The sequence below is a fragment of the Micromonospora sp. NPDC048871 genome, from assembly GCF_043198155.1.
In the GTDB taxonomy this organism is placed as follows: Bacteria; Actinomycetota; Actinomycetes; order Mycobacteriales; family Micromonosporaceae; genus Micromonospora.
This window is the reverse complement of record NZ_JBICUM010000005.1, coordinates 1-57671: the sequence shown is the minus strand read 5'-3', so window position 1 is coordinate 57671 and position 57671 is coordinate 1. Positions and strand designations below refer to the sequence as shown.

At 70.9% G+C, this 57671-nt stretch carries 39 protein-coding genes, 1 tRNA gene and 1 pseudogene (1 of these 41 running past the window's edge); 7 read left to right on the top strand and 34 right to left on the bottom strand.

Annotation, left to right across the window (positions count from 1 at the left end):
- The 8 genes from ACGFIK_RS13885 to ACGFIK_RS13850 form a co-directional block, all read right to left on the bottom strand.
- Positions 1–3168 carry the 5' portion of an SDR family NAD(P)-dependent oxidoreductase gene (locus tag ACGFIK_RS13885; RefSeq protein ID WP_393339521.1) on the bottom strand. 1530 nt of this gene lie to the left of the window's left edge, so 3168 of the gene's 4698 nt are visible here — the first part of the coding sequence; it begins with the start codon at positions 3166–3168; its stop codon lies off the left edge, out of view.
- On the bottom strand, positions 3165–7751 hold the full coding sequence (locus tag ACGFIK_RS13880; protein ID WP_327026648.1) for an SDR family NAD(P)-dependent oxidoreductase: 4587 nt from the start codon (positions 7749–7751) through the stop codon (positions 3165–3167). Before ACGFIK_RS13880 ends, ACGFIK_RS13885 begins: the two co-directional genes overlap by 4 nt.
- The gene (locus tag ACGFIK_RS13875; protein WP_393339518.1) at positions 7748–8995 is read right to left on the bottom strand and encodes an ACP S-malonyltransferase; all 1248 of its coding nucleotides are present in this window, start codon (positions 8993–8995) and stop codon (positions 7748–7750) included. Before ACGFIK_RS13875 ends, ACGFIK_RS13880 begins: the two co-directional genes overlap by 4 nt.
- Positions 8992–18927: a non-ribosomal peptide synthetase/type I polyketide synthase gene (locus ACGFIK_RS13870; protein ID WP_327026650.1), complete on the bottom strand. Its 9936-nt coding sequence runs from the start codon at positions 18925–18927 to the stop codon at positions 8992–8994. Before ACGFIK_RS13870 ends, ACGFIK_RS13875 begins: the two co-directional genes overlap by 4 nt.
- A gap of 89 nt (positions 18928–19016) precedes the next feature.
- Positions 19017–20156, bottom strand: coding sequence for an acyl-CoA dehydrogenase family protein (locus ACGFIK_RS13865; protein WP_327026651.1), 1140 nt, complete (start codon positions 20154–20156; stop codon positions 19017–19019).
- Positions 20149–20421: a phosphopantetheine-binding protein gene (locus ACGFIK_RS13860; RefSeq protein ID WP_327026652.1), complete on the bottom strand. Its 273-nt coding sequence runs from the start codon at positions 20419–20421 to the stop codon at positions 20149–20151. Before ACGFIK_RS13860 ends, ACGFIK_RS13865 begins: the two co-directional genes overlap by 8 nt.
- Before the next feature lie 16 nt (positions 20422–20437).
- Positions 20438–21463: an HAD-IIIC family phosphatase gene (locus ACGFIK_RS13855; protein WP_357532042.1), complete on the bottom strand. Its 1026-nt coding sequence runs from the start codon at positions 21461–21463 to the stop codon at positions 20438–20440.
- Between the two features lie 109 nt (positions 21464–21572).
- Positions 21573–22427: a 3-hydroxyacyl-CoA dehydrogenase family protein gene (locus ACGFIK_RS13850; RefSeq protein ID WP_327026654.1), complete on the bottom strand. Its 855-nt coding sequence runs from the start codon at positions 22425–22427 to the stop codon at positions 21573–21575.
- A gap of 643 nt (positions 22428–23070) precedes the next feature.
- Here ACGFIK_RS13850 and ACGFIK_RS13845 point away from each other — a divergent pair.
- Complete coding sequence (locus tag ACGFIK_RS13845) at positions 23071–23625, top strand: transposase (RefSeq protein WP_393339512.1); 555 nt, start codon at positions 23071–23073, stop codon at positions 23623–23625.
- Between the two features lie 1415 nt (positions 23626–25040).
- Complete coding sequence (locus ACGFIK_RS13840; protein WP_327026655.1) at positions 25041–25676, top strand: methyltransferase; 636 nt, start codon at positions 25041–25043, stop codon at positions 25674–25676.
- 145 nt (positions 25677–25821) lie between these two features.
- On the opposite strand, the gene ACGFIK_RS13835 is transcribed toward ACGFIK_RS13840, so the two are convergent.
- Both ACGFIK_RS13835 and ACGFIK_RS13830 read right to left on the bottom strand, forming a co-directional pair.
- Positions 25822–26451, bottom strand: coding sequence for a DUF1707 domain-containing protein (locus tag ACGFIK_RS13835; RefSeq protein ID WP_327026656.1), 630 nt, complete (start codon positions 26449–26451; stop codon positions 25822–25824).
- Between the two features lie 337 nt (positions 26452–26788).
- A complete protein-coding gene (locus ACGFIK_RS13830; protein ID WP_327026657.1) occupies positions 26789–27019 on the bottom strand; it encodes a hypothetical protein in 231 nt (76 codons plus the stop codon).
- Positions 27020–27264: 245 nt separating this feature from the next.
- On the opposite strand from ACGFIK_RS13830, the gene ACGFIK_RS13825 reads away from it, so the two are divergent.
- Both ACGFIK_RS13825 and ACGFIK_RS13820 read left to right on the top strand, forming a co-directional pair.
- Entirely contained in the window at positions 27265–28338 is a 1074-nt protein-coding gene (locus ACGFIK_RS13825) for an SNF2-related protein (protein ID WP_327026658.1), read from the top strand.
- Complete coding sequence (locus tag ACGFIK_RS13820; protein ID WP_327026659.1) at positions 28259–28969, top strand: site-specific integrase; 711 nt, start codon at positions 28259–28261, stop codon at positions 28967–28969. The genes ACGFIK_RS13825 and ACGFIK_RS13820 overlap by 80 nt, the downstream gene beginning before the upstream one ends.
- Before the next feature lie 112 nt (positions 28970–29081).
- On the opposite strand, the gene ACGFIK_RS13815 is transcribed toward ACGFIK_RS13820, so the two are convergent.
- The 9 genes and pseudogenes from ACGFIK_RS13815 to ald form a co-directional block, all read right to left on the bottom strand.
- Positions 29082–29155, bottom strand: a tRNA-Pro gene (locus tag ACGFIK_RS13815).
- A gap of 201 nt (positions 29156–29356) precedes the next feature.
- A complete protein-coding gene (der, locus tag ACGFIK_RS13810) occupies positions 29357–30760 on the bottom strand; it encodes a ribosome biogenesis GTPase Der (protein ID WP_327026660.1) in 1404 nt (467 codons plus the stop codon).
- Positions 30757–31437: a (d)CMP kinase gene (cmk, locus tag ACGFIK_RS13805; protein ID WP_327026661.1), complete on the bottom strand. Its 681-nt coding sequence runs from the start codon at positions 31435–31437 to the stop codon at positions 30757–30759. Before cmk ends, der begins: the two co-directional genes overlap by 4 nt.
- A 149-nt stretch (positions 31438–31586) precedes the next feature.
- Positions 31587–32357 carry a pseudouridine synthase gene (locus tag ACGFIK_RS13800; RefSeq protein ID WP_327026662.1) on the bottom strand — a complete coding sequence of 257 codons (771 nt, stop codon included), beginning with the start codon at positions 32355–32357 and terminating at the stop codon, positions 31587–31589.
- Positions 32344–33192, bottom strand: a complete 849-nt coding sequence (gene scpB, locus ACGFIK_RS13795; protein WP_393339505.1) for an SMC-Scp complex subunit ScpB — start codon at positions 33190–33192, stop codon at positions 32344–32346. The genes ACGFIK_RS13800 and scpB overlap by 14 nt, the downstream gene beginning before the upstream one ends.
- A gap of 17 nt (positions 33193–33209) precedes the next feature.
- Positions 33210–34145: pseudogene (locus tag ACGFIK_RS13790) on the bottom strand (segregation and condensation protein A); the annotation flags it as partial.
- Positions 34146–34187: 42 nt separating this feature from the next.
- A complete protein-coding gene (locus ACGFIK_RS13785) occupies positions 34188–35111 on the bottom strand; it encodes a ParA family protein (protein ID WP_013732865.1) in 924 nt (307 codons plus the stop codon).
- A 180-nt stretch (positions 35112–35291) separates the two neighbouring features.
- Positions 35292–36296, bottom strand: coding sequence for a site-specific tyrosine recombinase XerD (locus ACGFIK_RS13780; protein ID WP_327027161.1), 1005 nt, complete (start codon positions 36294–36296; stop codon positions 35292–35294).
- On the bottom strand, positions 36296–37411 hold the full coding sequence (ald, locus tag ACGFIK_RS13775) for an alanine dehydrogenase (RefSeq protein ID WP_327026664.1): 1116 nt from the start codon (positions 37409–37411) through the stop codon (positions 36296–36298). The genes ACGFIK_RS13780 and ald overlap by 1 nt, the downstream gene beginning before the upstream one ends.
- Before the next feature lie 260 nt (positions 37412–37671).
- On the opposite strand from ald, the gene ACGFIK_RS13770 reads away from it, so the two are divergent.
- Entirely contained in the window at positions 37672–37956 is a 285-nt protein-coding gene (locus tag ACGFIK_RS13770) for a TM2 domain-containing protein (protein ID WP_393339823.1), read from the top strand.
- Between the two features lie 64 nt (positions 37957–38020).
- Here ACGFIK_RS13770 and ACGFIK_RS13765 read toward each other — a convergent pair whose 3' ends face one another.
- The 13 genes from ACGFIK_RS13765 to ACGFIK_RS13705 all read right to left on the bottom strand — a co-directional run bounded on the left by ACGFIK_RS13765 (position 38021) and on the right by ACGFIK_RS13705 (position 53394).
- Positions 38021–38626, bottom strand: a complete 606-nt coding sequence (locus ACGFIK_RS13765; protein WP_327026666.1) for an NUDIX hydrolase — start codon at positions 38624–38626, stop codon at positions 38021–38023.
- Positions 38623–40356, bottom strand: a complete 1734-nt coding sequence (locus ACGFIK_RS13760) for a CTP synthase (protein WP_327026667.1) — start codon at positions 40354–40356, stop codon at positions 38623–38625. The genes ACGFIK_RS13765 and ACGFIK_RS13760 overlap by 4 nt, the downstream gene beginning before the upstream one ends.
- Positions 40357–40494: 138 nt before the next feature.
- Positions 40495–42858, bottom strand: a complete 2364-nt coding sequence (locus ACGFIK_RS13755; protein WP_393339821.1) for a hypothetical protein — start codon at positions 42856–42858, stop codon at positions 40495–40497.
- Positions 42858–43991, bottom strand: coding sequence for a glycosyltransferase family 4 protein (locus tag ACGFIK_RS13750; protein ID WP_327026668.1), 1134 nt, complete (start codon positions 43989–43991; stop codon positions 42858–42860). Before ACGFIK_RS13750 ends, ACGFIK_RS13755 begins: the two co-directional genes overlap by 1 nt.
- A gap of 7 nt (positions 43992–43998) precedes the next feature.
- Positions 43999–45657, bottom strand: a complete 1659-nt coding sequence (gene murJ / locus ACGFIK_RS13745; RefSeq protein WP_327026669.1) for a lipid II flippase MurJ — start codon at positions 45655–45657, stop codon at positions 43999–44001.
- Between the two features lies 1 nt (position 45658).
- Positions 45659–46525 carry a hypothetical protein gene (locus tag ACGFIK_RS13740; protein ID WP_327026670.1) on the bottom strand — a complete coding sequence of 289 codons (867 nt, stop codon included), beginning with the start codon at positions 46523–46525 and terminating at the stop codon, positions 45659–45661.
- A gap of 84 nt (positions 46526–46609) precedes the next feature.
- Entirely contained in the window at positions 46610–47551 is a 942-nt protein-coding gene (locus ACGFIK_RS13735; protein ID WP_327026671.1) for a copper transporter, read from the bottom strand.
- Positions 47552–47578: 27 nt separating this feature from the next.
- Positions 47579–48757, bottom strand: a complete 1179-nt coding sequence (steA, locus tag ACGFIK_RS13730) for a putative cytokinetic ring protein SteA (RefSeq protein WP_327026672.1) — start codon at positions 48755–48757, stop codon at positions 47579–47581.
- A 118-nt stretch (positions 48758–48875) separates the two neighbouring features.
- Positions 48876–50633, bottom strand: coding sequence for a DNA repair protein RecN (gene recN, locus ACGFIK_RS13725; RefSeq protein ID WP_327026673.1), 1758 nt, complete (start codon positions 50631–50633; stop codon positions 48876–48878).
- Between the two features lie 97 nt (positions 50634–50730).
- Positions 50731–51615 (bottom strand): NAD kinase, encoded by an 885-nt coding sequence (locus tag ACGFIK_RS13720; RefSeq protein WP_327026674.1) that lies wholly within the window; start codon positions 51613–51615, stop codon positions 50731–50733.
- 85 nt (positions 51616–51700) lie between these two features.
- A complete protein-coding gene (locus ACGFIK_RS13715) occupies positions 51701–52555 on the bottom strand; it encodes a TlyA family RNA methyltransferase (protein WP_327026675.1) in 855 nt (284 codons plus the stop codon).
- A 15-nt stretch (positions 52556–52570) separates the two neighbouring features.
- A complete protein-coding gene (locus ACGFIK_RS13710; protein WP_327026676.1) occupies positions 52571–52780 on the bottom strand; it encodes a hypothetical protein in 210 nt (69 codons plus the stop codon).
- Positions 52777–53394, bottom strand: coding sequence for a hypothetical protein (locus ACGFIK_RS13705; RefSeq protein WP_327026677.1), 618 nt, complete (start codon positions 53392–53394; stop codon positions 52777–52779). The genes ACGFIK_RS13710 and ACGFIK_RS13705 overlap by 4 nt, the downstream gene beginning before the upstream one ends.
- Positions 53395–53505: 111 nt before the next feature.
- On the opposite strand from ACGFIK_RS13705, the gene ACGFIK_RS13700 reads away from it, so the two are divergent.
- On the top strand, positions 53506–53844 hold the full coding sequence (locus ACGFIK_RS13700) for an SCP2 sterol-binding domain-containing protein (RefSeq protein WP_327026678.1): 339 nt from the start codon (positions 53506–53508) through the stop codon (positions 53842–53844).
- Positions 53845–53852: 8 nt separating this feature from the next.
- Here the strand turns inward: ACGFIK_RS13700 and ACGFIK_RS13695 are convergent, their stop codons facing one another.
- Both ACGFIK_RS13695 and ACGFIK_RS13690 read right to left on the bottom strand, forming a co-directional pair.
- On the bottom strand, positions 53853–54872 hold the full coding sequence (locus tag ACGFIK_RS13695) for an HAD-IIA family hydrolase (protein WP_327026679.1): 1020 nt from the start codon (positions 54870–54872) through the stop codon (positions 53853–53855).
- Positions 54869–55897, bottom strand: a complete 1029-nt coding sequence (locus ACGFIK_RS13690; protein ID WP_327026680.1) for a Replicase polyprotein 1ab — start codon at positions 55895–55897, stop codon at positions 54869–54871. The genes ACGFIK_RS13695 and ACGFIK_RS13690 overlap by 4 nt, the downstream gene beginning before the upstream one ends.
- On the opposite strand from ACGFIK_RS13690, the gene ACGFIK_RS13685 reads away from it, so the two are divergent.
- Entirely contained in the window at positions 55886–57553 is a 1668-nt protein-coding gene (locus ACGFIK_RS13685; protein ID WP_327026681.1) for a hypothetical protein, read from the top strand. The two genes, ACGFIK_RS13690 and ACGFIK_RS13685, sit on opposite strands and share 12 nt — an antisense overlap.
- Positions 57554–57671: the final 118 nt, after the last annotated feature.

The following is a 57671-nucleotide window of genomic DNA, read 5'->3' as shown; positions in this document are numbered from 1 at the left end:
TGCCCGCCGCTGCCCGGGGGTGAGCGCCGCCTCGCCGGCGACGTCGGGTGCGGTGAAGTCGGTGGCGAACAGGACGCCGTCGACCCCCTCCTGCCGCAGCCGTGCGGCCACCAGCTCCGCGCCGGCCTCGTCCAGGGCGAACACGTTCCGACTCTGGTCGGTCCGCTCGCCGACGTAACACGGGACGACCCGGTGTCCCTGCGCCTCGACCGCGACGACCAGCCGCCTGCCGGCCGGGTTGTCCAGCACCACCGGCGCCCACACCGCGCCGCCGGCCGCCTCCGCCGCCACCCGCGGCACCGCGAGCCACTCGACCTGGAGGAAGCGGCGCGGTCCCGCCAGGCTGAACCGCTGCCAGTCGACCTTCTTCACGGTGTAGTCGGTGATCCGCGCGAACGGCTCACCGTCGACGTCGACGAGGTCCACGTCGTAGGTGATGGTCTCGCCCTCGTGGCTGTCGTCGCGGACGGTACGGATCAGCGAGTAGAACGTCTCCGGCATGGGCCGGTGCAGGACGAAGCTCTTGTACATGTACGGCAGGAACGTCTCGCCGCTGTTCTGCGAAATGAGGTTCACCGCGTTGTCGAGCTTGGCCGGGTGCAGGCCGAATGTCTCGCTCGGCACGCCCTCCGGCAGGCGCAGCAGGGTCAACGCGCCGGTCTCGTGCCTCCACACCGCCCGGACGTTGTCCCAGCGCGCACCGAATTGGAACACGCCCGTGTCGGTCTCGGTCGGGTACGGGTCGGTCACCTCGATCGCGGCGCGCTTCTGGGCGTCGATGTCGACGGGTGCCGCCGGGCCAGCGTCGCCCAGCGGGCTGATCCGACCCTCGACGTGCGTGATCCACTCGCCGCCCTGCGAGCTGGCCACCTGGAAGGAGTAACCCCGCTCCAGCCGGTCCAGCCGGGTCCGCACGGTCGTCTCCTCGCCCTCCTCGACGGCGAGGGGGACCAGGAAGAACACGTTTTCGAACCGCATGCTGCCGGTGTTCTCCACCGCGGCCAGCGCGGCACGCGCCATCTCCAGGTACGTCGTGCCGGGCACCACGGGCCGGTGCTCGATGCGGTGGTCGGACAGCACCCAGTGCCGGTCGACCGACAGCGTGTTCTCGAACACGATCGCGGCGTCCGAGCGGCTGATCTCCGCGCCCAGCAGGGGGTTGGTCTCGGTGCCGCCGAAGCTCCGCACGCTCGTGCGCATGGGCCTGGCCCAGTGGCGGATCTTCTCGAACGGGTAGGTGGGCAGGGGTACCCGCTGACGCGGCTCGTCGGCGTAGAACTCGGCGAACTCGACGCGGGCGCCGCGGACGTAGGCGTTGGCCAGCTCGGTGAGGGCGGCCTTGTCGCCCCGCGAGCGGTACTCGGCGAGTTTGGCGTTGGCCGAGTCGGAGAGCCGCTTGCCGGTCTGGGCCGTGATGTCGCCGGGACCCAGGTCGCTCCGCTTGTCGCTGACGACGGCGTGTACGCCGTGGTGGACGCCCTGCTGCTCGTCGGTGCCGAGACCGCGCCGCCGGAGCCGGTCGACCGACTCGGCCAGTTGCTCCTTCGTCGCCGCGATCACCATGACGCGGTGCTCGTGGTGACCTCGGCCGATGTTCGACGTGTAGCAGATGTCGGCGAGCGACCACGGGCTGTCCGCCAGCACGGCCGCGTACCCGTCGAGGAGCTCGGTCAGGGCCGCCTCGGTCTTGGCGCTGACGGTGAAGCAGTAGCGCTCCCGCAGCTGCTGCCCGGCGCGGTAGCGGGGTGCCTCCTCCAACACCATGTGGCAGTTCGTGCGGATGAAGCCGAACGAGCTGATCCCGGCCCGCCGGGGTTCGCCGTTGGTGTCCCACGGCATAAGCCGGTCGTTGACGTACAGCGGGCTGTCGGTGAAGTCGATGTAGGGGTTGGGCACCTCGAAGTTCGCCGAGGGCGCCAGCAGGCCGGATTCGAGCGACTTGACGACCTTCGCCAGCGAGGCCGACCCGGACGCGGCCACCATGTGGCCCATGGTGGTCTTGAGGGATCCGATACCGCAGAACTGCTTGCGGTCGGTGTGCCGGCGGAACGCGTTGGTCAGGCCCTTGACCTCGATCGGGTCACCGAGAACGGTCCCGGTGCCATGGGCCTCCACGTACGTGATCGTCTCCGCCGGCACGTCCGCCTTGGCCCAGGCGTCGAGGATGACCCGCTCCTGCATCAGCGCGTTGGGCGCGGTGATGCTGTTCGACGTGCCGTCGTTGTTGATGGCGGAGGCCTTGATGACGGCGCGCACGTGGTCGCGGTCGGCCAGCGCCTTCTTCAGCGGCTTGAGCAGCACGATGCCGGCGCCTTCGCCCCACAGCGTGCCGTTGGCGTGGGCGTCGAAGGTGCGCACGCTGTCGTCGCCGGAGACCACGTTGTCCATCGTCGCGCCGGACAGGAAGCTGGTCTTCGGCTCGCCGCCGGAGGACAGGTTGATGCCGCCCGCCAGGGCCATGTCGCACTCGCCGAGCAGCAGTGACTGGATGGCCTGGTGGACGCTGACGCTGCCGGCGGAGCATGCGGTGTCGGTCATGATGCAGGGGCCTTTGAGGTCCAGCAGGTAGGAGATGCGGCTGGCGACCATCCCCTCCCACGAGCCGGACAGCTGCATCGGATGCCGCTCGGAGAACATGCGGTAGTAGGAGTAGTTCGACTGGTCGCGGCCGAGGAAGACTCCGGTCCTCGACCCGATCGCGCTCTCGCCGCCGTAGCCGGCGTTCTCCAGCGCCTCGTACGCCACTTCGAGCGCGATGCGCTGGTTCGGGTCCATGTAGTCCGCTTCGAGCGGGGGGATGCCGAAGAAGCGGGAGTCGAAGTGGTCGATCCGGTCCAGATAACCGCTCACCGAGTAGAGCCGGTCGAGGTCGGCCTCGTCGACCGGCCGGCCCAGCATGACCTCCGCGTAGTACGGGTTGCGGAGGATGTCGTACATGTCCTCCTTACGGGACTGCGGATAGTCCCGGATGCAGTCCCGGCTCACCTTGAGGAACTCCCAGAACTGGTCGACGTTCTTGGCCTCGGCGAACCGACCGGCCAGTCCGATGACCGCGATGTCCTCGTGCAGGTTCGCTTTCGACAGTTCGAGCAGCAACCGCTTGGTGCGGTCACGGTCGATCTGATTGTTGACGAACTGCTCGAGGATGAAATCCTTCACGCTGCTCATCTGGTTTCCGTTTCCTCAAGTAGGCCCTGGCTGCCGCCGACCGTGATCGAGCCCTGTTCCAGCAGGTCCAGCAGTTTGTCGATGTCGCTCTCGTCCGCCCTGACTGCCGGCGGCGGCCCTTCGGCGGCCGGCTCGTCCGGGTGCAGCCTGGCCCTGAGGCAGGCCACCTGGGCGGCGACGGTGGTGTGGCGGAAGAGGTCCGTGATGTCAATCAGACCCGGGTAGCGCTCGTCGTAGAGCTTCAGCATCTGCGCCGTCAGCAGCGAGTTGCCGCCGAGGTCACCGAAGTCCTCGTGCGCGTCGAGCACGTCGAGGTCGAGCGCTTCCGCCCAGATCTCCGCTACGCCCCGTTCGAGGTCGCCGACCTCTTCGAGCCCGTGCACCTCGACGGCACGCCCGACCGCGCTCCGGCCGGCGTCGCGCGGCACCTGCCGGGTCGCCTTCCGCATCCGGCCGGGCATGAGCACCGGCGGATGGCCACCGGAGGTCATCAGGGCGTCGAGCAGGTCCACCGCCTCGGCGGTGTCCAGCGGCGGGAACAACTCGTCCTCGTCGGCCGCGTCCATGCGCTGGGCGATGCCGGTCTCGCGCCACGCCGGCCACTGGATGCTCAGGCCGGGTAGCCGCTCGCGGTCGCGGTACTGGGCCAGGCTGTCCAGCACCAGGTTCGCCGCCGTGTAGTCGGACTGGCCCGGGTTGAGCAGGAGCCCGGCGATGCTGGAGAACGCGACGAAGTAGTCGGGCCGGTCCGCCAGGGTGGCCTCGTGCAGGTACACCCCGCCCAGTGCCTTGGGCCGGTAGACCGCCATGAACTCGTCGAGGTTCTTCGTGTACAGGAACCCGACGCCGGGCCGCCCTGCGAGGTGCAGCACGCCGGACACCCGGCCGTGCCGCGCGCGGAGGTCGCGCACCGTCCCCTCGACGGCCCGCCGGTCGCCCAGGTCGAGCCGGACGACCTCGAACACGTCCAGATCACGCTCGAACTCCGCCCATTCCGGCCGGGTCTCGGCCGCCCGGTCGGACCCCAGCAGGACGAGTTTGCGGACGCCCCGCCGGATCAGGTGCCGCGCAACGGCGGTGCCGAGGTCGCCCGTGCCACCCGACATGACGGTCACCCCGTCGCCACCGGACAGCGGCGCCCGGTCACCGTCGGGCAGCGGGATCGGCTGCCGCTTCACCTGCGGCTCGTACGGGTGCCCGTTGCGGTAGAGCAGGAACGGCGGCCGGTCAACGCTGGTGGCCTCACCCACCAGCAGCGCCGGGCCGGTGTGCTCGTCGCTGTCGACGCACCGGATACCGAGCGCCTTGTACTCCAGGGCCGCGACGCGCATCATGCCGAGCAGGCCGGCCTGGCCGGGGTGCAGCGCTGTCTCGTCACCGGTGACCGCGAGCGCGTTGTGCGTCAGGACCACCAGTCCGCCGACGAACCCGAACTGCCGCTCCGAGATGAGCTTGAGCAGGCCCAACGCCCCTTCGACCGGCTCACTCGGGTCGGCGAGCGGGTCGCCCTCGGCCGGTTGGCAACCCACCACGCCGAAGGCGAACTCGCGGCGCTCGCCGAGCCGCTCGTCGCCGACCGCGTCGGTGACGCTCGACACCTGGACGCAGTCGTAGCCGGCCGCTTCGAGGTGCCCCCGGACGCCGGCGAACGTGGTACCGACATCTCCACAGAGCAGGACGGTTCCGCTGCCGCGCCGGGACGGCGTCGGCAGGGCGACGCGTCGGTAGGTCTGGACGTACCCGTACTCGCCGGGCCCCGTGACGTCGAGGTCGACCGCCGACTTGATGCAGTAGTTGTCCACCGTCAGCAGCACCCGGCCGGTCGGATCGACCACGGTCACGTCGAACGCGTACAGCGCACCGGCCACAGACTCGGGCCGCTTGCGGAAATAGGCGAGCACCCGGGCGGGCAGTGAGTCGCGGACGGTCAGCACGCCGTAGGAGAACGGCAGGTACAACCGTTCCTGGTCGTAGACGTTGCTCGGCGCGTTGATGACGGTGTCGAACAGCGAGGGGTGCAGGACGTAGTCCGACAACTCGGACCGGTACCGCGACGGCAGCTCGAACTCGTACAGCAGCTCGGTCGACTCCGGGTCGGCGTGCCCGGCGCCCAACGTCGCGGTCCACCGTTCACTGACGTCCAGCCCCTTGGCGCGATCGGAGCCCTCGGGTTCCCGCAGTGGCCGGTCCAACCGCCGCCGCAGGCCCTCGACGTCGAGCGACGCGACCGGCCCGGCGGCGACGTCGCGGACCAGTTCGCCCCGGGCATTCTCCACCCAGTCACCGTCGGCGCCCCGACTGGCGATGGTGACGGTACTGATGTCGCCCGAGGTCTCGAAGATGACGTGCACCTCCTTCTCCTCGCCGTCGGCCACCGCGAGCGGGGCAGCGAAGAAGACGTTGCGCAGCGTCACGTCCGACTCGGCCAGGCCGAGCCGCCGCGCCGACATCACGACCATCTCGACCAGCCCGGTACCGGGTAGCACGCTGACGCCGTGGATGCGGTGTTCGGCCAGTTCCCAGAAGTTCTCGGGGGCGAGCCGGCACACCACGATGTCGCGGTGCAGCGAGCGCACCACGTCCGCGCCGTCGACCAGGCCCCGGCGGCCCTGGTCGACGGGGTCGATCCAACAAGGCGTCCGCTCGAACGGGTACGTGGGCAGCGATGTCCGGCGGCCGCCCTCGGGCGCGGCCCGCTGCCAGTCGACCTCGGCGCCGCGCGAGTAGAGGGATGCCAACCCGCGCAGCGCGGCGCGGTCGGGCGCCACGGCGGTGCCGGCCACGACCGCTGCGGCCTCCCGGTTCAGCTCGTCGTGCTCGGAGTACAGCAGGTCGTGCGGCTCGCGCTTCTCGCCACGCTCCAGCACCAGGCGAAACGTGCCCCGGCTCAGGTCCGGATTCGCGCTCCTGCCCTCGCCGTCCTCGACGAACCGGGTCAGCAGCGTGCCGAGCTCCGCCTGGCTCTCGAAGACGAACGCGGCGCGCACGCCGTGGTGCAACCGGCCGACCGACGCGGTGAAGGCGAGATCGGCGAGGTCCACCTCGTGACGGGACAGAAAATCGCGGTAACGCTCGGCGAGCCTGGTCAACGCTGGGGCGTTCCGGGCGCTGAGCGGCAGCAGGAAGCAGGATGGCGAGCCCATGCCGGCACGGTCGGCGGCCGGCTCCGGGTCCGCGCTCCGCAGCACGAGGTGACAGTTCGTCCCGCTCAGGCCGAAGCTGTTGATGCCGGCGAACAGCGTCTCCCGCTCGTCGTCGGACCAGGCCACCGTCCGGTCGTTGACGAATACAGGCGTCTGCGCGAACGTGATGTTCTGGTTGGGCTCCTCGAAGTTGAGGCTCGCCGGCAGGACCCGGTGCTTGAGCGACAGGACGAGTTTGGCCAGCCCCGCGAGGCCGGAGGCGTTGTCCATGTGGCCGATGTACGTCTTGACCGTGCCGATACCGCAGAACTGCTTGCGGGCGGTCTGTCGGGAGAACGCCCGCTCGATGCCGCTGACCTCGACGGGGTCGCCGAGCCTGGTGGCGGTGCCGTGCGCCTCGATGAAGCTGACCTGCTCGGCCCTGACCCCGGCGTCGGCGAGGGCCTCGGTGATGAGGTCGGCCTGCGCGTCGGCGTTGGGCGCGGTGATGCCGTTCGACGCCCCGTCCTGGTTGATCGCGCCGCCCATGATGACGGCGTGGATGTTGTCGCCGTCGCGCCGCGCCCGTTCCAGTGACTTGAATACGAAGACGACACACCCTTCAGCGGCGGTGGTGCCGTCGCACTTCTGGTCGAACGTCCGGGTGTGCCGGTCTGCGGCCAGCGTGTCCTGGATGTCCTTGAGGCCGATGCCGGACTCGTCGTCGGCGTCGACCGGGAGCAGGTCGGTCTTGACGGCGCCGACGATCGCCATCGAGCACTCGCCGTTCTGGATCGCGCGGTACGCCGTGTACGCGGCGACCAGGCCCGACGAGCAGGCCGTGTCCACCAGCAACGACGGTCCCCGCAGGTCAAGCAGGTAGGCGATCCGGCTGGCGATCATCGACCGGATGTTGCCGGCGACCGCGATCTCGGGCGCGCCGGGGTCGACCGCCTGGATGATCGCTCGGTAGTCCTCGCCGAAGTCGGCCGACATGCCCGCGTAGACGCCGACCTTCCCACCGCCGATGTCCTTGTTCAGGTAGCCGGCGTCTTCGAGCGCGGCCCAGGCGGTCTCCAGGAAGATCCGCTGATTCGGGTCGATCGCCTTGGCTTCCTGCCGGGACAGCGAGAAGAACCGGTAATCGAACTCGGACACGCTGGGCAGCCGGGTGCCGCCGGAGTAGCGCTCGGCCGCGATCGGCAGCCGCACGCCGCGTGCGGCGAGGTAGGCGTCGACGTCGGCACGTCGGGCTTCCGGCAGGTCGCGGTACCCCTCCTCGCCGCGCAGCAGCCTCGACCAGAACTCGTCGAGGTTCTCCGCCTCGCCGATCCGACCGCTCATCCCGATGACGGCGACGGGTTCGGCTCTGCGCCGTGGGCTGGAGCGCGTGACGCGGACGTCGGCACCGTCCGGGGGCTCCGTCAGGTCCAGGTCGTCAAGATCGAGCAGGGAGCTCATGTGGCGAGCGCCCCCTCGTTCGTCCGGAGGCCGACCTCACGGGTGCGGCGCAGGATCGACTCGATGCGGTCCCGCTGCTCGGCCTCGGCGACCCGCTTTGTCCGCATGATGGTGAGCAGCAGGTCCAACGCGGTCTGTTTCTGCTGGTCGGAGAGCGACTCCTGGTCGAGCTTGCTCAGCTCCTGGAGCTTGCGGTACGACAGGACGACGCCGTTGTGGTATTCGTCGGCGTCGAAGTTCCGGTTCCGGGTGGCCGCGGCGGCGCCCAGGCACAGCCCGACCACCCCGGGCTCGCGCTTCTTCAGCTCGACGAGGTGGTCGAGCACCGCGCCGACCCGATCGGGCTCCTCGTCCAGGCTGTACACCTCGCCCGAGCCGACGGCACCGGTGAGCATCCTCTTCAGGACCTGCTTCGGCCCGACCTCGATCCACACCGCTGCCTTACGGTCCACCAGGGACGCCACGATGTCGCTCCACCGGACCGGACTGGTCAGCTGGACGGCCAGCGTCTCCCGGATGGCCTCGGCGCTCTCGTACGCCTCGCCGGTGACGTTGCTGTAGACCGGGACGGCGGGCTCGGTGATCGTGACCTCGCTCAGCGCCTTGGTGTACTCGGGCAGCGCGCCGGCCATGAACGTGCTGTGGAACGCGCCGGCGACGTTGAGTTTCACCACCCTCGCCCCACGGTCCTCGAGGTAGGCGGTCATACCCTTGAGGCTGTCCAGGCTGCCCGACAACACAGTCTGCAGCTCACCGTTGTAGTTGGCGACCTGCACGTCGTGACCCGCCGCGTTGAAGTCCTCGACGCACTTCTCCACGTCGGCGACCGGCATCCGCACCGTGGCGATCATCCCGGTGCCGCTGTCTGCGGCGCAGCCCTCCATCGCCTCACCGCGCACCTTGACCAGGCGTACCGCGTCCTCGAACGTCAGCGCGCCCGCCGCGAGCAGCGCGGTGATCTCCCCCAGGCTGTGCCCGGTCAGGTAGGAGACCGGCACCTTCCGCCCCGCGGTCATCACCTCGTACATCGAGTAGCTGAGCACCAGCAGCGAGACCTGGGCGTACCTGGTCCTGGTCACCTCGGCGGGCGGCGCGGTGAAGCACAGGTCGGCCAGCGAGTATCCGACGATGTCGGACGCCTGCCCGAAGCGGTCCCGCACACTCTCGTGCTCGTCGAACCACTTCCTGCCCATGCCCGCGAACTGGGAACCCTGCCCCGGGAACACGATCACGAGATCTTTCATGACTGTACCTTTTTCTTCGACGCGGGCCTGCCCAGGATTCCGAGGACTTTCAGGTGGCCGCCCATCAGCTGTTCCACCCGCGCGGGGTCCACCTCGCGGGCGTGGTCGATCCGGACCACGACGGGGTCGGCCAGGACGTCGATCGCGTACACGACGTCGAAGTGGCGGAGGAGGTCGGCCTCCGCCACCTGCCGGGCGCTGCCGCACGCGACGGACACGGTGCGGTCGACACCCCGGCAGGCGACGAACCGCTGCAGGTCGAGCCGGTCGTTGTGGTCGCGTTGCCGCCGGTAGTCGGCCAGCACGTCGGCCAGGTCGGCCGTGCCGGCGAAGTCGAACCGGACCACGGTCGCCCGGGCGTCGTCGTCGACGACGCACAGCGAGATGTCGTCCGTTCCGAGCAGTTTGTGGAGGGTGACGGCGAGCGCGACGTGTGCCAGGTCCGCCGGATCCTGCGCCCCGCTCGTACGCAGCCGTCGCAGGGTGGCCATGGTCCGTGCGGGCAGCACGGCCTCGACCCGGCCGTCCGCGGTGGTGTCGTGCGCGAACCACGATTCGGGCAGCTGGACACCGAAACCGGTCAGCAGCGCGTCGGCTTCCTGCCCGGCGAGCCTGGAATCCAGGAGCTTGCGGAGCTTTCCGATCGTCGGGTTCGCGAACAGGTCGCTCACGTCGAGCATGCCCGGGAACCGCTGGTGCAGCTCCTCCATCAGCAGGACCAGGCTGAACGAGTTGCCACCGAGGTCGAAGAAGCTCTCGTCGGCGCCGATCGGAACCTCGCCGAGGACCTTGCGCCATGCCGTGACTAGTTCCTGGGCGACGCCCGTGCCCCGCTCCTCGGGACGCCCCGGCTCCACCGGCTGGCCGGCCTGTGCCACCAGCGTCTTGCGGTCGACCTTGCCGCTCGTCGTCATGGGGATGTCCGACACCACGGCCAGGGTCGCCGGGACCATGTAGTCGGTCAGCCGCTCGGCCAGCCAGTCGCGCAACGCCTCCGGCGCCAGGTAGCCGCCTTCGCGTACCTGATAGAACGCGCGGATGACCTGGCTGCCGCTCGGCAGGTCCTGGACGATCACCGCTGCGCCGGTCACCAGGTCGTGCCCGGTGATGGCGAGTTCGATCTCGCCCAGCTCGACCCGGTAGCCGCGGATCTTCACCTGGTCGTCCATCCGGCCCAGGCAGTGGACCTCGCCGCCCTGCCACAGCGCGCGGTCGCCGCTGAGATAGATCCGGCCGTCCCCGAACGGGTTCGGGAGGAACCGCTCGCGGGTCAGCTCGGGCCGGTGCAGGTACCCGGGCGACACACCCAGCCCGCCGATCCACAGGTTCCCGGTCACCCCCTCGGGCACCAGCCGGAGGTTGTCGTCCAGCACGTAGAACGTGGTGTTGGCGATCGGGGTACCGATGCTGACCCCGGTGTCCCCGGTGAGGTCCTTGACGCTCGACCAGATGCAGGTCTCGGTCGGGCCGTAGACGTTGTAGACGCCCAGCGACGGGTGCTCCCGCAGTCGCGGCAGCAGGTCCTCCGGGAACGCTTCGCCGCCGACGACGAGTTTGTCCAGCCGCGCCAGCGTGGCGCGGCCCGCCTCGGGGTCGGCGAACAGCAGGCGCAACCGGGTCGGCGTCATCTGGAGGTACTCGACGCCGTTGGCCGCGACGAACTCGGCGATCTCCGCTGGCGTACGGACCTCCGACTCGCCCGCCACCACGACCGTTCCGCCGGTGACCAGGGTCAGCAGCGTCTCCAGCAGGTGGATGTCGAACGACGGGGTGGTGAGGCAGCCCACCACCTTCTGGTCGGCCCACCCGAGCGCCTCGGGCATGCCGACGAGGAAGTTCGCCAGCGACCCGTTCGTGACCGTGACGCCCTTGGGTGTACCGGTCGACCCGGACGTGAAGATGACGTACGCCAGGTCGTCCGGCCCGCCCGGCGACCCGGCCGGCGGGGACGGGTCGACCGAGGTGTCCGCCGGCAGATGGAGCGCGATGTCGCCGAGTTCCACCGCGGCGGCCAGCTCCTTGCCGCAGACGACCCTCGTGGGGTCGGCGGTGTCGATCACGAGCCGGAGCCGCTTCGTCGGGTCCTTCACGTCCATCGGGAGCCACGCGGCGCCGATCCGGTTGACCGCGAGCATCAGCGTGACCAGCTCGGGTGTCGGCGGCAGTAGGAGCCCGACCAGGTCACCCCGACCGAGGCCGTGCTCGCGCAGCACACCCGCGTACCGGTGCACCCGTTCGGCGAGGTCGGCGTAGCTGACCTCCTCGCCGCGGTACCGGATCGCGGGTCGTCCCGCGTGCTCCCGCACCACCGTGTCGAACATCTCGGCAAGGGCCGGCAGGTCCGCGACGACCGGCCCGGTGCCCAGGGCCAGGAGCCGGTCCCGGGTCTCGTCGTCCAACCGGGACAGGTCGCCCACCGTCTGGTCCGGCTCCCGGACCACCCTGGCGATCAGGTCCACGTACTGCTCGGCCAGCTCGGTCATCCGCCGCTCGCCGTACACGCCGGAGAAGTTCAGGTCGCCGAACAGGCCGCCGTCGCGCTCGGTGAGCTCCAGGGCGAGCGCGAACATCGAGCGGGGCACCCCGAAGTCCTCCGACGTGCCGGTGACGTCGCCGAACCGGTGCACGCGTTCGCGGGCGTTGGTGAAGGTGAACATCACGTCGAACAGGGGGTTGCGCCCGAAGTCCCGGTCGAGGTCCAGCTCCTGGACCAGGACCTCGTAGGGGTAGGGCGAATGCTCGACGGCGGCGAGGCTGGTGTCACGCACCGCGCGGAGCAGGTCCGGCAGGCGGGTGTCCGCGGTGGTACGGATGCGCAGCGGCAGCGACTGGGCGAACATGCCGACGGTGTCGTCGAACGAGCCGATGATCCGCTGGTCCAGGGGGACGCCCACGCACAGGTCGTCGGTGTCCGCGGCGGTGGCTAGCAGCACCGACCACAGCGACAGGTAGAAGATGAACGGCGTGGTGCGGTGCCGCTCGATGACCGCCTTGGCCGCCTGGTGCAGCGCGTCGTCGATCCGGAAGTAGTGGTGCGTTCCGGTGAAGTCGTTGACCAGCGGGTACGGGGAGTCGGTCGGCAGGTTCAGCGGCGGCGGGACGGTCTCGAACTCGCGCAGCCACCACCGCCGGTGTTCCTGGTAGGAGGGCAGGCCGACGGAGCGCGCCTGCTGCCGGACGAACGACGGGTAGCCGTCGGACCGTACCCGCGTCAGCTCTCCCCGCCCGAGGTACTCGGCGAGGTCGTTGAGGAGGATGTCGATCGTTCCGCCGTCGGCGATGATGTGGTGCAGCGAGAGCAGCAGGTGGTGGGTGCCGTCCTCGTCGATGACGATGCCGTAGCGCCACAGCGGCGGGTTCGCCAGGTCGAACGGCCGGTTCATCACCGCGACGACGTCCTCGGTGCGCAGTCCGGGGTCGCGCCTGTGGTCGAAGAGGTGGAACTCCGGGGTGACCTGCGCCGCGACGCGTGCCGTGATGTCGGTCGCGTCGATCTCGTAGTAGCCGCGCAGCTTCTCGTGCTTGTCGGCGATCGCCTGGAATGCCTCGGCGAGCCGCTCCCGGTCGGGGGCACCGTCGAAGCGCAGACCGGCCAGGATCTGGTAGGCCTCGTTACCGCCGCGCATCCGCGACAGCACGTAGATTCGCTTCTCCTGCTCGGACACCGCGGTGGGGTCGAGCGGTGCGAGGTCGGCGTCCCGGGGTCCGGCGGGCAGCCCGCGCGGCGCGGTCGACGTCGACCGCCGGAAGTCGAACCCGCCGCGGCGCAGCGCGTCGACGCTGGTGCGGATGGCCTCGAAGATGCGGTCCTGATGCTCGCGGGTGTGCGCCAGCGAAAAGAAGGCGGTCCGGCGTTCCCACACGTAGACGCCGTGGAACACCATGAGCTTGAAGAACAGGTTCAGCGTCAACGACATGTGGCTCATGTCGCGCGGGACGAGCGTCTCGTACTTGTACAGCGACGCGAAGTGCGACACCTTCAGCGGCACTTCCTCCGCCTCGAAGTAGTCGTTCACGCGACGCGCGAAGTCGGCGGTGACCTGGTTGAGAGCGGCGAGTTCGGTGGCGCCCCGCTCTCGCAGGTAGGACAGCACGGCCCGGCACGCGGCCATCGTCAACGGGTGCTTGCAGAAGGTCCCGGCGAAGAACGTCGTTGGCACCGCCGGCGTGGAGTCGTCAACGTCCGACCACGCGCCACCGTCGACGGCGTCGAGGTACTTGCTCCGGCCGGCGATGATGCCGATCGGCATCCCGCCCCCGACGAGCTTGCCGTACAGCGACATGTCCGACTCGACGCCGAAGTGCTCCTGCGCACCGCCCAGCGCGATCCGGAAACCCACGATCATCTCGTCGAAGATCAGCGCGATGCCGTGCTCCGTGCAGATCTCGCGCAGCTCCCGCAGGAACTCGGTGGGCTGCAACGTCGGGTTGCGCGACTGGACCGGCTCGACCAGCACGGCGGCCAGTTCGGGGCCGTGCCGCCGGATGCGGTCCAGCGACTCGGCACTGCCGTAGGTGAGCACCATCGTGTCGTCGACCGCCGACTGCGGAATGCCGATCGAGGTGGGGATGCTGTCCTCGCCGTCGGCCTCGGCCAGCACGGCGTCGTAGCTGCCGTGGTACGAGGTGAGGAACCTGACCACCTTGTCCCGCCCGCTGACGGCCCGGGCCAGGCGCACCGACACCATCACCGCCTCGGTGCCGGTGTTGCAGAACGCGACCCGCTCGGCGCCGGTCATCTCGTGGACCAGCTCCGCGACCTCCCCCGCGATCCGGTTCTGCGGGCCCAGCTCGTAGCCGCGGTCGAGCTGGTCGCGTACGGCATCGAGGATGAAGTCGGGTTGGTGGCCGAAGAAGTGGACGCCGTAGCCCATCGCGGTGTCGACATACTCGTTGCCGTCCAAGTCCCAGAACGTCGCCCCGGACGACCGGGCCGACACGACCGGGTAGACCGTATCCTTGATGCTCGGGTTGAAGTTCAGCGAGGCGATCCAGTCCGCCAGCACCTCGCGGTGCTGCCCGGTGTACGACCTGGAACTGGGGGTCTTCGCGGTGAACCGCGCCACGAAGTCGCGGATGAACGCGCCCTGTTCGGCGGTGAGCCGGTCCTGGCTGAGCTCGATGTTGTTGCTGTACGTGCCGACCTTGCGGGCGGGCGCCGGGCGGCGCTTCGTCACCTCCGGGGCGGCCGGCGCGACCGGCGTGCCGACCGACGCACCCGTCGTCGCGCCCGACAGCACCACCAACTGCTGCTGCATGATCTCCAGCTGCTGCCGGATGATGGCTTCGACGCCGGGCGCCGGCGGGGCCGCCGGGTCGAGTCGACCGCGCGTCTCGGCTACCGGCGCTGCGGCGACCCGCGGCTGCGGGACCGCGGTGGCCGTGGGCTCCGCCGGGGGCACCGGCGCCACCTCGCGGGGCCGGTGTTCGAGGACGAAGTCGGCCAGCAGGCCGGGCGTGTAGAGGGACTCGAAGAACGCCTTGTTCGGGATGTCGATGGCGTACTCGGCCTCGAGGCGCTTGCTCAACTGGACGAGCATCAGGGAGTCGATGCCCAGCGCGAAGAGCTGCACCGACTCGTCGATCGCGTCGAGGCTGACCCCGGTGACCTGGCTGACGCACCGCCTGACGAACATGAGTACCGGCTCGCGATCGGCCATCCGCTGGACACCGGTCCCTTCCTGTTCGGCGACGGCGGACCGCGCCACGTCGATGCGCGCGGGGGCGCGGTCGGAGTACCAGATCCGCTGCCGGTCGAACGGCGTGCGCGGCAGGTCGCGGACGAGGGTGCCGGCCGCGCCGGGCAGCCGGTCGTACTCCAGCGCCCGGCCCAACTGCCAGAGTTCAGCCGCGCTCTCCAGCAGCTGTCGGCAGTCCGAACGTCCCTTTCGCAGGCTCGGGACGACGATGGCGGTGTCCGCGAACTCCTGCGCGATCAGGCCGCCGACCGTGGCCGTCGCGCCGACCTCGACGAAGACCCGCGATCCGCGGCCGATCGCGGCGCCGACGGCCGCCCGGAACAGGACCGGCTCCACGAGGTGCCGGCTCCAGTACGCCGCGTCGATCGGCGCGTCCGCCGTGACCGGCTCGCCGGTCCGCGTCGAGATCCACGAGATGGCCGGCGGGTCGAACTCGTGGTGCCGGATCTGCTCGTACAGGTCGTCGGCGGCCTGGGCCATCCGGACCGAGTGGTACGGGTGCGAGACGTCCAGGCGCTCGGTGAAGATCCGCTGCTTGCGCGCGGCCTTCAACACCTTGGTCATGCTCTCGGCGGACCCGGCGACGGTGGTGTTCTCGGCGGCGTTGACCGCGGCGACGGAGACGTCGGGGTAGTCGGCCAGGAGCTGCTCCGCCCGCTCCCGCGAGCACAGCAGCGTCGCCATGGAGCCGTCGCCGGTCGAGGCCGCCACGACCCGCGCCCGGCGGGTCACCAGGTCGACCGCCTGGGTGAGACTCATGACGGAGGCGAAGCAGGCGGCCGCGTACTCGCCGATGCTGTGGCCGATCACGGCCGACGGCGTGACGCCGAGCGCCTGCCAGTACCGCGCGAGCGCCAACCCGACCGCGAAAATCATTGGCTGGGTGTACCGCGGTGACCGGAACGTCGCCTCGTCGTCGCCGAACATGGCCTCGATCGGGGAGACGTCGCCGATCCGGCGGAACACCCGGTCGATCTCGTCCAACTCGCGCCGGAACAGCTCGGCGTGCTGGTACAGCTCCCGCGCCATGCCCGGGTACTGCGTGCCCTGGCCGGAGAAGACGAACACCTGGCCCGGGTCTACCTGGTCACGGCTGGTCCCGGCGGCCAGCACCGCCTCGACCGCGGCCGGGATGCCGGTGACGGAGTCGCAGACCAGTGCCGCCCGGTGTCGCAGGCCCGCTCGTCGGGCACCCAGCGTGTGGGCGATGTCGGCGAGGTCGGCGGTCGTGCCCTCGCTCCACTCGGCCAGGTTCCGCAGGGCGGTGCGCAGCCCCGCGTCCGACTTCGCCGAGACGGGCAGCAGACGCGGCAGAGCGGGGGACGTCACCGGCGCGGGGCGCGGCTTCGGCTGGTACTCCTCCACGATCATGTGGGCGTTGCTGCCGCTGATGCCGAAGGAACTGATCCCGGCGCGCCGCCGGCCGCCGGTCGGCTGCCACGCGATCTCGTCGGCCACCACCTCGATCGGGATGGCGTCCCAATCGATCAGGCGGTTGCCCACACGGAAGTGCTGGGTGGCCGGGAGACGGCCGTGCTGCATCGACACGATCACCTTGCACAGCGCCGCCATACCCGCCGCGGACTCCAGGTGCCCGAGGTTGGATTTCACGCTGCCGACGTACAGCTTGTCGGTCCGGCCGGCGAAGACCCGGGCCAGGGCGTTGAGTTCCTGCGGGTCGCCGATCGGCGTACCCGATCCGTGGGCCTCGACGTAGGAGACGTCCTCGATCCCGACGCCCGCCTCGGCCATCGCGGCCTCGACCGCCCGTTGCTGGGCGGCGCCGTTCGGGACGGTGAAACCACCGCTCTGACCGTTGTGGTTGATCGCCGATCCGCTGATCACGGCCAGGATGTCGTCACCGTCGCGTTCGGCGTCGGACAGTCGCTTGAGGATGACGACCGTCCCGCCCTCGCTGCGGATGTAACCGTCGGCCCCGTCGTCGAAGCTGCGACACCGCCCGGTCGGGGACAGCGCCTGCAGCCGCGACCACGACACGTGGCCCTCGGGGCTGAGGATCAGGTTCACCGCCGCGGCGACGACCATGTCGCAGCCGCCCTGCCGGAGTTCCCGTCCGGCCTGGTGCAGCGCGTACAGCGAGGAGGCACAGGCCGCGTCGATCGCCTGGCTGGGACCTTCGAAGCCGTAACTGTAGGAGATCCGCCCGGCCGCCGAGTTGGCCATGTTCCCGGTGTAGGTGTACCGCTCGGCCGAGTGACCGAGGTTCTTGCCGACCTGGGCGTAGTCGTTGTTGTAGATACCGACGAAGACACCGACGCGCCGGCCCCGCCCGGCCGTCACCGGGTTGATCCCGGCGTCTTCGAGCGCCTCCCAGGTCAGTTCCAGCAGCAGGCGCTGCTGCGGGTCGATCGACTCGGCTTCCGCCGGTGAGATGCTGAAGAACAGCGGATCGAACTGGTCCACCTGGTCGAGGTAGCCGCCCTGGGTGGTGGTCACCTCGCTGGTGTCGAGGGCGCTGTGCGACCACCGGTCGGCGGGCACCTCCCGCACCACGTCGACCCTGCCGCTCAACGTCTCCCAGAGCTGGTCCCGTGTGCTGATGCCACCGGGCAGCCGGAACGCCATGCCGACCACCGCGATGGGCTCCGCGGAGAACGGGCCCGGCGACGCCGGGGCGGCGGCGCGCGCGTCGGTCGGCTCGCGACCCCGCTCGACCCGGCGGGCCAGCTCGACGGTGAGCGCGTCCGCGGTGGGGTGGTCGATGATGAACGTGTTCTCCAGCGAGACGCCGAGTTCCCGGGCCAGCCCGCTCTGGAGCTCGATCAACTGCATCGACGTGCAGCCCAGCTCGAACAGACTCTTGGTGTGGTCGTCCCGGGCCAGCTCGGGGCCGATCCCGAGCACGCCCGCGACCTGTGCGGACACCAGGCTCGCCAGCGACGGGCCGACACCGGCCGGCCGGGTCGGCGCGGTGTGCGCACCGGAGCCGGCCGACGCGGGCAGGTCCAGGTCGGACAGGTCGATCGGCCGGCCACGCCCGGCGAGCACCGGCTCCCAGTCCACCGCGACACCCTGCACGTGCGCCTCGGCGAGCGAGGTCAGGAAGTGTTCGATGCGCTGCTGGTCGCGACGCAGGGAGGTGAGCACCGGCACCGTCGCGCCGACGGCTTCCACGGTCTGCCGCATGGCCAGGGTCAGCACCGGGTGCGCGCTCAGCTCGACGAACGCCTGGTAGCCGTCGGCCAGCATCGCCCTCGTGGCGCTCTCGAAGAGCATCGGCCGACGCAGGTTGTGGTACCAGTACTCCGCGTCCAGCCCGGCGGTGTCGAACCTCCCGCCCGTCATACCCGAGTAGAACGGGATGTCCGAGGTTCGCGGGTTGATCGACGCGAGCGAGGTCAGCACGGTGTCCCGTACCTCCTCGACGCGCGGCGAGTGCGCGGCCAGCGGCACGGATGTCACGTGCGCGTAGACACCCGCGACGCGCAACTGCTCGGCGGCGAGGGCGAGCACTGCGCTGTCACCGGAGACCACCACCGTGCGCGGCGCCATCACGCCGGAGACGTCGACGTCGTGGCCGTGCTCGGCGAACCACGAGGTCACCTTGTGCACCGGCAGCGCCACCACGGCCATGCCACCCCGGCCGGCCAGCGTCGACTGGGCGCGGCTCCACAGCACGGCGGTCTTCGCGGCGTCGTCCAGGGACAGCGCCCCGGCCACGTGGGCGGCGGCGGCCTCGCCGATGCTGTGCGACACGACCGCGTGTGGCTCGACGCCGTAGGACCGCCACAGCTCGGCGAGCGCGACCATGATCGCGAACAGCACCGGCTGCACGATGTCGGTCTGCTGGTACAGGTCCGGGGAGTCCGACCTCAGCACGTCGACCAGCGACCAGTCCACGTGGGGCGCCAGCGCGTCGGCGCAGTCCTCGACGCGCCGGGCGAACACCGGCGCGGAGTCGAGCAGCTCCTCGGCCATACCGGGCCAGACCGCGCCCTGGCCGGGGAAGACGAACGCCGGGCGGGCCACGGCCGCAGCCGTTCCCCGCACCACGTGCGGACTCGGCCGCCCCTGAGCGAGCAGGCGCAACGACGCTGCGAGTTCGTCGCCGCCCAGCAGCACAGCCCGGTGCGCGTGCGGCGGTCGGGCCGCCAGCGTGCGGCTCACGTCCACGGGGTCGGCACCGCTGTTCTCGACGAGGTCGTGCACCCGCCCGGCGAGGTCGCGCAGCGACTGTTCGCTCGGCGCGCCGAGGATCCAGGGAATGGTCACCGGCGCCTCACCACCCGGTCACACGGGGTGCTTGCCATGACGCTCTCCGGGGTGTTCCCGACGTGCGGGATCGGACAGGGTTTCATCGCCTAGGCCTTCCGGGAGAACTTCTTGTAGCCGACATCGGCGATCAAAATCTGCTGCAACTGGGAGGTCCCCTCGATGATCTCGAGGATCTTCGCCTCCCGGAACAGGCGTTCCGCCGGGTATCCCGACCAGCACCCGTTCCCGCCCAACACCTGGACCGCGTCCGACGTCGCGCGTTGGGCGATCGTCGACGAGAAGTACTTCGCGATGATCGTCTCCGTGGTCGCGTCGGCGTGGCGCTGCGCGAGCGACCGGCCCGCGCTGCGACACAGCTCCCGGGCCGCAGCGACGTTGGTGACCGTGTCGGCGACCATCTTCTGCACCAACTGCTGCGTGCCGATCTTGACCCCGAACTGCTCACGTCGCGTCGCGTAGGAGCACATCTCCTCCAACGCCGCCTGCGCCAGCGCGACGCCGGCCCACGCGATGCTGTACCGGCCGTGCAGCAGGGCCGTGTTCACCACGAAGCCGAAGCCCGCGCCGATACCCGCGATGAGATTCTCCGCCGGCACCTCGACGTCGTCCAGCTCGACCTCCGCGATGTGGGTCGCGCGGTTGCCCAGAAAGCCGGACATGGGCCAGGTCCGCACGCCGGGCATGTCGCGCTCCACTATGAACGCGCTCGGGACGCCGTTGTCGGAAGCCAGCACCAGGAACAGGTCGGCGATATCGGCGAAGGAAATCCACTTCTTACGACCGTTGAGGACGAACGAGTCGCCTTTCCGGATGTAGGACGTGGCGACCGAGGCCGCGTCCGACCCCGCGCCTTCCTCGGACAGCGCGAAACAGCCGATTTTCTCGCCGCGGGCAAGGGCGGCGAGGTATTTGCCCTTGAGCCGTTTCGACGCCAGATCCAGCAGCGTCCCGGCCACGATGGAGGTGTGGACGGTCAGCAACGCCCGGGTGGACGCGCAGGCCTTGCCGATCGCCTCGGTGACGTCGCCGTACTCCAGCGGATCGAGGCCGAGTCCACCCCACGCCGTCGGGATCGACGCGCCGAGAAAACCCTGCTCCGCCATCTTCTTGATGACATCCTGCGGCAGGAACTCGTCACGGTCGAACTCCGCGGCCCGCGGAGCCAACTCGGTCTCGGCGAACAATCTCGCTCGCGCGATGACGTCGGACCGGTCCGTGTCACTCACCAGCCGAAGCCTTCAGTTCACCGACCATGTCCGCGAGACGGCGGACCGAACTGAAGTTGCGCAGGATGATGTAGTCGTCCGGGACCTCGATGTCGAATGTGGACTCCACGTAGTGCAGGAGTTGCATGGCGAACAACGACGTGAAGTAACCACGCTCGAAGATGTTCTCCTCGTCGTCCAACTCGACGTCCTGGAACGCGGTCATGTTTTCCCGCAGGTATCCCCGGATCTTCGTCGCAGCATCCGCCACCATCACGTCTGCCATGTTCGCCACCATCTCGTCACGCATCGATCTTGACCTCAATGTATCCGGGGTATTCCTGGCGGACTGCTAGATCGTTCTCGTACAGGTAGTCGTTGCCCTCGCGCCACACCACACGGAAGTTCGCCAACTGGTAGGTCACCAACATCTGGCGGTTCCGGTCGGTACGGCGGAAGCGGGCGAAGAAGCGCTTGCCGTTCTCGGCGGCCCGGTGCAACAAGAAGGACAGCAGGACCGTGCCCACGCCCTTGGACACCGTCCGACACGACATCAGCAGGAGGTTGACCGTCCAGCGGTCGTCCTGCTTCTCCACCAACGCCACGCCGATCTTGCCGTACGAGCCGTAGCGGTCGGTCAGCTCACACACCCAGAGGTCGTGGTCGGGACTGTCCATAAGCTCTTCGAGCTGCTGGTACGAGTACTGGATGCCAGTGGAGTTGAGCTGGTTGGTGCGCTCGGTCAGCTCGGCGAGCCGCAGCAGGTCGCCGTCCTTCGCCCGGGAGATCGTGAAGATCATGTCGAGCCCGCTGAGGAACTCGTCCGAGGCGCCCTGGTAGGCGAGCTCCGCCTCGCTGCGTGCTTGATCCTCCAGGTACATCTGCCGGCGTCGGGCGGCGTCCTCGGTCACCACCGTGGGCGACAGGCGCGGCATCGAGAGCATCGTGCCCAGTTCCGCCGAGTCGACCGTCTCGACGTCCGGGTGGACGAAGGCGACCTCGTCGCGCTCGAACGGCTGGTCGTCCACGAACATGATCGTGTCGATGCCGATGTTCAGCTTCTCCCGGATCGCCGCGACGGAACTGGACTTGCTGTTCCAGTTGATCTGCGGGTAGAGGAAGTACTTGGCGAGGCCGAACTCTTCGAGCTTGCGCACCGCGTCATCGTGGTTGTTCTTGCTGGCCACCGACTGGAGGACGCCGCGGGCATCCAAGGTCTTGATCACGTTGACCACGCCGTCGCGGAGGACGAGGTCGGCGCCGGCCGACAGGGTGCCGTGCCACAACGTGTCGTCGAGGTCCCAGACGACGCACTTCACCATCTTCATAGATCGGAGTCCTCCAGGGGATCGCTGCTCGGCGAGGCAGTGCATGACTGCATCAGTGACTCAGGGAGGTGTTTCAGCGGTGTGCGGAAGTTCGGTGGCGCGGGTGGGCTCAGCGGCCCGCGTAGGTGTAGAACCCCTGGCCGCTCTTGCGCCCCAGCAGGCCCGCGGCAACCATCTTCTTCAGCGTCGGGCAGCAGCGGAACTTGCTGTCCTGGAACTCCTCGTAGAGCACGTTCAAAGAGTTGACCACCGTGTCCAGGCCGATGAGGTCGGCGGTCTCCAGTGGCCCCATCTTGTGCCCGTACCCGAGTTTGAAGATGGCGTCGACCTGCTCCGGCTCGGCGACGCCGTCGTGCACCAGGAAGGCTGCCTCGTTCATGAACAGGTGCGACAACCGGTTGGACACGAAGCCGGGCATGTCGTTGACCACGATGGACCGTTTGCCCAGCGACCGGACGAACTCCTCGGCCTGCTTGATCGTGTCGTCGGACGTGTGGTAGCCGCGGACGACCTCCGCGCACTCCAGCAGCGGAACCGGGTTCATGAAGTGGATGCCGACGACGTTCGGGGGTCGTGGGGTGCAGGCGGCGAGCTTGGTGATGGAGATGCAGCTCGTGTTGACCGCGATCCGCACGCTCTCGCCGCAGATGTCACGGAGAGCGAGGTAAAGCTGCTCCTTCGCGGCCAGGTCCTCGACGATGTTCTCGACGATCCAGTCGACCCCGGCGAGTTCGCCGAGGTCGGCGCCGCAGCGGATGCGGCCGAGGATCTCGTCGGTCTTCCACCCGGCTGCGGCCGGGGACATCATCCGGAACTTCCGGACGAGCTTACGGAGATCGCGGGGCGCGGCGGCCAGCACGTCGGGATCATGATCGGACAAGATCACGTCGTAACCGTTGGCCGCGCACGTGATGGCCACATCCTTGCCCATCACACCCGCGCCGACGACCCCTACTGTCGCCATTCTCTAGCCGCCCCGGGTAATGGGGCAAAATGCACGCGTATACACACCGACGTCTTCCCAACATTCGTCTTCGCACACTACGCAACGACGTTGGGCCTAATACCGACCCGGCGCCTCTTACACGATTAACCCGCTGTTCGGTCCCACTTCATAAATAAGTGGAACCCGGCAACCGGCTCTCGCTCACCCACCGCTGCTAGTTGTGTCAGGTTCAGAACTTCGTGCGACGGATAATACACAGGGCCCGGGGGGCCGTAAAGGCGCATCGCTACTACGGATGGTAGTCGCTCAATTGCGGACCGAGGTCGGGCGACATCGTCTACCCCACCTAGTGATCATGCCGGTAACAATTCACACCCGACCGGCCCGGACATATCATCGCCAAAGCCTGCGGACCAACTGCATTACCGGTCAAAACCGGGCAGGAGTCGATATACGTAGATGATCCGCCGAGTTCCAGCGGTGCAACGAATTCTTTCGGTACACAGCGGACGGACCGCAAGCCTGCCGGCCGGCCACCTCGGCGCCCCCGCACGGCACCGACCATGACGCGGCGCCGCAACCATGCCGCACTGTCCAAACCGCTCCCAACTCGGTGAGGTCGGGCGGGACCGAGCGGACGTGAGGATCGCCCTGTCTGCACGTGAGGAGGGGTGAGCAGCCGCCGTGGATCGTCTCCGACGAGTCGTGGGCCGAGGTCGAACCGCTGCGGCCACCCCGTCCGCCTCGCCGGTACCGCTACCCCGGACGTGTCTCGGGCGGTGAACGACGGCTCCCACGCCCGGGCACTCAAGGGGCGGCCCAGTCCAGTCCGAGCCCGGTTCACCGCCGCAAGCCCGGCTCGAAACACCACGTCATCACCGACGCGGGCAGCCCCCCTCGCCACGGCCCGGACCGGCGGCAACCGCCACGACGTCACCCAGCTCATGCCCTGGTCGACAAGATCCCACCGATCAGAGGGACCTGCGGCCGACCCCGGCAACCACCACATCGGATCCACGCCGACCGGGGCTACGGCTACGACTGCTACCGCCGCCAAATTCGCGCCAAGGGCATCACCCCGGTCGTAGCCCGACGCGGAACAGGACACGGCTCCGGACTCGGTGCCCGAAGGTGGGTCGTCGAGCAGACCATCGCTCTACTGCACCGGTTCCGCCGTCTGCGCATCCGCTGGGAGATCCGCGACGACATCCACTAAGCCTTTCTCACCCTCGCCTGCGCCATCATCTGCTGGCGCCGACTCCACCGCTCAAAGAGTTAGGAGTTGTAAATCCAGACGGTCAGAGTAAAGCGCACCGATCACCGCTGCTCGGCGGGCCGATCCCGGGGACAGCCGAGACCTCCTGGGCAAGCAGGAAATTGGCATCATCGGACTCGACGCGTTCCACGCGCAATTATTCTCCGAGCGAGCGCAACACGCGAAGCCGGTATCGAATCCGCGTCACCCCGAACCAACTTGATCACCCATACAGATCTCGAATGGTCAGGTTGTGTCGGGTTCGAGAGTCAGTCCGGTGTGCGCGAGGAAGGCGTCGAATAGGTCGTGGCGGTATTGGATGCTCTTGAGTCGGTTCTGCCGCAGGGCGGCGCAGACGCGGGCGTTCAGGTTGTCCCAGACGCACACGATCGGGCCGTTGAGCTGCTGGTGGGGCGGTATCCAGCAGGGCGATGTAGTCGCGTTTCGCTGAAGCTACGGCACTCGTTCCGGCGACCGCGGTGCACGATCGTCCGGTAGATCAACCGGGACCGCTGCCCAGGCCGGTAACGGGTCAGCCCGGCGATCGAGACGCGACCGGATCCTCTGCCCGACACCGGATCCACCGGGGTATGCCCGCGCCGTCCCAGGTGCGTGCCTTCGGCGGGCAGCGTCTGGCCGGCCTCGTCCCCGAAGGCCAGCCGCGCCTGCCGCTGCGCCGCTACCGTTTTCCCACCGGCCACGTCTCCCGCCGCCAGCTGACCACTGATCACTACCGAAGCCATCCGCCGCCGGCCCTGCTCCAGAGCATCGGCCAGCCGCCGCAGCCGACCCTCATCCAGCCGGCACCGAGACCCACCCGGCCCCTTCGAGGCCAGGGCCTGCTCACCACCAGCCCGCCACCCGTACACCGCGGTCTGCGACCTCCGGCACCGACACATCCTCGGCGAACCACCCGGCAGCCTGATGTCGCACCGACCCACGCTTCGCCCGCCCACGCGGACAACCCACCACCATCGGGACACCTCACCCCATCGAGCTACCCCCACCCAAGGCCATCACCCAGACCACATCGGACGAACCTGGATATTCAAGATCTGTAGCGCCGCTCACCGCTTGGCAGGCCGCCGGCCGTCGGTCACCCGTTCCGCCTTCGCCGGTCCGGCGGCACCGCTGACTGCTTGGCAACAACACCGGGGGGCGGTTACCGTTCCCCCAGCCGGCGCAGGGCTCGGCAGGTACTTGAACCCGACCGGGCAACTGGCGTCACGTGCCGCCGGCGTCAATGACAGACCGAGCCCCGAGGAAGAATCATGGACCGAACGTTCGCTGACGACGTCGGCGATTGGCTGGTCGCCCAGGCCGACTCGCTCATCAAGGTCGGCGGCACCAAACAGCTCATGGGATCGACCTGGTCCGTGCTGCCCGAGGTGTGGCCTCCCGATCCGGCGACCGAGGTGTTCACCTCCGCGCTGCCCCTTGGTCCCGGCACCCGGTTCCTCGAGATCGGGTGCGGAGCGGGCGTGACGAGCGTGGTCGCCGCCATGGGCGGCTGCGAACGCGTCGTCGCGACCGACATCAACCCGGCCGCGGTCGCCAACACCGAACTCAACGCCAAGGCGCACGACGTCGGACACAAGGTCGAGGCGCTGACCAGCGACTTGTTCCACGAACTCGGCCCCGAGGACGTCTTCGACTTGATCGTGTCCAACCCGCCCCTCGTCAGGGCGAGGGAGGACCGCGTCTACGACCGGCCGATCGAGCATTCGGTGTTCGACCCGGGCTACACCCTCCACCAGCGCTTCTTCCAGGAGGTGAAACCGCACCTCGCAGCCGGCGGGCACGTCTTCATGAACACCAGCGACACGATGGGTGATCCGTACTCCATCGTGGCCCTCGCGGTGCGGATGGGCTTCTCCGCGCGCAAACACCACTCGAACCGGATCGAGATCCCGGGGACGCTGATCGGGTGGACCCCTGCCATCGCCGCAGCCGCAGACGAGCGAGGAATGATCCACGTCGAATCCTCGATCTACGAGTTCAAGCTGCTCTGAGTACGAGGAGGAAGAGCCCGCAACCGGAGCCCGTCCGCGGTAGATGCTGGCGGAGCGGTTCGGGCGGGTGGGGCGGGCTGGCGGCCAGGTACACCGGTCCCCGACGGCCTGGTCAGCGCCTCTCTACCGTCGGTGGCGGCGGCGGTTACTGGCCGGCGCCCGGTGACGACTGCTGGCCCAGTAACCAGCGGCGCCAGCCCGCTACGTCCTTGCCGGAGCCCGTCGATCGGATTCGTACATCGCCCAGCAGGGTGTGCGCCCGGATCCGGATCCGCGGTGTTCCCGGCACCGGGGGGATCGGGGCCAGCTGAAGTTCACGGTCGCTGAGCAACCCGAACCCGGCAAGCTCGACATCCACCCCGTCGGGCACCGTTATCTTGATGTCACCCAGGAGGCTCCACGCCTCGATCTCCACGACGGCCTCGGCGCAGACACTCGTACGCAGGTCAAGATGGACATCGCCGAGCACGCTGAACGTCCGCAGCCGGGCAGGCAACCGCCACCGCCCCACCCGCCGCTGGTCGCCAAGGATCGCGACCACGGTCGACACGGTCTGCGTACTACCGACCGGAGGCGGCTCCACCACCACCCCGGCCATCGCCCGCTCCAGATCTTCGATGCGCTCGGCCGCCCACACCGCCCCGACCCGATCGCTGAACTCCTCCAGGGTCAGCCGGCCCTCGCCGACCGCCTCCTGCAGCGCCGTCGCGGCGGCCTCCTGCTCCAGCTCACTCGGTTTCCGTGACAGCTGCTCAGGGCGAGGCTCGATCTCCACCTTGTCGAGCCTACCGGCCCACACCCACCGCTCGTCGAGTGGTTCACGACCGGCCGAGCCGGCAACAACGGTGCTGTGTGGAGGTCGCTCACCTGGTACAGACGCTGTCGGCGCCAGAGACACCAAGGCCAAGGGTCAAGGGCCGATCGGTCACGTCCGCGCTGGTGGTGTAGAAGACGACCATCGCTGGATCCGGTTTGATGTTAGGCGGCGATCGGGGTAGGGTCGGGCTGCTGGGTGCGGCGTGCTCCGGGCCCGGCAGCGGCGACAACTCGGGGCAGGTACTCGGCGACCGTCGGCAGAACGGCAGGGATAGCGGGGTGAGCCTGTAGATCGGTCACCGTGACGCCCAGGTGAGCCAGAAACCTGGCTGGCGAGCGGCAGCGACGTGGTCAGCGTTCATTGCCGGCTCCCGCCAGGTGAGTATGCAGGTCGGCGAGCAGGCGTACGACGTGCTGACGAGATGCACGACGAGCAGATCGTGCGTGACGATAGCGGCGAACATCACGGGTTTTCCGGGCCCGATGCGGCACATCTGCCGGGCATTCGCCGAGAATGGCCAGGTCACCTCGGCTGCCCACCTGGTAGCGGCCGTCGTTGGCCGAGCAGATGACGAGCATGCCGTGGCGCGGCTCAATGTCGAGGCGGAGTACGGGGGCCAGCCCAACGCGCGCAGGAGGTGCTGCGCGCCCACCCGGCCACAGCGAGTCGGGAGAGCCATCCACAGCACCAGGCCGGCGTCGGTGATCGCCGTCGGGCACACTCGTTCCTGAGCCGGGTCAAGTTGTCGAGGTACGCGGTTCGACGTGGGCGGTGGCTCAGGTCAAGCAGCAGGGACTGCCGCGCAGCCCTGCGGACGAGGCGGTTGCCTCGCTGAACCACGCCGTGACCCTGCAGGCGCTCGACGAGGACCGGCTGGGTGAGGAGTTGACGGTCGTCTGGGAGTTGGAGGTCGGTCACACCGTCACGCCCGCTCAGGGTCTGCCGACGCAGGTCAACCCGGACGCCTTCGACGATCCGAACACCCTTGCCGGGTTCGTTGACGCGATGCGTTGGGGTGCGGTGACCTCGGCGGATGACCGGAGCGTGCAGGCGCCGTTCCACAGCGGGGTCGCGGTGGAGGCGTACCAGCTGGAGCCGCTGCGACGGGCACTGTCCTCGCCCCGGACGAACCTGCTGCTCGCTGACGACGTCGGCTTGGGCAAGACCATCGAGGCCGGCTTGGTGGTGCAGGAGCTGCTGCTGCGGCACCGGGCGCGGACCGCGATCGTGGTGTGCCCGCCGAGCCTGGCACTGAAGTGGCAGGATGAGATGCGGGACAAGTTCGGCCTCGACTTCACGATCATCAACAGCGAGATGATGCGCGAGGTACGGCGCCGGTACGGCCTACACGCGAACCCGTTCCAGCTGTACCCGCGGGTGATTGTGAGCATGGCGTGGTTGCCGCAGGTGCGCGCCCAGCGGATGCTGCGTGACATCTATGCGCAGGCGGCGAGCACGAAGACCGCTCGACGGTATGCGTTCGACATCCTGATCGTGGATGAGGCGGTTGCTGTCCGCCACCCGCGACGTGGAGAAGGCCACGGCTTCGAACTACCGGGACGCGCTCCTACCGGTCCGGGCTCGACTCGGCGGGAAGCCGCTCCAGGACGTCAACGAGGCAGACATCGAAGCCTTTATCGACTGGATGCTGACAGAGGGCCGGCGGCGTGGCGGCAAGCCCGGATCGGGACTTGGCGTCCGCTCGGTGCGCCTGACGCTGGGCCGACTCCGGACCGCGCTGAACGTGGCGGTCCGTCGTCAGCTCGTGGTGCGCAACGTCGCCGCGTACGTCACCATCCCCCGAGCAGCAGCGAAGGCCGCTATCGAGGAACGGGCGAAGCGTAAGCCCTGGACCCAGGACGAGGTGAAGACATTCCTCACCGGCATCACCGGCATCACCGGCATCACCGGCGAACGCCTGTACGCCGTCTGCCTGCTGTCACTGATGGGCCTCCGACCGGCCGAAGTGTGCGGGCTGCGCTGGTCCGATGTCGACTTCGACGCAGGCACCATCGCCGCCGGGGACAACACACGAACGCTCGTCGACGGCGAGGTCGAGGAGAAGAAGGCCAAGTCCGCGGCTGGCCAACGCGGCCTACCGATGCCGGCAACCGTGGCGAAGGCGCTGAAGGCGTTCCAGACCCAGCAGAAGAAGGAACGCCTGAAGGCAGGCGACGCCTACATCGGCAGCGGCTACGTCCTGGTCAACGAGATCGGCGAGGGGCAGCGCACCGACTGGCTCCGCCGCCGGGTGTACGGCCTGATGGCCAAGGTCGGGGTCCGCAAGGTCCGACCGTACGACGCCCGACACGCCTGCCTGACCTACCTCGCCGCCGCCGGAGTACCCGACGTCGTTCTCGCGGCCTGGGCCGGCCACGCGGACGGCGGCACCCTCGCCAAGCGGGTCTACGTCCACCCCGACAGCAGCCACCTGAAGGTGGCCGCCGAGCACCTCGAATCCGGGCTGTTCGGGTAGCTCTCACACCCGGATTTCAGCAGTACGCGCGTACGTGATGAATTGTGAGACGAGACAGCAAAAAGCCCTGACCCACCAGAGTGAATCAAGGCTCTGACCTGCTGAAACTCTGTCGGGACGGCCGGATTCGAACCGACGACCCCTTGACCCCCAGTCAAGTGCGCTACCAAGCTGCGCCACGTCCCGTTGCCACCGCCGGACCTTGCCCGCGGCAGCCGGTACAGCTTAGCGCAGCCTCCCCCATCCGTCGCACAGCCCCCACCCCCATACCGCCGCCTCGACGAACAGCCCACCACCCCTAAAGCATCCTAGGAAGATGGGTGGGCAGCAAAGGGCCCGGGTGCGGAGGCAAGCAGCCTCGACACCCGGGCCCGGGTAGAACAGCGATCAGCCGTGTGCCTTGCCCCGGCCGCCGGGGCCGAGCTTCTTGCGGGGGCGTACCGAGATCTCGATGGGGCTGCCCTCGAAGCCGAACTCCTCGCGGAGCTTGCGCTCGACGAAGCGTTGGTAGCCGGCGTCCAGGGGGCCGGTGGTGAACAGCACGAACCGGGGTGGGGCCACGCCCGCCTGGGTGGCGAACAGGATCCTCGGTGCCCGTCCCCCGCGTACGGGGTGCGGGGTGGCCTGGACCAGGGCGGTGAGCCAGGCGTTGAGCTGGGCGGTGGGGATGCGGGTCTCCCAGCTGTCCAGCGCCCGGTGCAGGGCAGCGGCCAGCTTGTCCACGGCCCGACCGGTCATCGCCGACAGGTTCAACCGGATCGCCCACGGGATGCGGCGCAGTTCCCGCTCGATCTCCTTGTCCAGGTAGTACCGGCGGTCGGCGTCGACCAGGTCCCACTTGTTGAAGGCGATGACCAGCGCCCTACCGGCCTCGGTGACCATGGACAGGATCCGCTGGTCCTGTTCGCTGATCGGCTCGCTGGAGTCGAGCAGCACCACCGCCACTTCGGACGCCTCGATGGCCGAGGCGGTACGCAGGCTGGCGTAGTACTCCGTGCCGCTGGCCTTGCCGACCCGCTTGCGCAGCCCGGCGGTGTCCACCAGGTGCCAGGTCTCGCCGCCGATGGTGACCAGGCTGTCCACCGGGTCGACAGTGGTGCCGGCGACGGAGTCGACCACGGCGCGTTCCTCGCCGGAGAAGCGGTTCAGCAGGCTGGACTTGCCGACGTTGGGCCTACCGACCAGGGCCACCCGGCGGGGACCGCGCGGGCGGTTCTCCACGATCTTGGGTGCCTCGGGCAGCGCGGCCATGATGGCGTCGAGCAGGTCACCGGAGCCGCGGCCGTGCAGGGCCGAGACGGGGTGCGGTTCACCGAGGCCTAGGGACCACAGGGAGGTGGCCTCCAGCTCCACGGAGGTGTTGTCGGCCTTGTTGGCGACCAGGATGACCGGTTTGGCGCTGCGCCGCAGCATCCTCACGGCCGCCTCGTCGACGTCCGTGGAGCCCACCGTGGCGTCGACCACGAACACCACCACGTCGGCGGTGGCCACGGCCGTCTCGGCCTGCGCGGCGATGGCCGCGGCCCGGTCCTTGGCGTCCGGTTCCCAGCCGCCGGTGTCGACCACGGTGAAGGTCCGGCCGGACCACTGTGCGTCGTAGGGGATCCGGTCGCGGGTCACCCCGGGGACGTCCTCGACGACCGCCTGGCGGCGGCCGATGATCCGGTTGACCAGTGTGGACTTGCCGACGTTCGGGCGGCCGACCACGGCCACCACCGGCTGCGGGCCGGTCGGCTCCTCGATGTCGAGGTCCGGTTCCCGCAGCTCCACCCAGCCGTCGTCGTTGCTCATGCCACGCCCCGCTCGGCTAGCAGCTCACGCAGTCGGGCCACGACCTCGTCGATGCCCAGTTCGGTGCTGTCCAGCACCACGGCGTCGGGGGCCTGGGCGAGCGGGTCGGCCTTGCGGGTCGAGTCCAACTGGTCGCGGCGGGCCAGGTCGGCGGCGGTGGCGGCGACGTCGGCGGCGTTCTCGGCGCTGCGCCGGGCGGCCCGGGCCGCAGCGGAGGCGGTGAGGTAGACCTTCAGGTCGGCGTCCGGGGCCACCACGGAACCGATGTCGCGGCCCTCGACCACCATCCGGCCGGCCTTGGCGATCATGTCGCGCTGCCGGGCGACCAGCAGGGCCCGCACCGCCGGTACGGCGGCCACCGCGGAGACGGCCGCGGTCACGTCGGCGCCCCGGATCTCGGCCTCGACGTTCACCCCGTCGGCGGTCACGGTGTAGCCGGCCGGGTCGGTGCCGATGCGCAGGTCGACCTCGCCGGCGACCTTGGCCACGGCGTGGGCGTCGTTGAGGTCGACGCCGGAGCGCAGCACCGCCCAGGTGACGGCCCGGTACATCGCGCCGGTGTCCAGGTAGCGGGCGGCCAGGCTGGTCGCGAGCCGTCGTGAGACGGTGGACTTACCCGAACCGGACGGCCCGTCCACAGCGACGACGCAGCGTCCGACCGGTATGTTTTCTCCCACCGTTGTCCTCCTCAGCCCGTACCTCACGATCCGCCGTCAGCGGCGGACGCGAGCGGTTGCCAGCTATGTCCAATGATGCCCGGCGCCGAACCCCACGGCCCGCCGGGCCGTCCGCGAGCCTACCCCCCGCGGTACCCGCGACCGCGCGGTCAGTCACCCACGGCCTTGAACAGGGCGGCGACCTCCGCGTTGGTCAGGCGTCGGGTCCGCCCGCTGCGCAGGTCGCCGAGCCGGATCGGCCCGATGGCGGTACGCACCAGCCGGCTCACCGGGTGCCCCACCTCGGCGAGCAGCCGCCGTACGATGTGTTTGCGCCCTTCGTGCAGGCTCAGCTCCACCTGGGCGGTACGCCCCAGCGAGTCCACCACCCGGAAGCCGTCCACGGTGACCGGCCCGTCTTCCAGTTCGATGCCGGCGGCCAGCCGCTTGCCGAGGTTGCGCGGGATGGGCCCGGAAACCTCGCACAGGTAGGTCTTCTGCACCCCGTAGGAGGGGTGCATCAGCCGGTGCGCGAGGGTGCCGTCGTTGGTGAGCAGCAGCAGGCCCTCGCTGTCCGCGTCGAGCCGCCCGACGTGGTAGACCCGCTGCTCTACCCGGTTGCCGAGGAAGTCGGCCAGGGCGGTGCGGCCCTTCTCGTCGGCCATGGTGGAGACCACTCCGCGCGGCTTGTTCATGGCCAGGTACACCAGTCGGGTGTCGGCCTGGAGCCGTTCGCCGTCGACATGGATGACCGCGGTGGCGGGGTCGACCTTGTCGCCGAGCTGCGCCACCCGCCCGTTGACCGTCACCCGCCGACGGAAGATCAGGTCCTCGCAGGCCCGCCGGGAGCCGACACCGGCGGCGGCGAGCACCTTCTGGAGGCGTTCCGGGCCGGTGTAGACGGGCGCGTCGGGTGAGGGGGTGCGGTTATCGCGATGCATCGGCAAGCTCTTCTACGTCGTCGGGGAGGAACGGGGCCAGCGGTGGCAGGTCGTCGAGGCTGTTGAGGCCGAGTTTCTCCAGGAACATCGTGGTCGTCCGGTACAGGAACGCCCCGCTGTCGGATTCGGTGCCGCACTCTTCGATCAGCCCTCTGGAGACCAGGGTACGGATCACCCCGTCGCAGTTGACACCGCGGATGGCCGAGATGCGGGAGCGGGTGACCGGCTGCTTGTAGGCCACCACCGCCAGGGTCTCCAGGGCGGCCTGGGTGATGCGCACGGACTGCCCGTCGAGGACGAACCGTTCCACGTAGGTGGCGTACTCCGGCCGGGTGTACAACCGCCACCCGCCAGCGGCCCGGCGCAGGTCGAAGCCGTGACCGGCGGCGGTGTAGCCGGCAGCGATCTGGTCGAGCATCGGGCCGATCCGCTCCGGCGGCTGCTCCAGCACCTGGGCCAGGGTCAGCTCGCTCACCGGTTCGTCCACCACCAGCAGGATCGCCTCCAGGGCGCCGCGCAGTTCGGTGTCCTCGAGCACCGGCGCCGGTTCCGGTGCCGGCCGCCCCCGCCCCGACCGCTGCCGACGCTCCACCGCGGCACCGGCCGTCCCGCTCGGTGTCTGCTCGGCGGTCGCCCCGTCGGCAGCCGCCCCGGCCTCGTCGGCCGCTTCCGTCATCTGCCCCGAGGAACCCGCCGCCGCAGCACCTACGACACCCGCGTCCTCCGGGTCACGGTCGGGGGCGGCGGCCTCGGCGGGTGGGGCGGGGCGCTGCCAGGGTGGGATCCAGGCCGCGGCCTGGTCAGCCAGCGAATCGCCACGTTCCTCGTGGGTCATTCGGCCTGCTCCTCGCTCGTCGCCGTCCCGTCCGGGTCCGGTTCGGCCGGGGCCCCGGCGTACTCGTCGATGGCCAGGGCCGGTCCGCCGTCGGCGGGGCCGGTCCAGCGTACGGTCAACTCCTCCAACGCCTGTTCCTGCACGAAGGCCACCACCCCCTGCCGGTACAGCTCCAGCAGGGCCAGGAAGCGGGCCACCACCTCCAGGGTGGCCTCGCAGTCGGCGCAGAGCAGGGTGAAGGTGGCCGTACCGGCCCGGCGCAGCCGTTCGGCGATGATCGCGGCGTGTTCCCGGACACTGACCCGGACCATGTGCACATGGGCGATGGAGACCTCCGGCACCGGCTTCGGGGTCATCGCCCGTACGGCCAGGTCGCGCAGCCGCTGGACCCCGATGTTGAGCACCAGGTCCGGCAGGGCCTCGGCGTAGCGGGGTTCCAGGGTGACCGCGCGGGGGTAGCGGCGTCCCCCGACCTCCTCCAGGGCGGCGATGTGCGCGGCCGCCTCCTTGTACGCCTTGTACTGCAACAGCCGGGCGAAGAGCAGGTCCCGGGCCTCCAGCAGGGCCAGGTCCTCCTCGTTCTCCACCTCGGCGGCCGGCAGCAGCCGGGCGGCCTTCAGGTCCAGCAGGGTGGCGGCGATGAGCAGGAACTCGCTGGCCTCGTCGAGGTCCCAGTCGTCGCCCATGGCCCTGATGTAGGCGATGAACTCGTCCGTGACCTGGTGCAGGGCGACCTCGGTCACATCCAGCTTGTGTTTGCCGATCAGTTGCAGCAGCAGGTCGAACGGGCCGGTGAAGTTGGCCAGCCGCACGGTGAACCTGCCGGAATCGGCCGGGTCGTCGACAGCGGCGTCCGCACCAACCGGGTCGGCGGCCTCAGAATCGGCCGCGTCCGGCTCGGCCACCCGGGTCGGATCGTCCGCGGTGGCGGGGTCGAGGGGCGGCGCGGTCACGCGACGACCGTAGTCCACGGCCTGGCCACGGGTACGCGGAGCCTACCGCTCCGCCTGCGCGGCGATCACCTCGCGGGCGAGCTGGCGGTAGTTGCGGGCCCCGGAGGAGGCCGGGTCGAGGGTGGTGATCGGGGCCCCGGCGACGGTGGACTCGGGGAACTTCACCGTCTTGGTGATCACCGTCTGGTAGACCTTGTCGCCGAAGGCCTCCACCACCCGTTGCAGCACCTGCCGGCAGTGGGTGGTGCGGCTGTCGTACATGGTGGCGAGGATGCCTTCGAGTTCCAGGTCGAAGTTGAGCCGCTCGCGGACCTTGTCGATGGTGTCCAGCAGCAGGGCCACCCCGCGCAGGCTGAAGAACTCGCACTCCAGGGGGATGAGCACCCCGTGCGCCACCGTCAGCGCGTTGATCGCCAGCAGGCCCAGGGAGGGCTGGCAGTCGATCAGGATGTAGTCGTACTCCTTGCGGACGCTCCTGAGCACCCGGGCCAGGGCCATCTCCCGGGCTACCTCGTTGACCAGCTGGATCTCGGCGGCGGAGAGGTCGATGTTGGCGGGCAGCAGGTGCAGACCGGCCACGTCGGTCTTGATCAGGACGTCCTCGGCGGTGACGTCGTCCTGCATCAGCAGGTTGTAGACCGACAGGTCCAGGTTGTGTGGGTTGACCCCCAGGCCGACCGAGAGGGCGCCCTGCGGGTCGAAGTCGACCAGCAGCACCTTGCGGCCGTACTCGGCCAGGGCGGCGCCCAGGTTGATGGTCGTGGTGGTCTTGCCCACCCCGCCCTTCTGGTTGGCCATCGCGATGATCCGGGCCGGGCCGTGCCGGTCGGTCGGCATCGGCTCGGGGATGGGCTTACGCATCGTGTAGGCGGCCGGGTCGGCCGGGCCCAGGTCAGCACCGAGGGCATTCTGCTGTTCGCGGAGCTCCGACGTCCAGGTCTCGGCACGGTCACCGTTGCCAGCCATGTCCTCGTTGCCCCCTCCCGACGACCATCCGGCGTCGGAGCCGCCCGACGTCCTTCGCGGCGCCGCTGCGTACCCCGGTCATCTCGCCGCCAGGGCCCGCGCTGCCGACTGTACGCCACCGGCCAGCAGGGCGTTCGGCACCCGCTCGGCGTGTCGGCCGACGGCACCGGCCAGCAGCGCTCAATTGCGGGCGCGGGGGTGGGCGGTGGCGTAGACCTCACGCAGTCGGTCGACGGTGACCAGAGTGTAGACCTGGGTGGTGGTGACCGAGGCGTGCCCCAGCAACTCCTGCACCACCCGCACGTCCGCGCCGCCGTCGAGCAGGTGGGTGGCGTAGGAGTGACGCAGGGTGTGCGGGGAGACCGCCTGCGGTCCCTCGACCGGCAGGCCGGCCCGTTGGGCGGCCCGGCGCAGGATGGTCCAGGCCCCCTGCCGGGTCAACGGCCCACCCCGGGCGTTGAGGAAGACCGTCGGGGTGCCCCGGCCGGCGGCGGCCAGTCCGGGTCGGGCGCGGACCAGGTAGGCGCCCAGGGCCCGTTGGGCGTACCCGCCGACCGGCACCAGGCGGTCACGGCCGCCCTTGCCGCGCAGCAGCACCACCGCCTCGGTGAGGTCCACATCGTCCACGGCCAGACCCACCGTCTCGGAGATGCGGGCCCCGGTGCCGTACAGGAACTCCAGCAGTGCCCGGTCGCGCAGCGCGAGCGGCGCGGCCTCCCCGGCGGCCTCGACCGGCCCGGCGGCCTCCAGCAGCCGGAGCACCTCCTCCAGCGACAGGGCGCGGGGCAGCCGGCGGGGCGGGGTGGGTGGCCGGACGTCGCGGCTGGGGTCGGCGGTGGTCAGGCCCTCGCGCAGGGCGAAGCGGTGCAGGCCCCGCACGGCGCTGGCGGCCCGGGCTGCGGAGGAGGCGGCCAGGGGCGGGCGCCCGTCCTCGCCGGTGCGCAGCCGGGCCAGGTGGCGTTCGATCTCGCCGGTGGGTACGGCGGCCAGGTCGGTGACTCCGGCGGCGGCCAGGCTGTTCAGGTAGCGGTCCAGGTCACGGCGGTAGGACACCAGGGTGTTCGCGGCCAGGCCACGTTCGACCGTGAGGTGGTCCAGGTAGCCGCGTAGAGCGCGGCGCAGAGCCGGCGCGGGCTGGTGGCCCGTGCCGGCTCCGTCCGCTGCGGCGGTCGGGGTGCGGCCGATCAGGCCAGCACCTCGGCCAGCGGGGTGGTCGGCAGGTCGTGTGCCTCCGCGACCGGGCCGTACACGACCTGTCCGTCGTGGGTGTTCAGGCCCAGCGCCAGCGCCGGATCGCGGCGGGACGCCTCACGCCAGCCGTGGTTGGCCAGCTCCAGCGCGTACGGCAGGGTGACGTTGGTCAGTGCGTACGTGCTGGTGTTCGGTACTGCGCCGGGCATGTTCGCCACGCAGTAGAAGATCGAGTTGTGCACCTTGTAGACCGGGTCGGCGTGCGTGGTGGGCCGGGAGTCCTCGAAGCAGCCGCCCTGGTCGATCGCGATGTCGACGAGCACGCTGCCGGGCTTCATCCGGGAGACCAGTTCGTTGGAGATCAGCTTGGGGGCCTTGGCGCCGGGCACCAGGACCGCGCCGATGACCAGGTCCGCGTCCAGCACGGCCCGCTCGATCTCGTACGCGTTCGACGCCACGGTCTGCAGGTGGCCCCGGTAGATGGCGTCGGCCTGCCGCAGCCGGCCGACGTTCTTGTCCAGCAGCAGCACCTCGGACTGCAGGCCGAGCGCGATGGCGGCGGCGTTCATGCCGGAGACCCCGGCGCCGATGACGACGGTCTTGGCCGCGTAGACGCCGGAGACCCCGCCGGGCAGCACCCCCCGGCCACCCCCGGTACGCATCAGGTAGAAGGCGCCGACCTGCGGGGCGAGTCGACCGGCCACCTCGGACATCGGGGCCAGCAGCGGCAGCGACCGGTCCGGCAGCTCCACGGTCTCGTACGCGATGCCGGTGACCTTGCGGTCGAGCAGGGCCCGGGTGCAGTCGGCGGAGGCGGCCAGGTGCAGGTAGGTGAAGAGCACCTGCCCCTCGCGCATCCGGTGGTACTCCTCGGCGACCGGCTCCTTGACCTTGAGCACCAGTTCCGCGGCGGCCCACACCTCGTCGGCGGTGTCCAGGATCTTCGCGCCGGCGGCGGTGAACTCCTCGTCGGTGATGCTCGACCCGAGTCCGGCGCCGGCCTCGATGAAGACCTGGTGGCCGCTGCGGGTGAACTCGTTGACTCCCGCAGGTGTGATCGCGACGCGGTACTCGTGGTTCTTGACCTCGCGGGGAATACCGACCTTCACGATGCAGTCACCTTTCTCCGCCGGACCGTCGCCTCCGCCTGTGCGGTGTGTGGTGGCGCCTTTGCCGCCACGGTCGACCGATCCCGTCGGCGCAGTTTAAGCGGGTCGGAAAGGCACCGGGGCCTGCACTGTGACACCTGGTGGTCGTGGACGTTGACGAAGTGTCAGGTGTCGGAGGACGCCCCTCGGTGGAGTGGCCCCTCAGCCGTCAGGACAGGATTCTGCTGTGATCTCGCACTTCGGGCAGTCCGGTACGCAGGCTGGCGAAGGGATCACTATTGTGTCGCCTCATGACCTATCCCCCTCCGCCCGGATATCCCCAGGGCGTTTCTGACAAGAGCAAGCTCGTCGCCGGCATCCTGCAGATTCTGCTCGGTGGCTTCGGCGTCGGCCGCTTCTACATGGGCGACACCAAGACGGGTGTCATCCAGCTGATCGTCACCATCGTGACCTGCGGCATCGGCAGCCTTTGGGGCCTCATCGACGGCATCCTGATCCTGGTCAACGGTGGCGTCGACGGGCAGGGACGCCCGCTGCGCGACTGACCCGTGACATCACGCAGGGGCCGGGCGAATCCTCGCCCGGCCCCTGCGTCTCGCGTGGTGCGGCTCAGCGCGGCAACGGGGCGTCCGCCCGGCGCAGCCCCGACCAGCCGCCGTCGCGGGCCCGGGCGGCGGCCAGCAGCCCGGCCACGCAGGAGGCGTTGGTGATCTCCCCGGCCAGCACCATGCCGACCGCCTCGTCCAGGTCGATCCGCACGATCTGCAGGTCGGCCTCCTCCTCATGCCGGTCGTGGCGCTGCTCCACCGGCACCTCGGTGAGGTCGCGGGCCAGGTAGACCCGGACCAGTTCGTTGGTGAACCCGGGCGAGCTGTGCAGGTCGACCAGCACATCGAAGCGACCGGCGACCAGGTCGACCTCCTCGGCCAACTCCCGGGCCGCGGTGAGCGCCGGATCCTCGCCGGCCACATCGGTCAGTCCGGCCGGCAGCTCCCACAGCCGACGCCCTACCGGTTGGCGGTACTGCCGGATCAACACCACCTGACCGGCGTCGTCCACCGCCACCACGGCCACCGCTCCGACGTGCCGGACCAGGTCGCGGGTGACGATGTCGCCGCCGGGCATGGTCACCTGCTCGGAGACCACCTCGAAGATGCGACCCGAGTAGCGCACCTCACGCGAGCGCACCTCGTAGTGGTGCTCGACCCCGCTCACGAGGCCGAGGCCGCCGATGCGGCGGTGTCGTTGCGGGTGGCCCGCCGGGCCCCCTCCAGGTCGACCGGAAGCTGATCGGCCTGGGAGTACGCCACCGCGGCCTGCACGAAGGCGGCGAACAGCGGATGGGGCCGGGTCGGGCGGCTCTTCAGCTCCGGGTGCGCCTGGGTGGCCACGAAGAACGGGTGCAGCTCACGGTCCAGTTCGACGAACTCGACCAGCCGCCCGTCCGGCGAGGTGCCGGAGATGTGCAGCCCCGCCTTGGTCAACTGGTCCCGGTAGGCGTTGTTCACCTCGTAGCGGTGCCGGTGCCGTTCGCTGATCTCGGTGCTGCCGTACGCCTCGGCCACGATCGACCCCTCGGCCAGCTTCGCCGGGTACGCCCCCAGCCGCATGGTGCCGCCCAGGTCGCCCTTGCCGGCGACGATGTCCTCCTGGTCGGCCATGGTGGCGATGACCGGGTGCACGGCGTCGGCCTCGAACTCCACCGAGTTGGCGCCCTCCAGTCCGGCCAGGTGCCGGGCCACCTCGATGGTCATGCACTGCAGGCCGAGGCAGAGCCCGAGCAGTGGAATGCCGTTCTCCCGGGCGTACCGGGCGGTGCCGATCTTGCCTTCGATGCCGCGTACCCCGAACCCACCCGGGATGACGATGCCGTCCACCCCGGCCAGGGCCGCTGCCGCGCCGGCGGGGGTGACGCAGTCGTCGCTGGGCACCCAGCGCAGCTGCACCCGGGCCCGGTGACCGAACCCGGCCGCCCGGATCGCCTCGCTGACCGACAGGTACGCGTCCGGCAGGTCGACGTACTTGCCGACCAGGGCGACCGTGATGGTGCGCTGCGGCTGATGCACCCGCTCCAGCAGGTCGTCCCAGCCGTCCCAGTCCACGTCCCGGAAGGAGAGCCCGAGCCGGCGCACCACGTACGCGTCCAGCCCTTCGCGGTGCAGCACCTTGGGGATGTCGTAGATGCTGGGGGCGTCCGGGGCGGCGATGACCGCCTCGGCGTCGACGTCGCAGTACAGCGACAGCTTGTGCTTGAGCTTGTCCGGGATCTCCCGGTCGGAGCGGCACACGATGGCGTCCGGCTGGATGCCGATGTTGCGCAGCTGCGCCACGGAGTGCTGGGTCGGCTTGGTCTTCAGCTCCCCGGAGGGCGCCAGGTAGGGCACCAGGGAGACGTGCAGGTAGAAGCAGTTGTCCCGGCCCAGGTCGTGGCGGACCTGACGGATCGCCTCCAGGAACGGCAGCGACTCGATGTCGCCGACCGTGCCACCCACCTCGGTGATCACCACGTCCGGGACCCGGCCGTCGTCGTCCGGGTCACCCATGGCCAGGATCCGGGACTTGATCTCGTTGGTGATGTGCGGGATCACCTGGACGGTGTCGCCCAGGTACTCGCCGCGCCGCTCCTTGGCGATCACGTCGGAGTAGATCTGGCCGGTGGTGACGTTCGCCTTGCCGGACAGTGCCCGGTCCAGGAACCGCTCGTAGTGGCCGACGTCCAGGTCGGTCTCGGCGCCGTCCTCGGTGACGAAGACCTCACCGTGCTGGAACGGGTTCATGGTGCCGGGGTCGACATTGAGGTAGGGGTCGAGCTTCTGCATCACCACGCGGAGTCCCCGCGCGGTGAGCAGGTTGCCGAGGCTGGAGGCGGTCAGCCCTTTACCCAGGGAGGAGGCGACGCCCCCGGTGACGAAAATGTGCCTGGTCGTCCGTGCTGAAGGGGCCAAGGCCTGCTCCCGTGTCGTCCGTCGCGGTCGTGCAGACCGCCGAGCCGATCAGCGAAGTGATCACGCGATCCACGGGATTCCACGCTAACACCTCCCCGAGTCGGCTCCGGTGCCGCACCCGAGGTAGGCCGCCGCGGTTCACCCGGTCGCGACCTCGGCCGATGACCGTACCGCCCGGCCGCGCTGGCCTCCGGGCTCGTTCGACGGCGCCGCGCCGCCCGTGGTGGCGGCCCCGCCACCCTCGGCTGCCGGGTCCGGAACACCCGCCTGGTCGTCGGCCGGTTTCGCCCCGCCCGGCCCACCCTCGGCTGCCGGTCCTGGGGCTTCCGGGCCCCCGTCGGGGACCGGCTTGCCGGAGGGGGCCGGCTTGCTCGAGGGGCCGGCGTCCTGTGGGCGGTCGGTGGCCGGGCGGGTCCGGTCCGCGGCGTGGTCCAGCACCCGCAACGCGGCCAACGCCGCCATCGGCACCACCACGGCCGCCGCCGCCCCCGCCACGTCCAGGCCCACTGCCCCCAGCACCCCGCCGATCACGGCGGCCACCCCGGTGCCGGCCATCGCCGCCCGGATCGCCGGATAGATGCCGAACAGCCGCATCAGCCCGCCCCAGGGCCGCAGTAGGGCGAACCACAGCAGCAGGGCCCCGACCAGGGCCAGCACCGTCAGCGGGCTGTTGACCAGGGTCTGGAAGCTGGCGGCGCTGGAACGTTGCACCGTCAACCCGCCGGTGCCGTCGCCCAGGGCGGCCAGGAACCGGCCCAGGCTCCCCCGCTCACCGGGCGGACGACCCAGGTCCACCACCGCGAACCCGATGGTCACCGCCAGCCCGGCCATGCCCGCCCAGGCCAGCCGGGTCACCGTCAACCAGCCGCCGGCACTGATCGCCGCGGCCACGCTCACCCCGGCGGTCAGGGCGATCGCCCCGATCGAGTCGGCACCCAGATAGGGGCTGCCGACCACCACCACGGCGGCACCACCGACCAGCACCATCACGGTCGGTCGCCACCGGCGGTGCACCTGCTGGGCCAGCCAACCGGCGGTCAGCAGAGCGGCGGCGACGAACACCCCGAGCCCCACCGTGCCGAGCCCGGCGTAGCGGCCCCCCTCCAGCGCGGAGTAGCCGACCACCCCGTTGAGTTGCAGGCGGGCCCCGGTGACCACATCCAGGCCGACCGCCAGGGTGGTCAACCCGGCCACCGCGCCGAGCGGCCCCAGGGTGCTGCGGTAGCCCGGTGCCAGCCGCACCAGCAGGGTCGCGGCGGCCAGCAGGGCGGCCGTCAGCCCGGCGAAGGTGGCCGCCGGATAGGTGTTGCGCCACCAGGGCACGGCCTCGGCCAGCAGGGCCGCCGGCATCGCCAGGGCGGCGGCGACCAGCAGCAGCTCCACGACCGCCACCACCCGCGGCGACACCGGTTTCGGACCGTACGGTCCGGCGTGCCGGCGGGCCCGACGCAGCAGCGGCAGCACCGCCACCGCCAAGGCCACCTGGACCCCGGCCAGCAGGGTGAAGAACCCCCCGGCGACCTCCCGTTGCGCGGCGGCCTCCCGGTCGGCGTCGGCCGGTTCGGTGATCGCGGCGGCCAGGTCGTCCGGGCGGCCACCGACGGACTCGGCGGGCCGGCCGAGGAAGGGCCGGTCCGGCATCGGGCGACCCAACGCCGTCAACGCGGTCGGGGCCAGGTCGATCAGTTGCAGGTAGCCCCGACGTGCGGTGGTCGGCGAGGTCAACCAGCCGTTCTCCCAGCCCGGGCCGTCGGCCACGGCCACATGCAGCCGGGAGGGGCGTTCGGTGTCGGCGACCCCGGCCACGATCACCAGGGAGTTCGGTGGCCGGGCGGCCAGCACCCGGGCCAGTTGGGTGTCGGCCTCCCGCGCCGCCGCGGCACGTTCGGCCGGGTCCGCACCGGCGACCGTGCCCAGGTCGACGATGCTCAGGACGCAAGAACTCAGCAGCCCGGCCGGATCCGCCGGCAGGGTCGGCTCGTATCGGTCGACCCGCCCGAAGGGCCGGGCCGCCGCCACCGCCGCCCCCGGGCCGACCGCGACCGAGCAGCGCACCGACTCCGACAGGGCGCCCGGCACGGTGCCCCACGGCAGCCGGTCCTGGTTGTGTACGACGACGCTCTCCTGCTCGGGCAGGTTAGCCCCGATGCGGTCCGGCCGGTCCACCTGCACCTCGGTCGGCGGGCACTCGCCGTCCGGCTGGCCGTTGGTCCATCCGGCGAAGCTGCCCGCCCCCAGGGTCAGCCAGCCGTCCAGGGGGCAGGTGGGCCGGTAGGCCGACCGCACCGACAGGGAGCCGATGGAGCCTTGGCGGGCCAACTGCCACAGGGTCGGGGTGCGTTCGGCGTCGACGTCGTCCCACCGCAACCCGGCCACCCCGACCAGCACCACGAAGTCGGCGCCGGGTCGTGCCGGCGGGGTGGTCGGCCGGGCGGCCAGGGCGACGATGCCCATCACCACGACGACCAGGGTCAGCAGGATCGGAGCGGCTCGGCGCACCATCATCGGCGTCCCGTCGACGAGGCGTCGGCATCCGGGCTGGCCAGTTCGGCGTAGAGGGTCACCAGTTGGGCCACCGTGTCCGACTCGGTGGGCCAGGTGGCCGCCTGGGCCGCCCCGCGCCGCCCCAGCTCGGTGCGGCGCCGGTCGTCGTCGAGCAGGTCACGGACCGCGGCGTCGACCGCGTCGACGTCACCCGGCGGCACCAGCACGGCGGCGTCGCCGACCAGCTCCGGCAGGCCACCCACCGCGGTGGCCACCAGCGGCACCCCGGCCCGCAGCGCCTCCTGGGCGAACAACTGCCGGGCCTCCCAGTCGCTGGTCACCACGGCCAGGTCCGCCGCGGCCAGCAGGTCCGCCACATCGGTACGGTGCCCGAGCAGGGTGATCGGGGCCCGGACGGCACTGATCCGGGCGGCCAGCGGCAGGTACGCCGGTCCACTACCGGCGATCACCACGGCCGGAGGTGGGGTCCGGGTCCGCCACCGGGCGGCGGCGTCGATCAGCACGTCGTAGCGCTTCTGAGGATGCAACCGGCCGACCGAGAGGATCAACGGCTGGTCGGCGGCGACCGCGAACTCGGCCCGTACGGCGGTCCGCCCGCGGCGCGGGGCGGACAGCACCGGCGCGGCCACCGGGGCCAGCCGGGCGTCCCGGGCCCCGAGCGCCACCGCCCGCTCGACCAGATCGGCGGAGGCCCCCAGCACCACCCGGGCTCCCCGGGCGACGATCCGCTCGACCAGGCGGGACAGCCCACCCCGCAGCCCACCGGCGAGCACCGCGTTGTGCCAGGTGACCACCAGCGGGGCGGCCGGTCGGGCGAGCACCCCCACCAGGGCGGCGCGTAGTCCGTGCGCGTGCAGGACCCGTACCTGCTCGGCGGCGAGCGCCCGACGCAGCGCCGTCACCGCCCGGGCGTCGCCGGGGGCGGGGCTGGCCGGGATCTCCACCGCCGCGAAGCGGGCCCCGGCGCCGATGAAGTCGAACTGGTCCTGGGTCGCCGCCGGCCCGCAGACCAGCACCGACTGCCCGGCGGCGGTCAACCCACGGGTCAGCGCCCGCACATGTTGACCGACTCCACCGGTACTGGAGGCCAGCAGCAGCACCACGGTGCCCGTCCGCTCAGGCGTAGCCACCGGCTGATCACTCCTTCCCGTCGCCCTGCTCCGGGGGGCTCCCGTCCTTCTGCCTACCCCGTAGGCGGGCCGGCAGCCGTCGGCGCAGCCCGGCCAGCACCGGGCGCAGATCGCGCCGGTCGACCAACCAGACCACGGCGAGGAACACGACGCCGACCAAAACTCCGGACAGCATGCCCTGCCCCAGGGCCACCCACCGCGTCGGGGTGCCGTCCCCCTGCGCCACCAGCCGCAGCAGCCACAGCGCGGCCAGCGCCCCCGCCACGGCGCCCAGCAGCCCGGCTCCGGCGGCCCGGGCGGCACCGGCCAGGGCGGCCGACCCGGCCGCCCGCCGTACCGCGACCAGCAGCAGTCCGCCCAGCAGCAGCATGCCGGCCGAGTTGGCCAACGCCACCGCGAGCACCCGGTCGGCCACCGGCAGCAGCGCCGACAGCGGCAGCAGGACCAGCGGGACGGCCAGCCACCCGGCGGTGATCGCGGCGGTGGCCGAGCGGGTGGCCCCCCGGGCGTACAGGGCCCGGGAGAGCACCGCGAACAGCCCGTACCCGATCAGCCCGGGGGCGTACCCGGCGATGGCCCCGGCGGTGGCCTCGGCGTTGAGGGGGAAGAACCGCCCGATCGGCCCGGCCGCCCCGACCAGGACGGCGGCCCCCAGGAAGCTGAGCAGCAGCACCCCCCGCAGGGTGGCCGACAGGGTGTCCCGGTAGCTCCGCTCGTCGCCCTCGGCGGAAGCCGCCGCGAGGGTGGGGTACGCGGCGGTGGCCAGCGGCACCGCCAGCACCGCCCAGGGCAGCAGGTAGAAGGTCTGGGCGAGGTTGAACACCTGGGGTGCCTCGGTGAGCCCGCCGGCGACCCGCCGCAGGATCACCGCCAGGGCGACCTGTTGGGCGGTGACCGTGACGACTCCGGCCACGGCCAGCCCACCCACCCGGGCCCGGGCGTCGGCGGCGAAGGTGTACCCCGGACGGGGCCGCAGCCGCAGCCGACGGATCGGGATCAGCAGCGACAGGGACAGCACCACCACCCCTAGGGTGGTGCCCCCGGACAGGATCAGTTCCGCGCCCCGACCGGCCTGCGCCACGCTGGCTCCCGGACCGGCCACCCCGACGAAGACCAGGTAGGCGACGATCACCGTCAGGCTGGACAGCAGCGGCGCGATCACCGGCCAGGCGAACCGGCGATGCGCCTGGAGCACCCCGGTGAGCACGATGCCGATGCCGTACAGCGGTAGTTGCGGTGCGAAGACCCGCAGCATCCGGGCCCCGGCGGCGAGTTCCTCCGGCGACCGGTTGTCCCCCAACAGGTTGATCAGCGGGCCGGCGGCCAGCGCCAGCAGCACCGCCAACGGCACCAGCAGGGTCAGGGTCCAGGTCAGCAGGGCACCCGTCGTGGCGGTCACCGCCTGCCGGTCACCGGCCGCTACCGCACCGGCCAGCAGCGGTACGACCAGGCTGGCCAGCGCCCCACCGGCGACGATCTCGAAGATGATGTTGGGTACGGCGTTGGCCAGCACGTACATGGCGCCCAGGTCGCTGTCCTGGACCACCCAGGTGAACACGGCCGTACGCCCGAACCCGGCCAACCGGCTGAGCACGGTGAGTACGGCGATGAGTGCGGCCGCCGAGGCCACCCGGCCGACGCCGGCCAGGGGTGCCGGTCTGGTCACGTCAGTCGGGGCGACGGCCCAGCGCGTCCAGGTCGCGCAGTCCCGGCGTACTCGCGATGACCTTCGTGAAGCTGACCTTCTCGCTGGCGGCGGTGAGCCCGGCGAGCACCGCCAGCAGGGCGGCCCGGCCGACCGGTCCGGTACGCGCGGCCAACGCCACCCCGAGCACGGCACCGAGGGCGTTGGCGCCGCTGTCGCCGAGCATCACGTCCTCGTTCAGGTCGGCGGGGAGCAGCCCGCCGGCGGCACCGAGGGCACCGGCGGCGATCCCGCCCTGCCGACCCCCCGCCAGGGGTGCGCCGAGCAGCAGACCGGACTTCAGGGCCCGCCCGGGCCGCAGGTCCAGCAGGTTGACCAGGTTGGCGGTACCGGCGATCACACCGGCGCCGAGCAGCACGTCGAGGCCGCGGCTCAGCGGGCCCTGCCGCTGTCGTCCCCGGTGCCCGGTCACCCCCTGGTCGGCGGCGAGCAGGGTGGCGGCGCCCAGACCGGCCGCACCCACCCCGACGATCTTGACCAGGCCGGCGGTGACCCGGCCCTGCCGCAGCGCGGCCAGATGCCCCGCGAAGCCCTTGTACGCCTTCTGTTCCGGCCGGGCCCCGACCACGTCGTCGTACAGCCCGACGGCCCCGGCGCCGAGCCCGGCGACCAGGGTGGCCGCCCCGGCCGGCACGCTCGCCGCCCCGCAGGCCGCCGCGCCGCTGGCCCCCACCGCCAGGGCCGGCCCGGCCGCCAGGGTCACCGTACGGCCGCGGAAGTTGGTCCGCTCCAGCCCCGGCCCGGCCGGGGAGGTGCGCACCTGACGCAACACGTACCGGGCGGCAGCCGCCCCGATGCCCGCCACCAGTAGTCCCCTGACGATCGTCACGCCACCGCCTCGCTCCGCACGCTCACACGCCCTCCCCGCCGGTCGACGCACATCGTGGAAATCCGGGCACCGGGTGCACCGGCGTCACTGGGGCAGTCTAGGCACCAGGGATGCGGCGCTGTCGCCGACGCCGTACTGGCCGGCCTTGCTCTCGGTGAGCTGCTGCACCAGGGCCAGGGTGGTGACCAGCTGCCCCTGCACGGTGTTGGCGTTGTCGATGGTCGAGATGCGCTGCGCGAGCACCGCGTCGCCGCGGACGAAGGCCACCAGATTGCCGTTGGCGGATCCGTTGCCGGCCACCACGATGCCCCCGGTCCGGTCGAACTGCTCGGCGATCTTCACCACGGACTCGTCCTTCTTGGCGGAGTCCTTGTCCACGTACGGCAACCCGCTGACCAGGACCACCGCCTCGGCCGCCGCGGTGATCCGGTCGGCGACGCTGAGGTAGTTGGCGTTGCTGTACGCGGCCACCACGGCCCGCCGGTCGGCCTCGGTGACCGGCGCGGCGTCGGCCGGCTGGTCCAGCAGCACGGTGGCCAGCAGGGCGCTGGAGGTCTCCACCCCGTGGCCGTTGCCGGGCAGGTTGGCCGTCGGGGCCCCGGTCGGCCGGGCCGCGGTGACCGCCAACTCCAGCAGGTTGTTGTTGTTCTCCGGGTTGATGAACTTGTCCTGCAGATCGATGCGCCCGGTGATGTCGGCGCCGGCGAGTTGCAGCATCTCCAGCACCCCCTCGGCGTGGTCCCGGCCGGTGGGGGTGGTCAGCAGCAGCACCCGCTTGCCGGTCAGCTTGCCCGGCAGGGTGATCTGCGCCATCTCGGCGGCGAACTCCTCCTCCAGCTCCAGTTCCCGTTCCATGCTCTGGACCGTCTGGCGCATCTGCTGGTTGGCCTTGCTCAGCGCGTCGACGTGCTCCTTGAGGGAGTCGGCCACCGGGCCGTTGAGCGCGGCGGTGCCGACCACCAGGCCGATCGCCAGGGCCAGGAAGACCGCGGTCAGGGACACCACGTGGTAGCGAAAATTGATCACGCTTGCAGCCTCTTGATCGGTCGGGGGCTAGAGGAGCTGGCCGAGCTGGAACACGAAATTGTCCCACCACTCGGAGACCACACCCAGGTACGCCTTACCGACGGTGGAGACGGCCACCGCCGATGCCATGGCGGCGACCGCCGAGAGCACCAGCAGCAGCAGAGAGGAACCGGCGATGCCCTGCCGGTAGAGCCGGCTGACGCCCTTGGCGTCGACCAGCTTGCCGCCGACCTTGAGCCGGGTGAGGAAGGTCGAGGCCATTCCGCCGCGACCCTTGTCGAGGAACTCCACGAGGGTGGCGTGGGTACCCACCGCCACGATCAGCGAGGCGCCCTTCTCGTCGGCCAGCAGCATGGCGAGATCCTCGCTGGTGGCGGCGGCGGGGAAGGTCACCGCCGGCACCCCCAGACCGTTGACCCGGGGCAGTCCGGGCGCCCGGCCGTCCGGGTAGGCGTGCACGATCACCTCGGCGCCGCAGCGCAACACGTCATCGGTGACCGAGTCCATGTCACCGATGATCATGTCGGGGGTGTAGCCCGCCTCGACCAGCGCGTCGGCACCGCCGTCGACACCGATCAGCACCGGCTTGAACTCCCGGATGTACGGGCGCAGCACGTCCAGGTCGGCCTTGTAGTCGTAACCCCGGACCACGATCAGGCAGTGCCGGCCCTGGATCTCGGTGGCGATCTCCGGCACCCCGACCCCGTCGAGCAGCAGGTCACGCTCCTGCTTGAGGTAGTCCATGGTGTTGGCGGCGAAGGCCTCCAACTGCACCGACAGGCCCTCCCGGGCGTCCGTCATCGCCTTGGCCACGCTCTCGGCGTCCTGGAGGATGCCGTGCGCCACCGCCTCCTCACCCAGGAAGACCGTGTTGCCCTCGATCCGCACGGTGTCGCCCTCGCGGATGCGCTCGAAGATGCCCTCACCCAGATCGTCGAGCAACGGGATGCCCGCGGCGACCAACACCTCCGGCCCCAGGTTCGGATACCGACCGGAGACCGAGGGCTTGGCGTTGAGCACCGCACCGACACCGACCGCGACCAACGAGTCGGCCGCGACCCGGTCCAGATCGACATGATCGATGACCGCGATGTCACCGGGGCGCAACCGCCCCACCAGCCGCTTCGTCCGGCGGTCCAGGCGCGCGGTGCCGAGGATCTGTCCCGGTTCCGCGTTCCGGGTCCGTCGCAACGTGGGTAGACGCATCGTGACCATCCTGGCATGTGAGGCAGGCGAATCTGTCGCGACATGCCTGAGCAGGGCCGCCTACCCAGGGAAGCACATACCGGCGAAGGCCGGTGTGCCTCCGCTCACAATGATGGTCTCACGACCGCCGTTCCCGGGCCGCCACGGCCAGCAACTCCTCCGCGTGAGCGATACCCAGATCGGAATCCGGCAAACCCGCCAGCATCCGGGCCAGCTCCCGGGCCCGCTCGGTGTCCTCCACCACCCGCACCCCACTGGTGGTCACCGCACCCCCGGTGTCCTTGGCCACCACCAGATGCCGGTCGGCGAACGCGGCCACCTGCGGCAGGTGGGTCACCACGAGCACCTGGTGACTACGGGCCAGCCGGGCCAGCCGCCGACCGATCTCCACCGCCGCCTGACCGCCGACGCCCGCGTCGACCTCGTCGAAGACCAGGGTGGGCGGGCCACCGGAACCGGCGAAGACCACCTCTATGGCGAGCATCACCCGGGACAGCTCACCCCCGGAGGCGCCCCGCTGCAACGGCAACGACGGCGCACCCGGATGGGCCAGCAACCGCAACTCGACCTCGTCGCCGCCGTCCGGCCCGACCCCCACCTCCACCCCGTTGACCGGCAAGGTGGGCTCGGCCCGACCCGCCGGCCGGGGCAGCACGGCCACCTCCACCCGGGCGTGCGGCATGGCCAGCCCGGCCAACTCGACCGTGACCTGCTCGGCGAAGCGCAGCGCCGCCTCCTGTCGGGACGCCGACAGCCGCCCGGCCAACTCGGCCACCTCACCGGCCAACCGGGAGGCCTCCCGGTCCAACTCGTCGAGCAGCTCGTCCGAGGTGTCCAACTCGGACAACCGGGTACGGGCCCGCTGCGCCCAGGCGATCACCCCGTCGATGTCGTCGGCGTACTTGCGGGTCAACGCCCGCAACGCCGCCCGCCGCTCGTAGATCGCCTGCAGCCGGGCCGGATCGGCGTCCAGGCCGGCGAGGTAGGTCGACAGCTCCACGGAGACGTCGGCGACCAGGGTGGCCGCCTCCTCCAACCGGGCCGCCAGCTCACCGAGGGCCGGATCCGTGCCGGCCTGCCCCTCCAAAGTCCGGCGGGCGGTGCCCAGCAGGGTCGAGGCGTCCGGGGTGTCGTCCGTGGCCTCCAGACCACCGGCGACGCACAGGTGGGCCAGTTGCGCCGCGGCGCGCAGCCCCTCGGCATGTTCCAGCCGCTGCACCTCGGCCTTCAGTTCGTCGTCCTCCCCCGGCTGCGGATCCACCCGGGTGATCTCGTCGAGGCCCAGCCGCAGCAGATCCGACTCCTGGTGACGCTCCCGGGCGTTGCGCCGGCGGTCGGCCAGATCCTCGACCACCCGCCGCCACTGCGCGTACGCCTCCCGGGTCGCCTCCAGCAGCTTCTCGTGCTCCGCCCCGGCGAACCGGTCCAACGCGGCCCGCTGCTCGGCCGGCCGCAACAACCGCAGCTGGTCGGACTGGCCGTGCACGGCCACCACCTGCTCGCCGACCTCACCGAGCATCGACACCGGCATGGCCCGCCCGCCCAGGTGGGCCCGCGACCGACCCTCGACCGTGACCGTACGACTCAACAGCAGGGAGCCGTCCTCGTCCGGCTCGCCACCGGCGTCGCTGATCCGCGCGTGCACCGTCTCGGCGTACCGGCCGGTCAGCCGCAGCCGCCCCTCCACGACCGCCCGACCCGGCTGGGCGCGCACCCGACCCGCGTCGGCCCGCCCGCCGAAGAGCAGACCCAGGCCGGTCACCACCATGGTCTTGCCCGCACCGGTCTCCCCGGTGATGACGTTCATGCCGCCGGTCAAGGGCAGCGTGGTGTCCTCGATGACGCCCAGTCCGGTGATGCGCAGCTCTTCCAGCACAGCAACCGACAGTAGACGCGGTGCCCGACAGTTGACCAGCCGACGCGGGCCACGGCGCGTCCCGATCGGCGCAGTCGGACGGATTCTGTCCGGTCGATCAGCGACGGGAACCGCGCCAGCCCTGCACCGGCAGGTCGAACTTGGCCACCAGCCGATCCGTGAACGGTCGATCCCGCAGCCGCACCACCCGCACCGGCAGCGCCCCCCGCCGCACCGTGATCCGCGCCCCCGGCGGCAGGTCGTACACCCGCCGACCGTCGCAGGAGAGCACCGCCAGGGTGGTGTACGGGTCAACCGTGATCGAGATGGTCGAGGTGGGCGCGGTCACCAGCGGGCGGCTGAACAGGGCATGGGCGCTGATCGGCACCAGCAGCAGGGCCTCCACCTCCGGCCACACCACCGGCCCACCCCCGGAGAAGGCGTACGCGGTAGAGCCGGTGGGGGTAGCGCAGATCACTCCGTCGCAGCCGTACCGGGACAGTGGTCGAGCGTCCACATCGACCATCAGCTCCAGCATCTGGGCCCGTTCGCCCTTCTCGACGCTGATCTCGTTGAGCGCCCAGGACTCGATGGTCGGCCCGCCGTCGAAGGTCGCGGTGACATCGAGGGTCAGCCGCTCGTCGACCGTGTAGCTGCGGGAGACCACATCGCTGACCGCACTGTCCAGGTCATCGATCTCCGCCTCGGCCAGGAACCCCACCTTGCCCAGGTTGATGCCGAGCAGCGGGGCCTTCGCCGGACGGGCCAGCTCCGCCGCCCGCAGGAAGGTCCCGTCCCCACCGAGGGCGAACACGATCTCCGCACCCTCGGCGGCCAGCGGACCACTCACCGGGATGACCCCGGGCAGGTCCAGGTCCTCGGCCTCCTCGGCGACCACCCGCACCTGGAAACCGGCCGCGATCAGGTCACAGGCCACCGCCCGGGCGTGCTCCGTACTGCGCCGACGGCCGGTGTGGGTGACCAGCAGAGCGGTCCGGGTCACCGGCTCCACCCTCCGGTCGCCACGCCGATCCACCGGCCGGCGTACGGCCGGCACCTGCCCGCCGTCAGCCGCCCACTGCTCGCGCTCACCCTGCGACCTCCTCCGTCGCCGCGCCCGGCACCTCCCCGGACATCGTCGGACCCTGCGGCCCAGCAGCGACCACCGCACGGACCCGGTCCGGATCGGCCGGCGGCGCGCCCCGGCGTAACCATACGAAGAACTCGACATTGCCGCTCGGCCCCGGCAGCGGGCTGGCCGCCACGTCCACCAGACCCAACTGGTGCCCCAGGGCCGCCGCCGCTACATCGAGCACCGCCTCGGCCCGAAGCTCCGGATCGCGCACCACCCCGCCCGCGCCCACCCGCTCCTTGCCCACCTCGAACTGCGGCTTGACCATGAGCACCAGGTCCCCCTCGGTGCAGCCGGCCAGCGCCGGCAGGACCAGCCGCAGCGAGATGAAGGACAGGTCGGCCACGGTCAACTCGACCGGCCCACCGATCACCTCCGGGGTGAGGGTCCGCACGTTGGTGCGTTCGAAGACCCGCACCCGCTCGTCGGTGCGCAACGACCAGGCCAACTGCCCGTAGCCGACGTCCACCGCGACCACCTCGGCCGCACCGGCACGCAGCAGCACATCGGTGAACCCCCCGGTGGAGGCACCGGCGTCCAGGCAGCGTCGACCGGCCACGGTCAACCCGGCAGGGGTGAACGCGGCCAGCGCCCCGGCCAACTTGTGCCCGCCCCGGGAGACGTACTCCGAGGTGGGATCGTCGCCGGTGACCAGCAACGGATCGGCCGGATCGACCATCGCGGCGGCCTTACGGGCCGGCACCCCCCGCAACTGCACCCGGCCGGCCTCCACCAGAGCGGCCGCCTGTTCCCGGGAACGGGCCAGGCCACGGCGGACGAGTTCGGCGTCCAACCGGTTTCTGCGTGCCATGAACGAGCGGCCTCCTCAGGCCTGATCGATGGTGGCCAGGGTTTCCCGCAACGTCTGGTACGCGGCCTCGTACTGGGCGATCTGGTCGGCCGGGGCCAGCGCCTCGGCGTTGGCCAGCGCCTGCACCGCGGCCCGTACCGCCGGATGCTCCCCCTCGTCGGTCTCCTCCGCCGCCCAGCGACGCGGCGGCGGACCCGGACGCGGGCCCGGCAGGGGTCCGCTCACGCCGGGCCGTCCGGACGTGCCGAGGCGGCCCCACCGCCGGCGGCCTTCTTCGCCACGGTCTTCTTCGCGACTGCCTTCTTGGCCACGACCTTCTTGGCCGGCCGCTGAGCCACCGCCTTGCCGGGGGCCACCTCCTCGGAGGTGCTCCTCGCCGGCTTGGCGACGGCCTTCTTGGCCACCGTCTTCTTGGCGACAGCCTTACCGGGCGGGGCGGCCGCGGCGGTAGCGGGCGTGCCCACCGACGATCCGTCGGCGGAGGTTCCCGGCCCTCCGACCGAGGCCCCTCCCCCGGCCGAAGCTGCCCCGGCCGCAGACCCGGCCGTCCGCAGCTGCCGTTCCAGCTCGAGGACCCGGCGTTCCAACTCGGCCACCTCGTCGGCGCTGGCCAGTCCCACCGCACCGAGCGCCCGCTCGACCTCGAACCGCACCAGCTTGGTCAGCGCCTCCCGGTTCGCCGCGCCGGTCGAACGTAGTTCGTCGGCCAGCGCCTGGAGCTGGGCGGCGGTCGCACCGGTCGAGCCCATCGCCCGACGCACCGCGTCCTGCGCCTTCTTCCGAGGCGCCTCCGTCAAGCCCATGGCCAGTTCGAGGTAGGTGCGCCACGCGTCCTGCATGCCTGACTCCTTTTCACCCGGCGGGTCTTCAGGTGTCACGCTACCGGGCCACCGGGTACGTCCCGTGCGGTACGGTGCCCCGGGAACGACGTGGTGTGCGAGGAGGCGATGGTGGCCACGGTGGACGAGTGCCGGCAGGCGTTGCAGGATCTGGCCGCCCGACTGGAACGCAACGCACAGACCGTCCGGGATCGGGTCGACCTGGATCGCACCCTGGCCTGCCGGATCACCGACCTGGAGACCGCCTTCCACGGCCGGATCAGCGACGGCCGACTGGTCGACCTCGCCGACGGCGACAACCCCCAGGCCAAAATCGCCATGAGTACGACCAGTGACGACCTGGTCGCCCTGGTCCGCGGCGAACTCGACGTCACCCGCGCGGTCGCCAACCGCCGGGTGTCGATCAAGGCGAACCCCTTCGACCTGATGAAGCTGCGCAAGCTGCTCTGAGCACCGCGTCAGGCGGTCAGGCCGAGCGCGTGCAGCGCCTGCGCGGCCTCCGGGGACGCCGATCGGGGTGACCCGGTCGGCTCATGCTCCCAGGCCACCGCGCAGAGCGCCGCCAGAGCGTCCAGAGGACGGCCCGCGCCGCCCAGTTCCCAGCCCTCGGCCCCCAGGCTGACCTGCCAGCCGTCGTGCTCACCGGCCGGCGCCGGTACCCGTACCACCGCCGTCGGATCGAAGAGCCCGGCCAGGTCCCAGGCGACATGGGTGGGCCGCCGATGCACCGGCGCGGCGAGCAACTCGGGCACGTCACTGACACCGGTCAGGACCAGCAGACTGTCCAGGCCGGCCCGGTTGGCGCCCTCGATGTCGGTGTCCAACCGGTCACCGACGACGATCGTCCGACCTGCACCGGCACGCCGTGCCGCCGTGGCGAACAACTCCGGCGCGGGCTTGCCCACCACCTCGTCCGGTTCCCGGCCGAGCGCCGTGGCCAGCGCGGCCACCAACGCACCGTTGCCCGGCAGCGGTCCCCGCCCGCTGGGCAGGGTCCGGTCGGTGTTGGTCGCGATCCAGGTAGCACCCTGTCGTACGGCCACCGCCGCTTCGGCCAGGTCAGCCCAGCCGACCTGCGGGCCGTAGCCCTGGAGCACGGCCACCGGCGAGTCCTCGGCCCGCGACACCGGCCGCAACCCGACCGCGGTGACCTCCGCGCGCAGCGCCTCCGCGCCGACCACCAGCACCGCAGCCCCGGCGGGCAGCCGCTCACCCAACAGTTGGGCGGCGGCCGCCGCGCTGGTCAGCACCTCGTCCGGCCTAGCCGGCACGCCCATCCCGGTGAGCAGGTCGGCCACGTCGGCCGCGCGCCGCGAGGCGTTGTTCGTCGCGTACGCCACCGCCCGGCCCTCACCGTGCAGTCGTACGACGGCCTCGACCGCGCCGGGGATCGGCCGGTCGATCAGGTAGATCACCCCGTCCAGGTCGAAGACCACCAGGGTGTACCCGTCGACCAGCCGTTCCCCGCCACCGCTCATCGCCGCTGTGCCTCCGACTCCGCGGAGCCGCCCTCCTCGGGCCGCTCGCCACCGTCGACCGGGCCCGACTCAGCCGCAGGCTGTGCCACCCCGTCGGCGACCCGGCCCTCGTCAGCGCCCTCGCCAGCCGACTCCTCGACCGCGTCGACCGCGACCGTGGCCTCGCCGACCGGGCCGTTCTCGGCCGCGTCGACCTCGCCGGTCACCTCGTCGCCCGCAGTCTCGACGGCACCGTCGCCGGTCACGCCGTCACCTGCAGCCTCGCCGGCCACGTCGTCGTTGTCGTCCGCGACGTCGCCGGCCGCACTGTCGACAGCGGCGTCGTCCCCGGTCGATTCGGCCAACTCGGTGGCGGCCTCGGTGAGGTCGGCATCCGGCTCGGCCGGGACAGCTCCCGGGGCAGCGGGATCGGCGGCCAGTTCCTCGGCCGCCTCGTCCTCGTCGTCACCCTCGATGACCACGCCGTCGAGTTCGAGCAGCCGCTCCGCCGCGTCGGTCTCGGCGTCGGCGTCGACCTCCGCCGCACGGGCGAACCATTCCCGGGCCTCCACCCGCCGTCCGCCGGCCAGCAGAGCGTCGGCGTACGCGTACCGCAGCCGCGCCGTCCACGGCTGCGGGGTGTCGGTGGTCAACTCCGGTACCTGGAGCATGGCCACGGCCGCGTCTCGCTGACCGAGGTCACCTCGGGCACCAGCGGCCACGATCAGCAGTTCGATCGCGACGGCCCGGTCCAGCTTCTCCTGGTCGGCGCCCCGGAACAGGTCGATCGCCCGCTCCGGCCGCCCCAGGGCCCGCTCACAGTCCGCGATGACCGCCAGGTGACTCTGCAGACCACTCATCCGGTGGTACGTCCGCAGCTCCGCGATCGCGGTCTGCCACTCGCCGGCGTGGTACGCGGCCAGTCCGACCGCCTCCCGGACCGCCGAGATCCGCGACGCCAGGCGGCGCGCGGCCAGGGCATGGGCCAGAGCCTGTGCCGGGTCCTCGTCGATCAGCTGCCCGGTCGCCACGAGGTGGCGAGCCACGGTCTCCGCGACCGGCTTGGCGATCGAGAGCAGTTCGGCGCGGACGTCCTTGTCCAGGTCGGTCGCGAGGATCTCCTCGGGCAGCTCCGGAGCGGCCGTACCCTCGGTCGACTCCGCCCCGTCCCGCCCGGCATACGACCTCTCGTCACGCCCGCGGTCGTCGCGGAAGCCGCCCTCACGGCGGTCCCCACCGTCACGGAACCCGCCGGAACGCTCGCCACTGTCACGACGGAACCCGCCCTCACGACGGTCCCCGCCCTCGCGGAACCCGCCGGAACGCTCGCCACTGTCACGACGGAAGCCACCTTCACGACGCTCGCCACCATCGCGGAATCCACCGGGACGGTCACCGCCCTCACGACGGTCTCCACCACGGAACCCACCGGGACGGTCACCGCTGTCACGGCGGAAGCCACCCTCACGGCGGTCCCCACCACGGAAACCGCCCTCACGACGCTCGCCACCGTCACGGAACCCGCCGGGACGGTCACCGCTGTCACGGCGGAAGCCACCCTCACGGCGGTCCCCACCACGGAAACCGCCCTCACGACGCTCGCCACCATCGCGGAATCCACCGGGACGGTCACCGCCCTCACGACGGTCTCCACCACGGAAACCGCCGGAACGCTCGCCACTGTCGCGCCGGAAGCCACCCTCACGGCGGTCCCCACCACGGAAACCGCCCTCGCGACGCTCGCCACCGTCACGGAACCCACCGGGACGGTCCCCGCTGTCACGCCGGAAGCCACCCTCACGACGATCGCCACCATCGCGGAACCCGCCGGAACGCTCGCCGCCCTCACGACGGTCTCCACCACGGAACCCGCCGGAACGCTCGCCACTGTCGCGCCGGAAGCCGCCCTCACGACGATCGCCGCCGTCACGGAACCCGCCGGGACGGTCACCGCTGTCGCGCCGGAAGCCACCTTCGCGGCGATCCCCGCCTCGGAAACCGCCGGGACGGTCGCCGCCCTCGCGGCGATCCCCGCCGCCGAAGCCGCCCTCGCGACGCTCGCCTCCACGGAAGCCACCAGAACGGTCGCCGCCCTCGCGACGGTCTCCGCCACGGAACCCACCGGGACGGTCACCGCTGTCACGCCGGAAGCCACCTTCACGACGGTCACCGCCGCGGAACCCGCCCTCACGGCGGTCACCGCCAGGGCGGTCACCGCTGTCACGCCGGAAGCCGCCCTCGCGACGGTCCCCGCCGCCGAAGCCGCCCTCACGACGATCCCCGCCGCCGAAGCCACCTTCACGACCACCGCCGCGGAACCCGCCCTCACGGCGGTCACCGCCGGGACGGTCACCGCTGTCACGCCGGAAGCCGCCCTCACGACGATCCCCGCCGCGGAATCCGCCCTCGCGACGCTCGCCGCCGTCACGGAAGCCGCCGGGACGGTCGCTGTTGTCGCGACGGAAGCCACCCCGTCGGTCGTCGCCCTCGCGGGGGGCGCCGCGCTCGGCGCTGTGACCCCGGTCGCGGTAGCCGCCCTCACGGCGGTCGCCGTCGCGGCGGAACCCGCCGGAACGGGGACGGTCAGCCCCGTCACCGCGGTCGTCGCGGTACGACGGGCGGTCGTCCCGGCGGAAGCCGCGGTCACGGCCCTCGGGCCGGCCCTCGTGGCTCCGGGGACGGTCTCCGCCCTGAGCTTCTGAACTCACAGGTACATCCTTCCTAAGTGCGTCATTCCATGACGCAACGCAGTCGAGGGGGGGCCCCAGTTCGGGGGGGCCCACACGATTGAGTTGTTTAGGGGGTTTTCAAAAAAAAACA

What these genes read in the sequence shown, in the direction of transcription:
- scpB (WP_393339505.1), bottom strand. Translation starts at nt 33,192, where the DNA reads ATGACCCACGAGGAACGTGGCGATTCGCTGGCTGACCAGGCCGCGGCC.
- ACGFIK_RS13850 (WP_327026654.1), bottom strand. Translation starts at nt 22,427, where the DNA reads ATGGCGACAGTAGGGGTCGTCGGCGCGGGTGTGATGGGCAAGGATGTG.
- ACGFIK_RS13860 (WP_327026652.1), bottom strand. Translation starts at nt 20,421, where the DNA reads ATGGCAGACGTGATGGTGGCGGATGCTGCGACGAAGATCCGGGGATAC.
- der (WP_327026660.1), bottom strand. Translation starts at nt 30,760, where the DNA reads ATGAGCAACGACGACGGCTGGGTGGAGCTGCGGGAACCGGACCTCGAC.
- ACGFIK_RS13875 (WP_393339518.1), bottom strand. Translation starts at nt 8,995, where the DNA reads ATGAAAGATCTCGTGATCGTGTTCCCGGGGCAGGGTTCCCAGTTCGCG.
- ACGFIK_RS13880 (WP_327026648.1), bottom strand. Translation starts at nt 7,751, where the DNA reads ATGAGCTCCCTGCTCGATCTTGACGACCTGGACCTGACGGAGCCCCCG.
- ACGFIK_RS13715 (WP_327026675.1), bottom strand. Translation starts at nt 52,555, where the DNA reads ATGGCACGCAGAAACCGGTTGGACGCCGAACTCGTCCGCCGTGGCCTG.
- steA (WP_327026672.1), bottom strand. Translation starts at nt 48,757, where the DNA reads ATGCGTCTACCCACGTTGCGACGGACCCGGAACGCGGAACCGGGACAG.
- ACGFIK_RS13800 (WP_327026662.1), bottom strand. Translation starts at nt 32,357, where the DNA reads ATGCATCGCGATAACCGCACCCCCTCACCCGACGCGCCCGTCTACACC.
- ACGFIK_RS13855 (WP_357532042.1), bottom strand. Translation starts at nt 21,463, where the DNA reads ATGAAGATGGTGAAGTGCGTCGTCTGGGACCTCGACGACACGTTGTGG.
- ACGFIK_RS13695 (WP_327026679.1), bottom strand. Translation starts at nt 54,872, where the DNA reads ATGAGCGGTGGCGGGGAACGGCTGGTCGACGGGTACACCCTGGTGGTC.
- ACGFIK_RS13785 (WP_013732865.1), bottom strand. Translation starts at nt 35,111, where the DNA reads ATGGCTGGCAACGGTGACCGTGCCGAGACCTGGACGTCGGAGCTCCGC.
- ACGFIK_RS13755 (WP_393339821.1), bottom strand. Translation starts at nt 42,858, where the DNA reads ATGGTGCGCCGAGCCGCTCCGATCCTGCTGACCCTGGTCGTCGTGGTG.
- ACGFIK_RS13705 (WP_327026677.1), bottom strand. Translation starts at nt 53,394, where the DNA reads ATGCAGGACGCGTGGCGCACCTACCTCGAACTGGCCATGGGCTTGACG.